At 70.4% G+C, this 56,446-nt stretch carries 51 protein-coding genes, 2 tRNA genes and 1 pseudogene (1 of these 54 cut by a window edge); 15 read left to right on the top strand and 39 right to left on the bottom strand.

Annotation, left to right across the window (positions count from 1 at the left end):
* The 4 genes and pseudogenes from ligD to ACFSDF_RS10715 form a co-directional block, all read right to left on the bottom strand.
* Window positions 1–629, bottom strand: partial view of a non-homologous end-joining DNA ligase gene (gene ligD / locus ACFSDF_RS10730; RefSeq protein WP_167007395.1) — the 5' portion only. The gene continues 325 nt to the left of window position 1, outside the view; only the first 629 of its 954 coding nucleotides appear in the window; the start codon lies at window positions 627–629; its stop codon lies off the left edge, out of view.
* 51 nt (window positions 630–680) lie between these two features.
* The gene (locus tag ACFSDF_RS10725) at window positions 681–818 is read right to left on the bottom strand and encodes a hypothetical protein (RefSeq protein ID WP_167007392.1); all 138 of its coding nucleotides are present in this window, start codon (window positions 816–818) and stop codon (window positions 681–683) included.
* 114 nt (window positions 819–932) lie between these two features.
* Window positions 933–1,382, bottom strand: a complete 450-nt coding sequence (locus tag ACFSDF_RS10720; protein WP_377157495.1) for a helix-turn-helix transcriptional regulator — start codon at window positions 1,380–1,382, stop codon at window positions 933–935.
* A gap of 103 nt (window positions 1,383–1,485) precedes the next feature.
* Window positions 1,486–1,731 (bottom strand): annotated as a pseudogene (locus ACFSDF_RS10715) (AraC family ligand binding domain-containing protein); the annotation flags it as partial.
* On the opposite strand from ACFSDF_RS10715, the gene ACFSDF_RS10710 reads away from it, so the two are divergent.
* Entirely contained in the window at window positions 1,730–2,005 is a 276-nt protein-coding gene (locus tag ACFSDF_RS10710) for a DUF2000 family protein (RefSeq protein ID WP_167252028.1), read from the top strand. The pseudogene ACFSDF_RS10715 and the gene ACFSDF_RS10710 overlap by 2 nt on opposite strands.
* A 26-nt stretch (window positions 2,006–2,031) precedes the next feature.
* Here ACFSDF_RS10710 and hutI read toward each other — a convergent pair whose 3' ends face one another.
* The 5 genes from hutI to hutH all read right to left on the bottom strand — a co-directional run bounded on the left by hutI (window position 2,032) and on the right by hutH (window position 8,885).
* Window positions 2,032–3,162, bottom strand: coding sequence for an imidazolonepropionase (gene hutI / locus ACFSDF_RS10705; RefSeq protein WP_377159045.1), 1,131 nt, complete (start codon window positions 3,160–3,162; stop codon window positions 2,032–2,034).
* Window positions 3,163–3,269: 107 nt separating this feature from the next.
* Window positions 3,270–4,409, bottom strand: coding sequence for a formimidoylglutamate deiminase (locus ACFSDF_RS10700; protein ID WP_167007389.1), 1,140 nt, complete (start codon window positions 4,407–4,409; stop codon window positions 3,270–3,272).
* Entirely contained in the window at window positions 4,406–5,581 is a 1,176-nt protein-coding gene (locus ACFSDF_RS10695; RefSeq protein WP_167007386.1) for an allantoate amidohydrolase, read from the bottom strand. Before ACFSDF_RS10695 ends, ACFSDF_RS10700 begins: the two co-directional genes overlap by 4 nt.
* A complete protein-coding gene (gene hutU / locus ACFSDF_RS10690; RefSeq protein WP_377157492.1) occupies window positions 5,578–7,296 on the bottom strand; it encodes a urocanate hydratase in 1,719 nt (572 codons plus the stop codon). The genes ACFSDF_RS10695 and hutU overlap by 4 nt, the downstream gene beginning before the upstream one ends.
* Complete coding sequence (gene hutH, locus ACFSDF_RS10685) at window positions 7,293–8,885, bottom strand: histidine ammonia-lyase (protein ID WP_167007380.1); 1,593 nt, start codon at window positions 8,883–8,885, stop codon at window positions 7,293–7,295. Before hutH ends, hutU begins: the two co-directional genes overlap by 4 nt.
* Window positions 8,886–9,056: 171 nt before the next feature.
* On the opposite strand from hutH, the gene ACFSDF_RS10680 reads away from it, so the two are divergent.
* Entirely contained in the window at window positions 9,057–9,806 is a 750-nt protein-coding gene (locus ACFSDF_RS10680) for an IclR family transcriptional regulator (RefSeq protein WP_167007377.1), read from the top strand.
* A 4-nt stretch (window positions 9,807–9,810) separates the two neighbouring features.
* On the opposite strand, the gene ACFSDF_RS10675 is transcribed toward ACFSDF_RS10680, so the two are convergent.
* From ACFSDF_RS10675 to ACFSDF_RS10665, 3 genes are read right to left on the bottom strand one after another with little or no spacing between them, the layout of a single operon-like run.
* Window positions 9,811–10,365, bottom strand: a complete 555-nt coding sequence (locus tag ACFSDF_RS10675; protein ID WP_208322489.1) for a DinB family protein — start codon at window positions 10,363–10,365, stop codon at window positions 9,811–9,813.
* 26 nt (window positions 10,366–10,391) lie between these two features.
* Window positions 10,392–12,413, bottom strand: a complete 2,022-nt coding sequence (locus ACFSDF_RS10670) for a vWA domain-containing protein (protein ID WP_167007374.1) — start codon at window positions 12,411–12,413, stop codon at window positions 10,392–10,394.
* A gap of 16 nt (window positions 12,414–12,429) precedes the next feature.
* Window positions 12,430–13,815, bottom strand: coding sequence for an AAA family ATPase (locus tag ACFSDF_RS10665; protein ID WP_167007371.1), 1,386 nt, complete (start codon window positions 13,813–13,815; stop codon window positions 12,430–12,432).
* Window positions 13,816–13,899: 84 nt separating this feature from the next.
* Between ACFSDF_RS10665 and ACFSDF_RS10660 the strand changes: the two genes are divergently transcribed.
* Window positions 13,900–15,222 (top strand): LssY C-terminal domain-containing protein, encoded by a 1,323-nt coding sequence (locus tag ACFSDF_RS10660; protein ID WP_167007368.1) that lies wholly within the window; start codon window positions 13,900–13,902, stop codon window positions 15,220–15,222.
* Here the strand turns inward: ACFSDF_RS10660 and ACFSDF_RS10655 are convergent.
* Window positions 15,170–16,384: a dipeptidase gene (locus ACFSDF_RS10655; protein WP_167007365.1), complete on the bottom strand. Its 1,215-nt coding sequence runs from the start codon at window positions 16,382–16,384 to the stop codon at window positions 15,170–15,172. The genes ACFSDF_RS10660 and ACFSDF_RS10655 overlap by 53 nt on opposite strands.
* Window positions 16,385–16,513: 129 nt before the next feature.
* Between ACFSDF_RS10655 and ACFSDF_RS10650 the strand changes: the two genes are divergently transcribed.
* The gene (locus tag ACFSDF_RS10650) at window positions 16,514–17,446 is read left to right on the top strand and encodes a DUF808 domain-containing protein (RefSeq protein WP_167007362.1); all 933 of its coding nucleotides are present in this window, start codon (window positions 16,514–16,516) and stop codon (window positions 17,444–17,446) included.
* A 7-nt stretch (window positions 17,447–17,453) separates the two neighbouring features.
* Here ACFSDF_RS10650 and ACFSDF_RS10645 read toward each other — a convergent pair whose 3' ends face one another.
* Window positions 17,454–18,854, bottom strand: a complete 1,401-nt coding sequence (locus ACFSDF_RS10645; RefSeq protein WP_377157488.1) for a cytochrome P450 — start codon at window positions 18,852–18,854, stop codon at window positions 17,454–17,456.
* Between the two features lie 73 nt (window positions 18,855–18,927).
* Between ACFSDF_RS10645 and ACFSDF_RS10640 the strand changes: the two genes are divergently transcribed.
* On the top strand, window positions 18,928–19,551 hold the full coding sequence (locus ACFSDF_RS10640; RefSeq protein ID WP_377157486.1) for a TetR/AcrR family transcriptional regulator: 624 nt from the start codon (window positions 18,928–18,930) through the stop codon (window positions 19,549–19,551).
* Here the strand turns inward: ACFSDF_RS10640 and ACFSDF_RS10635 are convergent.
* The 3 genes from ACFSDF_RS10635 to ACFSDF_RS10625 are packed head-to-tail and all read right to left on the bottom strand — an operon-like array spanning window position 19,548 to window position 21,302.
* The gene (locus ACFSDF_RS10635; protein WP_377157484.1) at window positions 19,548–19,751 is read right to left on the bottom strand and encodes a dihydrofolate reductase family protein; all 204 of its coding nucleotides are present in this window, start codon (window positions 19,749–19,751) and stop codon (window positions 19,548–19,550) included. The genes ACFSDF_RS10640 and ACFSDF_RS10635 overlap by 4 nt on opposite strands.
* Window positions 19,730–19,984: a hypothetical protein gene (locus ACFSDF_RS10630; RefSeq protein ID WP_377157482.1), complete on the bottom strand. Its 255-nt coding sequence runs from the start codon at window positions 19,982–19,984 to the stop codon at window positions 19,730–19,732. Before ACFSDF_RS10630 ends, ACFSDF_RS10635 begins: the two co-directional genes overlap by 22 nt.
* Window positions 19,985–20,042: 58 nt before the next feature.
* Window positions 20,043–21,302 carry a multidrug effflux MFS transporter gene (locus ACFSDF_RS10625; RefSeq protein ID WP_377157480.1) on the bottom strand — a complete coding sequence of 420 codons (1,260 nt, stop codon included), beginning with the start codon at window positions 21,300–21,302 and terminating at the stop codon, window positions 20,043–20,045.
* A 43-nt stretch (window positions 21,303–21,345) separates the two neighbouring features.
* Between ACFSDF_RS10625 and ACFSDF_RS10620 the strand changes: the two genes are divergently transcribed.
* Entirely contained in the window at window positions 21,346–21,981 is a 636-nt protein-coding gene (locus ACFSDF_RS10620; RefSeq protein WP_167007347.1) for a maleylpyruvate isomerase family mycothiol-dependent enzyme, read from the top strand.
* A gap of 12 nt (window positions 21,982–21,993) precedes the next feature.
* Here the strand turns inward: ACFSDF_RS10620 and ACFSDF_RS10615 are convergent, their stop codons facing one another.
* Window positions 21,994–22,815 (bottom strand): dienelactone hydrolase family protein, encoded by an 822-nt coding sequence (locus tag ACFSDF_RS10615; protein WP_377157478.1) that lies wholly within the window; start codon window positions 22,813–22,815, stop codon window positions 21,994–21,996.
* A 94-nt stretch (window positions 22,816–22,909) separates the two neighbouring features.
* Here ACFSDF_RS10615 and ACFSDF_RS10610 point away from each other — a divergent pair, with 94 nt between their 5' ends.
* A complete protein-coding gene (locus ACFSDF_RS10610; RefSeq protein WP_377157476.1) occupies window positions 22,910–23,893 on the top strand; it encodes a GlxA family transcriptional regulator in 984 nt (327 codons plus the stop codon).
* A 1-nt stretch (window position 23,894) separates the two neighbouring features.
* Here ACFSDF_RS10610 and ACFSDF_RS10605 read toward each other — a convergent pair whose 3' ends face one another.
* Window positions 23,895–24,482, bottom strand: a complete 588-nt coding sequence (locus ACFSDF_RS10605) for an LOG family protein (RefSeq protein ID WP_377157474.1) — start codon at window positions 24,480–24,482, stop codon at window positions 23,895–23,897.
* Between the two features lie 74 nt (window positions 24,483–24,556).
* On the opposite strand from ACFSDF_RS10605, the gene ACFSDF_RS10600 reads away from it, so the two are divergent.
* Together ACFSDF_RS10600 and cls are read left to right on the top strand one after the other, a co-directional pair.
* Entirely contained in the window at window positions 24,557–25,513 is a 957-nt protein-coding gene (locus ACFSDF_RS10600) for a calcium/sodium antiporter (protein WP_377157472.1), read from the top strand.
* Between the two features lie 58 nt (window positions 25,514–25,571).
* Window positions 25,572–27,014 carry a cardiolipin synthase gene (gene cls / locus ACFSDF_RS10595; protein ID WP_377157470.1) on the top strand — a complete coding sequence of 481 codons (1,443 nt, stop codon included), beginning with the start codon at window positions 25,572–25,574 and terminating at the stop codon, window positions 27,012–27,014.
* Window positions 27,015–27,032: 18 nt separating this feature from the next.
* On the opposite strand, the gene ACFSDF_RS10590 is transcribed toward cls, so the two are convergent.
* Both ACFSDF_RS10590 and ACFSDF_RS10585 read right to left on the bottom strand, forming a co-directional pair.
* The gene (locus ACFSDF_RS10590) at window positions 27,033–28,046 is read right to left on the bottom strand and encodes a lactonase family protein (protein WP_377157468.1); all 1,014 of its coding nucleotides are present in this window, start codon (window positions 28,044–28,046) and stop codon (window positions 27,033–27,035) included.
* A complete protein-coding gene (locus ACFSDF_RS10585; RefSeq protein WP_377157466.1) occupies window positions 28,043–29,554 on the bottom strand; it encodes an MFS transporter in 1,512 nt (503 codons plus the stop codon). Before ACFSDF_RS10585 ends, ACFSDF_RS10590 begins: the two co-directional genes overlap by 4 nt.
* 143 nt (window positions 29,555–29,697) lie before the next feature.
* Between ACFSDF_RS10585 and ACFSDF_RS10580 the strand changes: the two genes are divergently transcribed.
* Together ACFSDF_RS10580 and ACFSDF_RS10575 are read left to right on the top strand one after the other, a co-directional pair.
* A complete protein-coding gene (locus tag ACFSDF_RS10580) occupies window positions 29,698–30,066 on the top strand; it encodes a YciI family protein (protein ID WP_167007318.1) in 369 nt (122 codons plus the stop codon).
* Window positions 30,063–31,310: an RNA polymerase sigma factor gene (locus ACFSDF_RS10575; protein ID WP_377157464.1), complete on the top strand. Its 1,248-nt coding sequence runs from the start codon at window positions 30,063–30,065 to the stop codon at window positions 31,308–31,310. Before ACFSDF_RS10580 ends, ACFSDF_RS10575 begins: the two co-directional genes overlap by 4 nt.
* Here ACFSDF_RS10575 and ACFSDF_RS10570 read toward each other — a convergent pair.
* From ACFSDF_RS10570 to ACFSDF_RS10550, 5 genes are all read right to left on the bottom strand, one after another.
* Window positions 31,289–32,782, bottom strand: a complete 1,494-nt coding sequence (locus ACFSDF_RS10570) for an SDR family NAD(P)-dependent oxidoreductase (protein ID WP_243843083.1) — start codon at window positions 32,780–32,782, stop codon at window positions 31,289–31,291. The two genes, ACFSDF_RS10575 and ACFSDF_RS10570, sit on opposite strands and share 22 nt — an antisense overlap.
* A 36-nt stretch (window positions 32,783–32,818) precedes the next feature.
* Window positions 32,819–34,528 carry a phytoene desaturase family protein gene (locus ACFSDF_RS10565; protein ID WP_377157462.1) on the bottom strand — a complete coding sequence of 570 codons (1,710 nt, stop codon included), beginning with the start codon at window positions 34,526–34,528 and terminating at the stop codon, window positions 32,819–32,821.
* Between the two features lie 36 nt (window positions 34,529–34,564).
* A complete protein-coding gene (locus ACFSDF_RS10560; protein WP_377157460.1) occupies window positions 34,565–35,206 on the bottom strand; it encodes a TetR/AcrR family transcriptional regulator in 642 nt (213 codons plus the stop codon).
* 88 nt (window positions 35,207–35,294) lie between these two features.
* A tRNA-Met gene (locus ACFSDF_RS10555) sits at window positions 35,295–35,368 on the bottom strand.
* 242 nt (window positions 35,369–35,610) lie between these two features.
* The gene (locus ACFSDF_RS10550; RefSeq protein ID WP_377157458.1) at window positions 35,611–36,846 is read right to left on the bottom strand and encodes a PucR family transcriptional regulator; all 1,236 of its coding nucleotides are present in this window, start codon (window positions 36,844–36,846) and stop codon (window positions 35,611–35,613) included.
* Window positions 36,847–37,039: 193 nt separating this feature from the next.
* On the opposite strand from ACFSDF_RS10550, the gene ACFSDF_RS10545 reads away from it, so the two are divergent.
* Window positions 37,040–37,840 (top strand): SGNH/GDSL hydrolase family protein, encoded by an 801-nt coding sequence (locus ACFSDF_RS10545; protein ID WP_377157456.1) that lies wholly within the window; start codon window positions 37,040–37,042, stop codon window positions 37,838–37,840.
* A 234-nt stretch (window positions 37,841–38,074) separates the two neighbouring features.
* On the opposite strand, the gene ACFSDF_RS10540 is transcribed toward ACFSDF_RS10545, so the two are convergent.
* Together ACFSDF_RS10540 and ACFSDF_RS10535 are read right to left on the bottom strand one after the other, a co-directional pair.
* Window positions 38,075–38,148, bottom strand: a tRNA-Met gene (locus tag ACFSDF_RS10540).
* Between the two features lie 50 nt (window positions 38,149–38,198).
* On the bottom strand, window positions 38,199–39,473 hold the full coding sequence (locus ACFSDF_RS10535) for a chloride channel protein (protein ID WP_377157454.1): 1,275 nt from the start codon (window positions 39,471–39,473) through the stop codon (window positions 38,199–38,201).
* Between the two features lie 154 nt (window positions 39,474–39,627).
* Here ACFSDF_RS10535 and ACFSDF_RS10530 point away from each other — a divergent pair, with 154 nt between their 5' ends.
* Window positions 39,628–42,459, top strand: coding sequence for an FAD/NAD(P)-binding protein (locus tag ACFSDF_RS10530; RefSeq protein ID WP_377157452.1), 2,832 nt, complete (start codon window positions 39,628–39,630; stop codon window positions 42,457–42,459).
* On the opposite strand, the gene ACFSDF_RS10525 is transcribed toward ACFSDF_RS10530, so the two are convergent.
* Genes ACFSDF_RS10525 through ACFSDF_RS20390 form a run of 10 tightly spaced genes read right to left on the bottom strand, consistent with a single transcriptional unit; the run spans window position 42,446 to window position 53,083 of the window.
* On the bottom strand, window positions 42,446–42,970 hold the full coding sequence (locus ACFSDF_RS10525) for a hypothetical protein (protein ID WP_167007297.1): 525 nt from the start codon (window positions 42,968–42,970) through the stop codon (window positions 42,446–42,448). The two genes, ACFSDF_RS10530 and ACFSDF_RS10525, sit on opposite strands and share 14 nt — an antisense overlap.
* On the bottom strand, window positions 42,967–43,578 hold the full coding sequence (locus ACFSDF_RS10520; RefSeq protein ID WP_167007294.1) for a nuclear transport factor 2 family protein: 612 nt from the start codon (window positions 43,576–43,578) through the stop codon (window positions 42,967–42,969). The genes ACFSDF_RS10525 and ACFSDF_RS10520 overlap by 4 nt, the downstream gene beginning before the upstream one ends.
* Entirely contained in the window at window positions 43,575–44,741 is a 1,167-nt protein-coding gene (locus ACFSDF_RS10515; RefSeq protein ID WP_167252054.1) for an MlaD family protein, read from the bottom strand. The genes ACFSDF_RS10520 and ACFSDF_RS10515 overlap by 4 nt, the downstream gene beginning before the upstream one ends.
* On the bottom strand, window positions 44,741–46,099 hold the full coding sequence (locus ACFSDF_RS10510) for an MCE family protein (protein WP_377157449.1): 1,359 nt from the start codon (window positions 46,097–46,099) through the stop codon (window positions 44,741–44,743). Before ACFSDF_RS10510 ends, ACFSDF_RS10515 begins: the two co-directional genes overlap by 1 nt.
* Window positions 46,096–47,130, bottom strand: coding sequence for an MCE family protein (locus tag ACFSDF_RS10505; protein WP_167252056.1), 1,035 nt, complete (start codon window positions 47,128–47,130; stop codon window positions 46,096–46,098). Before ACFSDF_RS10505 ends, ACFSDF_RS10510 begins: the two co-directional genes overlap by 4 nt.
* Window positions 47,127–48,158: an MCE family protein gene (locus tag ACFSDF_RS10500; RefSeq protein ID WP_167252057.1), complete on the bottom strand. Its 1,032-nt coding sequence runs from the start codon at window positions 48,156–48,158 to the stop codon at window positions 47,127–47,129. Before ACFSDF_RS10500 ends, ACFSDF_RS10505 begins: the two co-directional genes overlap by 4 nt.
* Window positions 48,158–49,165 carry an MCE family protein gene (locus ACFSDF_RS10495; protein ID WP_167252058.1) on the bottom strand — a complete coding sequence of 336 codons (1,008 nt, stop codon included), beginning with the start codon at window positions 49,163–49,165 and terminating at the stop codon, window positions 48,158–48,160. The genes ACFSDF_RS10500 and ACFSDF_RS10495 overlap by 1 nt, the downstream gene beginning before the upstream one ends.
* Window positions 49,162–50,451 (bottom strand): MCE family protein, encoded by a 1,290-nt coding sequence (locus ACFSDF_RS10490; RefSeq protein WP_167007285.1) that lies wholly within the window; start codon window positions 50,449–50,451, stop codon window positions 49,162–49,164. The genes ACFSDF_RS10495 and ACFSDF_RS10490 overlap by 4 nt, the downstream gene beginning before the upstream one ends.
* On the bottom strand, window positions 50,448–51,302 hold the full coding sequence (locus tag ACFSDF_RS10485) for an MlaE family ABC transporter permease (protein WP_377157446.1): 855 nt from the start codon (window positions 51,300–51,302) through the stop codon (window positions 50,448–50,450). Before ACFSDF_RS10485 ends, ACFSDF_RS10490 begins: the two co-directional genes overlap by 4 nt.
* Window positions 51,303–51,307: 5 nt before the next feature.
* Complete coding sequence (locus ACFSDF_RS20390) at window positions 51,308–53,083, bottom strand: ABC transporter permease (RefSeq protein WP_465264194.1); 1,776 nt, start codon at window positions 53,081–53,083, stop codon at window positions 51,308–51,310.
* A 696-nt stretch (window positions 53,084–53,779) separates the two neighbouring features.
* On the opposite strand from ACFSDF_RS20390, the gene ACFSDF_RS10470 reads away from it, so the two are divergent.
* A complete protein-coding gene (locus ACFSDF_RS10470; RefSeq protein ID WP_167007283.1) occupies window positions 53,780–54,409 on the top strand; it encodes a hypothetical protein in 630 nt (209 codons plus the stop codon).
* A 101-nt stretch (window positions 54,410–54,510) separates the two neighbouring features.
* Here the strand turns inward: ACFSDF_RS10470 and ACFSDF_RS10465 are convergent, their stop codons facing one another.
* On the bottom strand, window positions 54,511–55,476 hold the full coding sequence (locus ACFSDF_RS10465) for a hypothetical protein (protein ID WP_377157444.1): 966 nt from the start codon (window positions 55,474–55,476) through the stop codon (window positions 54,511–54,513).
* A gap of 307 nt (window positions 55,477–55,783) precedes the next feature.
* On the opposite strand from ACFSDF_RS10465, the gene ACFSDF_RS10460 reads away from it, so the two are divergent.
* A partial coding sequence (locus ACFSDF_RS10460) for a hypothetical protein (RefSeq protein ID WP_377157442.1) occupies window positions 55,784–56,446 on the top strand: 663 nt, incomplete at its 3' end.

The following is a 56,446-nucleotide window of genomic DNA, read 5'->3' as shown; positions in this document are numbered from 1 at the left end:
ACCTCGTCAGGGACGCGGCGCTCGACCTCGCGGGCGAACGCGAGCGCGGCGCGACGGACGTCGGGGAAGCCATGCTCGGGCGCGATACGGACATAGATGTGCATCCCGGAACCACCCGAGGTCTTGGGCCAGCCGACCGCCCCGAGCTCGTCGAGGATCTCGTGCGCGACGTGCGCCACCCTCCGTACGGTCGAGAAGTCGCACTCCGGGCCCGGGTCGAGGTCGATGCGCCACTCGTCGGGCTTCTCGGTGTCGGCGCGGCGTGAGTTCCACGGGTGGAACTCGACGGTCGACATCTGCACCGCCCAGATCACGCTCGCGAGCTCGGTGACGCACAGCTCGTACGCGTGGCGGCCGTACCGCGGGAACTCCACGCGTACGGTCTCCAGCCACGGCGGCGCCCCCGCGGGGACGCGCTTCTGGTGGACCTTTGTCGAGGCGACACCCTTGGGGAAGCGGTGGAGCATGCAGGGCCGCTCACGCAGCGCGTTGACGATGCCGTCGCCGACGGAGAGGTAGTAGGTGACGAGGTCGAGCTTGGTCTCGCCCCGCTCGGGGAAGTAGACGCGGTCGGGGTTGGACACGCGGACGTCACGGTTCCCGACCTCGATCTCGACCGCGTCGCCCATGCGGGGATACTCGCACGGGACGACGCGGTCGGGTAGGCGCAACACGACGGCTCAGAGGCGCAGTCCCCGACGACGACGTGCGCGCGGCCCGCGAACGAGGTCGGCGCGACGGTCGTCACCAGGGATCGGGAGCCGCTCGATGCGGTGCTTCATCTCGGTCGTGACCGACTGCTCGGGATCGATGTACATCAGGGTCTCCTTCGCTCGTCCTGATGCCCTCACTCTCGTCGTCTGAGGTAGGCGCTCACATCGGGTGCGCACCCTAGGTTTGGCTTACCAGGTGCCTCAGATTGGTGGGCGGGGCTACCTCAGACGACGGGGTCGGGCACCTACGAAGGCGCCGGGCGTCGTCCCGAGGACCCGCCGGAAGTGGCGCGTGAGGTGTGCCTGGTCGTGAAATCCGGCGGCCACCGCCGCCTCCGCGGCCGGACGGCCGTCCAGCAGCATCCGGCGGACGAGGTCCACGCGGCGGCTCGTGAGGTAGCGGTGGGGCGGGAGGCCGTACGCCGCTGAGAACGACCGTACGAGGTGGCTCGGGTGTGCGCCGAGCACCCGCGAGGCCTCATCGAGCGTCAGGCCGGCGACGACCGCCTCGTCGAGGAGCTCGCGCAGACGGCGGGCCAGCGGCACGTCGGGGGCTGTCGACGGCGCGAGCCTGTGGAGGTGCTCCCGCAGCAGGTCGTGGACCCGGACCAGCTCTGACTCCGCTTCGAAGGCGTCGCCCCCGCCGAGCGCCGCATGGATACGCCTCACCCCGCCGGTGACGTCGGGGCGCGCGACCGTCGGCTGGTCGACGTTGTGGCCGGTGGCACCGAGCGGCAGCCAGGTCGGCGTCGAGATAGAGCACGCGCTTGCGGAACGGCCGCCCCTCGCGCGCCGTACGGCCGTCGTGCGGCACGTGCGGCGGGAGGAGCGTGAGGGTCGTCGGCTCGGCGGTGTGGGGATGACGGTCGAGGTCGTACGAGACGGCGCCGGCGTCGATGAGCAGCAGCGTCCAGTCGCCGTGTGTGTGGCTCGGGTAGGCGTGCTCGGTGAACTCGGCGTGCAGCACCTCACGCAGGTGCGGCACGTCGGGTCGCCACGCGCGGACCCGATCAGCCATGCAAAGAACGTACAAGACCCGGTCCAGGTGCTGCGGCGACGCTGTCCGCGAGCCGTACGAGGACGCCGACGGGCAGCGCTACCTGCCGATGATGCGCCAGCCGATGCTCGTCTTCACCGCCGACGCGGAGGGGTTGCGTGGGATCCACGGGGCGGCGCTGCGGCGGGAGATGCCGATGGCGATCTATACGCGGGAGCTGTTCGCGACCGTCGCGGTGCACGGGCCCCGCAACGCGGTGGACAAGACGGTGAAGGGCGCGTCGCTGCACGCGTGAGGGACCGGACGCCTGGCCGACCCGGGTCAGCGGCCGCCGACGAGCGTGCGGGCGACCAGCGGGACGCCGGGCCGGTACGCCAGGTGCACCGCCGAGGGAGCGTCGAGGATCGCGAGGTCGGCACGCGCCCCGACCCGCAGGTGGCCGATGTCGTCGCGACGCAGGGACGCGGCCCCGCCGAGCGTCGCCGCGCCGAGGGCCTCGTACGGAGTCATCCCCATCTCGCGCACGGCGAGCGCGAGGCAGAACGGGATCGACGACGTGTAGCTGCTGCCCGGGTTGCAGTCGCTCGCGAGCGACACGGTGACGCCGGCGTCGAGGAGCCGGCGCGCGTCGGGGTACGGATGGCGGGTCGAGAACTCGACGCCGGGAAGGAGCCCCGCGACGGTGTCGGAGGTAGCGAGCGCCTCGATGTCGGCGTCGCTGAGGTAGGTGCAGTGGTCCACCGCGGCCGCGCCGAGCTCGCAGGCCAGCTGCACCCCCGGGCCGTACGACAGCTGGTTGGCGTGGACGCGCATGCCGAGGCCCGCGTCGCGTCCGGCGGTGAGGACGGTGCGGGCGGCGTCGGCGCCGAACGCACCGTCCTCGCAGAAGACGTCGACCCAGCGCGCGTACGGGGCGCAGGCGTCGAGCATCGGGCCGGTGACGAGGTCGACGTAGGCCTCGGGCGTGGTGCCGTCCGGGACGACGTGCGCACCGAGGTAGGTGGTCTCGGCGGTGAGCTGCGCGGCGATCGCCAGGGAACGCGCCTCGTCGTCGACGGTGAGGCCGTACCCGCTCTTGATCTCGACCGTGGTGGTCCCCTGGCGCTGCATCTCGGCGACGAGTCGGCGGACGTTCGCCTCGAGGTCGGCGTCGGACGCGGCGCGGGTGGCGGCAACGGTGGTGCGGATGCCGCCGGCGGCGTACGGGCGCCCGGCCATCCGCGCCTCGAACTCCGGCGCGCGGTCGCCCGCGAAGACGAGATGGCTGTGGGAGTCGACGAAGCCCGGGACGACCGCGGCGCCGGCGACGTCCAGCACCTCGTCGGCGGCGGGCGCGTCGGCCGCGTCCCCGACCCACGCGACGACGCCGTCGGCGAGGACGAGCGCGGCGTCCTGGCGGAGCGGGCGCTCGTTCTCCCACGTGACGAGCTCGCCGATGTGGGTGAGGAGCAGCGCTCGCGCACCCCCGCCACCGCTGGTTGAGCCTGTCGAAACCCCGCCACCGCCGGTTGAGCCTGTCGAAACCTCGGCCCCGCCGGTTGAGCCTGTCGAAACCCCGCTCACACGCGCCCCCAGATCGCGGCGACCGCGCGGCGCATCCGCTCGGCGATCTCGTCGGCCCCGTACGGCAGGTCCTTGGGCGGCTCCACGTCCGCGGCCGTCGCGGCCCACAGCGGCTCGCCCGCGCCAGCGAGCCGTACGGAGTCGCGCAGCGTCGACGCGTCGGCGCCGGCGAGATCCGGTGCGAACCCCAGCGAGGCGTAGCCCGTCCGCGTCGCCGCCTCCGTCAGCTCCGCCGCGCTCCACGCCCCGCGCGTGCCGCTGACCAGCCGTTCGTGCATCTCCACCGCCCTCGCCTCCGCGAACAGGTCGATCACTGTGTTGCTGTCCGACCCGAGCGTGAGCCGCGCCCCGGCGTCGCGCAACCGGGTCGACGGTCCGACGCCGTCCGCAAGCTCGGCCTCGGTGGTCGGGCAGAAGCACACGTACGCCCGCGCATCGCCGAGCGTCGCGATGTCGGCCTCGGTGAGATGCGTGGCGTGAACCGCCGTCGTGCGGGGCGTCCAGGCGCCGGCGTCGGCGAGCAAAGCGACCGGGGTATGGCCGGTGGCGGCGAGGCAGTCCTCGTTCTCCCGCGGCTGCTCGGAGACGTGGACGTGCAGCGGCGCCTCCGGGAGTGCGGTGGCGACCGTGCCGAGCTGGCCCGGCGGCACCGCCCGTACGGAGTGGATCGCGGCGCCGACCACGACGTCGTCCGCACCGGCGTGGCGGGCGGCGAGGTCGCTCACGCGCAGCGCCCAGGCCTCGGCGTCACCGTCGGAGAAGCGCCGCTGGACCCCCTCAACAGGCCGCCCAAACCCCGCCGCGAGATAGCACGTGTCGAGCAGGCAGATCCGCAGCCCGACCTCGCGCGCAGCAGCGATCAGCGCCTCGCCGGTGGCGTTCGGGTCGTCGTACGGGACACCGTCCGGGCCGTGGTGCAGATAGTGGAACTCGCCGACGACGCCGATGCCCGCGAGCCGCATCTCCGCGTACGTCGCCACGGCAAGGTCGTGGAGGAGGTCCGGGTCGAGCACGCCCGCGACGGCGTACATCTGGTCCCGCCAGGCCCAGAACGTGTCGCCGCCGACGCTGCGCCCGCGCAGAGCCCGGTGGAAGACGTGGCTGTGACAGTTGGCGAGCCCGGGGAAGGCGCTCATGCGAGCTCCCGCACCACGCGTGCGAGTGCCTCGACGCCTGCGGCGCAGTCCGCGTCGTCGGCGTACTCCTCCGGCGAGTGGGACACGCCGGTCGGGTTGCGGACGAACAGCATCGCCGTCGGTACGAAGGCGCTGAGCACGCCCGCGTCGTGGCCCGCCCCTGTCGGCAGCAGCGGGGCGTCGAGGACCTGCGCGAGGCGTTCACGCAGGTCGAGGTCGAACGCGACCGCCGGGCTTGACGACTCGACCGCGACCTCGACCCGCACGCGTGACGCCGAGGCCGCCTCGCGTGCGTCGATGAGGATCGCGTCGAGCATCCGGGCTAGGGCGGCCTCGTCGTCCGCACGGGCGTCGAGCCAGCCGGTGACCCTCGACGGGATTGCGTTCGCGCCGCCCGGCTCGACGGTGATCCGCCCGAACGTCGCCCGCGCGCCCTCCTCGTACGCCCGCCGGGTGGCCGCGACCACGGTGGCGGCGTACGCGGGCATCGGGTCGCGCCGGTCCTCCATCGGCGTGGTCCCGGCATGGTCCGCACGTCCCTCGAAGTCGAGCCGCCACCGCCCGTGCGGCCAGATCGCCGTCGCGACGCCGACCGGCTCTTCGGAGTGGACGAGCGCGCGGCCCTGCTCGACGTGCAGCTCGACGAACGCGCCGATACGGCCGAGCCACGCGCTCCGGCCGACCCTACGGAGGTCTCGCCCGCGGGCGGTCAGGACCTCCGCGAGGCTGAGCCCGTCGCGGTCCTTGAGCGCGAGCGCACGGTCAGCGTCGAGCGTGCCGGCGGCGAGGCGCGAGCCGGCGCACGCGACCCCGAAGCGCGCCCCCTCCTCGTCGGCGAAGCACGCGACCGCGATCGGACGCGAGGGCGTGAAGCCGTCTGCGCGCAGCTGATCGAGCGCCGCGAAGGCGGAGACGACGCCGAGCGGACCGTCGTATGCGCCGCCGTCCGGGACGGAGTCGAGGTGCGAGCCGAGCAGCAGCGCGTCGGATCCTTCCCCCCACCACGCCACCTGGTTGCCGTTGCCGTCCTCCTCGTACGCCATGCCACGCGCGGCCGCCTCACCGGCGAACCACTCGCGTAGCTCCATGTCGGCGTCGCTCCACGCGAAGCGACGATAGCCGCCCGTACGGGGATCGCGACCGACGCACTCGATCGGGGCGAGAAGCTTCACGCCTCCTCCATCGGCGCTTCTTCCATCGGCACGCGCACGCCACGCTCGTGCGCGACGTCGCGCGCCCGGTCATACCCGGCGTCGACGTGCCGCATCACGCCCGTCCCAGGGTCGTTCGTCAGCACCCGCTCGATCTTCTCGGCCGCGAGGTCGGTCCCGTCGGCGACGATCACCTGCCCCGCGTGGAGCGAGCGGCCGATCCCGACGCCACCGCCGTGGTGGAGCGACACCCACGTCGCGCCGGAGGCGGTGTTGAGGAGTGCGTTGAGAAGCGGCCAGTCCGCGATCGCGTCGGAGCCGTCGGCCATCGCCTCGGTCTCGCGGTACGGCGACGCGACCGAGCCGGAGTCGAGGTGGTCGCGCCCGATGACGAGCGGCGCGCTCAGCTCGCCCGACGCGACCATCTCGTTGAAACGCAGCCCGGCGCGGTGCCGTTCGCCGTACCCGAGCCAGCAGATGCGCGCCGGCAGCCCCTCGAAGTGGACCTTCTCCCCCGCCTGCGTGATCCAGCGGCGCAGGTGCTCGTCCTCGGGGAACAGATCGAGGATCGCGCGGTCGGTGGCCGCGATGTCGGCGGGATCACCGGACAGCGCCGCCCACCGGAACGGGCCTTTGCCCTCGCAGAACAGCGGGCGGATGTAGGCGGGGACGAAGCCGGGGAACGCGAACGCGCGGGCGTACCCACCCTGGCGTGCCTCGTCGCGGATCGAGTTGCCGTAGTCGAACACCTCCGCGCCGGCGTCCATGAACCCGACCATCGCCTCGACGTGCTTGGCCATCGACGCGCGGGCGCGTGCGGTGAACCCCTCCGGGTCGCGCGCCGCCTCGGCCTTCCAGTCCGCGACGTCGATGCCCTCGGGGAGATAGCTCAGCGGGTCGTGCGCGCTCGTCTGGTCGGTGACGATGTCGATCTCGACGCCGCGCGCGAGCAGCTCGGGGAACACGGTCGCCGCGTTGCCGACCACCCCGACCGACAGCGGGCGGCGGTCCTTCTTGGCGGCGAGGACGCGCTCGACGGCGTCGTCGAGGTCGGCGGTGTACTCGTCCAGGTAGCCGTGCTCGACGCGTCGCGCGAGCCGCGTCTCGTCCACGTCGACGACGAGGACCACGCCCTCGTTCATCGTGACCGCGAGCGGCTGCGCGCCGCCCATGCCGCCGCAGCCGGCCGTGAGGGTGAGGGTGCCGGCGAGGGTCGGTCGGTCACCCCGTCGGTCGAGCCTGTCACCCCGTCGGTCGAGCCTGTCGAGACCCCACAGCTTCCGCGCCACGGCGCCGAAGGTCTCGTACGTGCCCTGGAGGATCCCCTGCGTGCCGATGTAGATCCACGACCCGGCCGTCATCTGGCCGTACATCGTGAGCCCCTCGGCCTCGAGCCGCCGGAACTCGGGCCACGTCGCCCAGTCGCCGACCAGGTTGGAGTTGGCGATGAGGACGCGGGGCGCCCACGCGTGCGTACGGAACACGCCGACCGGCTTGCCGGACTGCACGAGCAGGGTCTCGTCGTCGTCGAGGGTGCGCAGCGTGCGGACGATCGCGTCGTACGCCTCCCAGCTGCGCGCGGCGCGTCCCGTACCGCCGTAGACGACAAGGTCCTCGGGGCGCTCGGCGACGTCCGGATCCAGATTGTTCATCAGCATCCGCAACGGGGCTTCGGTCTGCCACGAGCGGGCGGTGATCTGGGTGCCCCGCGGCGCCCGTACGGGTTCGTGGCTCATCGTGGTGCCTCCTGCTCAGGTCCCGTCCCCGATTCGGGCACTTCCCCACCGATTCGCACTGGTGATTCGGTGGGGAAATGCCCAAATCGGGGACGGAGCGTGCCGGTACGGACGAGGGTGACCGTGGAATCGATCTCGGGGGCGAGGAAGCGGTCCGGGCCGGGCCCGGGGACGTGCTCGCGGAGCGTACGGATCGCCGCGCCCGTGATCGGCGACGGCGCGAGCGGCGCGCGCAGATCGATCCCGCGCGCGGCGACCATGATCTCGATCGCGAGCACCCGGGTGAGGGCGTCCACGGCCCTGCGGAGCTTGCGGGCCGCGGACCAGCCGAGCGAGACGTGGTCCTCCTGCATCGCGCTCGACGGGATCGAGTCGACGCTGGCCGGCACCGCGAGGCGCTTGAGCTCGGCGACGAGCGCGGCCTGCGTGTACTGCGCGATCATCGCGCCGGAGTCCACACCCGGGTCGTCGGCGAGGAACGGCGGCAGTCCGCGGTTGCGCGAGACGTCGAGGAACCGGTCCGTACGGCGCTCGCTGATGCCGGCGACATCGGCGACCGTGATCGCCAGGAAGTCCAGGACGTACGCCAGCGGGGCGCCGTGGAAGTTCCCGTGGGACGAGACCCGCCCGTCCGCGAGGACCGACGGGTTGTCGATCGCGGAGGCGAGCTCGCGCCCCGCGACGAGGGCCGCATGGTCGAGTGTGTCGCGGGCGGCGCCGTGGACCTGAGGAGTGCAGCGCAGCGAGTACGCGTCCTGGACCACCCCGTCGCCGTGCCGGTGGCTCGCCACGATCTCCGACCCGGCGAGCAGCGTCCGCAGGTGCGCGGCCGACGTGGCCTGCCCCGGGTGCGGCCGCAGGGCCATCAGCTCCGCGGAGAACACCTGGTCCGTCCCGAGCTGGCCCTCGATGCTCATCGCGGCCGCGAGGTCGGCGGCGTCGAGCAGGGCCCGCACGTCGTGAAGCGCGAGGACGAGCATCCCGAGCATCCCGTCGGTGCCGTTGATGAGCGCGAGGCCTTCCTTCTCGGCAAGGACGACGGGGGTCAGCCCGTGGTCGGCGAGCGCCTCGGCCGCAGGGCGTACGACACCGTTCTCGGTCACCTCGCCCTCCCCCATCACCGCGAGTGCGCAGTGCGACAGTGGCGCGAGGTCGCCGGAGCAGCCGAGGCTGCCGTACTCGCGCACCACGGGTGTCAGGCCCGCGTTGAGCATCGCCGCGTACGCCTCGGCGACCTCGAGCCGCACGCCGGTGTGCCCGCTGGCCATGGTCGACAGGCGCAGCAGCATGAGCGCCCGTACGACCTCGTCCTCGACCTGCGGGCCGGTGCCGGCCGCGTGGGAGCGGATCAGGCTGCGTTGGAGCTGCGTGCGCTGCTCGGCCGGGATGTGCCGTGTCGCGAGCGCGCCGAACCCCGTCGAGACGCCGTACACCGGCTCGTCGGAGGCGGCCAACGCCTCGACGTGCGTACGGGCGGTCTTGATCGCGGAGCGTGCCTCCTCGGACAGGGCCACGCGGGCTCCGTCGCGGGCGACGGCGACGACGTCCTCGGGGGCGAGCGGCCCGGGGCCGACGATGACGGTGTGCATGGGTCCATTCCACGGCGCGGGCGTGCCGCACCGCTACGGCGCCGCGCTGGCTCGTGTCTCGCATCCGAGACAGCGGCCATTGCGGTCGATCGGTGCCGCCATGTGACACCGATCGACCGCGCAGAGCGCCGCAGCACGGCGCGGCAATCTCGGATCCGAGACACTGACCCCATGTCCCGTGCCGTCCCCGCCGCGACCGCGACGCTGCGCGCGTTGCGGTTCCTGTCGGGCCAGCCCGTCCCGGTCCCCGCGAGCCGCATCGCGAGCGAGATCGGTTTGCCCCGCTCCTCCACGTACCACCTGCTCGCGGCGATGGCCGAGGAGGACTTCGTCGTCCACTACCCCGAGGACCGCACCTGGGGGCTCGGGGTCGGCGCGTGGGAGGTGGGGCTCGCCTTCGCGCAGCAGGAACCGCTCGCCCGCCTCGCCCGGGTCCCGCTCGCCCGCCTCGTCGACACGCTCGGCCAGTCCGCACACCTGGCGGTCCTCCACGGCTCGGACGTGCTCTACGTCCTCGAGGAGCGGGCGCCCGGCCGCCCGTCGCTGGTCACCGACGTGGGCGTACGGCTTCCGGCGCACCTAACCGCATCCGGGCGCGCGATCTTGTCGACGCTCGCCCGGCCGCAGGTGCGCGCCCTCTATCCGGATGCCGCCGCGTTCGTCAGCCGTACGGACGTTGGCCCCGCGACGCCGACCCAGCTGCGTGACCTGCTCGGCGAGACCCGGCGCCGCGGGCATGCCACCGAGGACGGCGAGGTGACGCCGGGGTTCCGGTCCGTCGCGGTCGCGCTCAGCGCGCCTGCGGTCCGTGCTGCCGTCGCCGTCACGTGGGAGTCGTCGGCGGACGTCTCCGCCGACGCGGTCGTCACCGCCGTACGGAGCACCGCCGCGACGCTCGACCGCCGCCTGCACGCCCGCTGACGGGCTACTGCCCCGTACGCCCGTCGATGCACTCGCGGAGGAGATCCGCGTGACCGGCGTGGCGCGCGTACTCCTCGATCATGTGCACCAGCACGTCGCGCAGCGGGATCTCGCCACGCTCGGTGTCGCGCGCGACCGTGCCGAGGTCCGAGACGCCATCGACGAACGCCTCCGCGTACGCCACTTCGTCCTCCCAGCGGCGCCACGCGTCGGCCACGACCTCGTCGTCGGCGACCGCACCGTTGAAGTCGGCGTCGCGGTCCTCCGCCGTCCGGTAGTAGCGCGGCGCGTCCTCACCCGCCATCCGCTGCCGGAACCAGGTCCGCTCGACATCGGCCATGTGCCGTACGAGGCCCAGCAGCGACATCGTCGACGGCGGCACCGAGCGGCGCGCCATCTGCTCGGCGTCGAGACCGTCGCACTTCATCCGCAGCGTGAGCCGGTACACGCGCAGGTAGTCGAGGAGCGTCTCGCGCTCGCCGACTGACTGCGCGTCGGAGTCGCGCGGGTCGTCCTGGGGGTCGACCCACATGTCCGGGAACTGCCGTTCGCTGCTCATCTCGGCAGTCTCTCAGGCACAGACGCCTACTCGTCCACCCAGAATCCGCGACCGCCGAACCACCCTCCGTACGACCCGCCGCCGTACGCACTGCCGCTGTCACGAGACCCGAGATAGCTGTCGACGACGGCGACGCCGAGGTCCTCCAGCTCCGGCGCGACCACGCGTCCGTCGACGCGCCGCGCCATCTGCTCGATGAACCGCGCGAGCCCGGGGTCCTCGCCGAGGCGGAAGAACGTGGTCTGCGCGCCGAGCCGCCCGACGTCGTCGAGGGCACGGACGGTGTGCGCGACCGTACGAGGCGACGGCGGATATGTGAAGAAGACCTCGCCGTCGGGTTCGAGGTGCGACGTCGGCTCGCCGTCGGTGACGATGAGCAGCACCGGCTGCGCGGAGGGGTGCTTGCGGAAGTGCCGGTGCGCGAGCAGAAGCGCGTGGTGCAGGTTGGTGCCCTTGTCCCACTTCGCGTCGAGCGCGGTGAGCTGGTCGATGTCCATGACCTCGGCGTACGGGCCGAACCCGACGAGCTGCAGGTGGTCCCCGCGGAACCGGCTCTGGATCAGCGTGTGGAGCGCGAGCGCCGTGCGCTTCATCGGCACCCACCGCCCGTCCATCGCCATCGAGAACGACGTGTCGACGAGGAGCGCGACCGCGGCCTGCGTGCGCGCCTCGGTCTCGCTCACCTCGACGTCTCGGATGTTGAGCCGGACCCCTGCACCGGCGTCGCCGCCCTCGGCGGTCGTACGGAGGACCGCGTTGGTGAGCGTCTTCGTGACGTTCCACGGCTCGGTGTCACCGAACTCCCATTCGCGCGATTCGCCCGAGAGCTCGCCGGCTGCGCCCGCACGCCGGACGTCGCGGGCACCCTGGCGGCCGGACATCCGGTTCGCGACGTCGCGCAGCAGCGACCGTCCGAGTTGGCGGATCGCCTTCGGGGAGAGGCGCAGCCCGCCGTCCGTCCCGCGCTTGAGGGCGCCGCTCTCGCGCAATGCCCGCTCGAGCTCGGCGAGCGCACGCGCGTCGACGGCCGCGTCCTCACCGAGGAGGTCGCCGAGCTTGTCGACGTCGATGTCGCTCATCCGCGCCCCGGGATAGGACTGCGAGAGCTGCTCGCCGAGCGCGTCGAGGTCCGCGAGCTCCTGCAGGACGCCGGTGCCGTCGCCGAGTCCGAGCCCCTGCTCGCCGTCGAAACGCTCCGACCCCGACCAGTCCTCGCCGGGCCGAAGCGCCTGGAGGTTGACGTCGAGCTGCCCGAGCGCGTCCTGGAGATCGGCGCTGCCGAAGGCCTGGGCCGACAGCGCCATCAGCTCCTCGCGTTGCTCCGGAGTCATCGAGTTGAGCATCCGTTGCGCGGCGGCGGAGCGGGCGGCGAGCGCGTCGATCAGCTCGTCGACGTTCTGCGGGTCCTCCGGGAAGAAGTCCCCGTGCTTGTCCATGAACTCCCGGAACTGCTCCTCGGTGTCGTCCCCGCGCCGGTGCGCGTCCAGCAGGCTGTTGAGGTCGCGCACCATCTCGGCGACGGCCTCGCGATCCTCGTCGGTGGCGTTCTCGAGCGCCTGCTTCATGCCGGAGAAGCGCTGGTCGAGCATCTCGCGACCGAGCAGGTCCTTGATCCGCTCGAAGTCCTCGCGCGCCTGCGTGCTGCGCCAGGAGTAGTCCGCCAGCTCGGAGACGGCGGACGCCGGGGACGACGGCAGGCTCTCCATCCGCATCTCCGCGAAGCGTGCGTCGTCGTCGAGATCACGGGCGAGCTGCTTGCGCTCCTCGAGCACCGCCCGGTCGAGGAGCTCGCGCACCTCGCGCAGCGTGCCGTCGAGGTCGTGACGCTCCAGCAGGCTGCGCCGGCGCTGCGCGACGCGACGTGCAAGGTCGTCGAGGCCCTGCTGACCGTCCGTCCCGCGCCGCAACACCTCACGCATCGCGTGCTCGGGCGAGTATCCAGCCATCACGTCCTCGCCGATGGCCTCCAACGCCTCGGCGATGTCGACCGGTGGCGCGAGCGGATCACCGCCCGCGTACCGGCCGTACCGGCTCTCGTGCCTGCTCATCTGTCACCTGCCGCGCTCATCCGTACACCGTCTCCCCGCCACCGGAGTCCTTGCTGATCTTGCGCGCGAGGAAGAGCCCCTCCAGCGCCAGCTCGAGCGCGCTCGCCCGCTCGCCGTCGCCGGTGGCGCCGAGCCGGGCCATCACCTCGTCGTACAGGGCCGACTCTCCCAGCACTGGGAGGCCCGCGAGGAAGTCGCTCGCGGTGACCTGGTCGCCGGTCGTCACCGTCGCACCGGACGCGAACGCCTCGACGAGCAGCGCGAAGTCGATGCCGCGCAGCCGGTGGCGTACGGTCTCGGCGGTCGCCGTACGGAGGACGTGCTCGAGGATGGCCCGCTCGCGACCCTCCTCGCCGGTCTCGAACTCGACCTTGCCGCCGAGCACGTCCACGGCGGTCTCGAGATCGACGACACGGGCCACGGCGGTGTCCTCGCCCCGTACGGTCGCGCGGTGCAGCGCCGCGGCCGCGACCGTCTCCGCACCTGCGATCGAGAACCGTGCGGACACACCTGCACGCTGGTCGACGGCCTGCGACTCGCGCAGCGCCCGCGTGAACCGGGCGAGGATCTCGAGCAGGAAGTCGGGCACCTGCGCGACCAGCGCGGCCTCCTGCCGGACCACGGCGATCTCGTCCTCGAGCTCCAGCGGGTAGTGCGTCCGGATCTCCGCGCCGAAGCGGTCCTTCAGCGGCGAGATGATGCGCCCGCGGTTCGTGTAGTCCTCCGGGTTGGCCGTCGCCACGACCATGACGTCGAGCGGCAGCCGCAGGACGTACCCGCGGATCTGGATGTCGCGCTCCTCCATCACGTTGAGCATCGCGACCTGGATGCGCTCGGCGAGGTCGGGCAGCTCGTTGATCGCGACGATCCCGCGGTGGGAGCGCGGCACGAGCCCGAAGTGGATCGTCTCGGGGTCGCCGAGCGAGCGCCCTTCGGCGACCTTCATCGGGTCGACGTCGCCGATCAGGTCGGCCACGCTCGTGTCCGGCGTCGCGAGCTTCTCGGCGTACCGCTCGTCGCGGTGGCGCCACACCACCGGCAGCGCGTCGCCGAGCTCGGTCGCGCGCCGACGCGAGGCGGGGGTGATCGGCTCGTACGGGTGCTCGCCGAGCTCGGATCCTTCGATGACCGGGGTCCACTCGTCGAGGAGCCCGGCGAGCGAGCGCAGCAGACGGGTCTTGCCCTGGCCGCGTTCGCCGAGCAGCACGACGTCGTGCCCGGCGATCAGGGCGCGCTCGAGCTGCGGGATGACCGTGTCGTCGAGCCCGTGCAGGCCGGGCCAGGGATCACGCCCCTCGGCGAGCGCGGCGAGCAGGTTGTCGCGGACCTCCTCGCGGAGGGACTTCTGGACGTGGCCGGAGGCGCGGAGCTCGGCGACCGTGCTGGGTGCAGGCGCATTCATCTGCTCCACGCTAGTCCGGTGCACCCCGGATCACCGACCGTCGTTCGCTGACGGCGGACAGCCGCGTCGCGCACACTGGGTCCCATGGGGGTCACGCGACGACGATTCACGATCCGCGCGTCTGTCGCGAACGGGATCGACCACGCGTTCTTCGCGTTCTCGGCGTTGGCGGCTGCGTGGTTCGCCTACCTGCTGCTCGTCGAGGGGGCCCGCCGGGGCTGGCAGTCGGGTCTGCTGGTCGTCTTCTGGCTGTTCGTCGCCTATCTTCTGCTCCCCCGGCTGCACCGGATCCTCACGCAGATCTATGTGCCCGGCTACTTCATCGGCCGCGCGCGGACCGCCGACGGGCGCCTCGGCGATCCCGTCAACCTCGCCTTCCGCGGTCGCGAGCAGCAAGTCCACCGCGCGATGCGCGAGGGCGGCTGGACCCGCGCGGACGATCTCGACCTGCGGTCCGGCATGCGCATCGTCACGTCGACCCTGCGGCGACGCAGCGATACCGGAGCACCGGTCAGCCCGCTCGTGCTGTTCGGTCGGCAGCAGGACTTCGCGTACGAGCGGGAGGTGGACGGCAGCCCCTCGCAGCGCCATCACGTCCGGTTCTGGCGATGCCCGGACGGGTGGAAGCTACCCGGCGGGTTTGCGGTGGACTGGCTCGCCGCCGGCACGTACGACCGCAGCGTGGGCCTGTCCACGTTCACCCTGCAGATCACCCACAAGATCGCCCGCGACACCGATGTCGAACGGGACTTCGTCCTCGCGACGGTCACCGGTGCCGACCCCTCCGTGACCGTGAACGTCATCGAGGACTTCTCCACCGGCTACCACGCGCGCAACGGCGGGGGCGACGCGATCGAGACGGACGGCGATCTGCCCGTCGTGGACCTGAGCACCGTGGACGCGCCGCCGGATCCGGTGGCGCCGCCCGCCGACGGCCGCATACGCCTGCCTGCACCGACCGTCTTCGGGGCCGGCGTCGCCGTGCTGCGCGCGCTCGGCATCCTCATCGCCGTCGTCCTTGTGGTGGTGGCCCCCGACCTGGTCGCCGACACCGTGACTCACGCCGGCGCCGACCTGACGACCCGGGACGTCGAGGCCGCGGCGCGCGGGAGTGCACTCGTGCTTGCGGTGTACGGCCTCGTCGACCTCGTGCTCGCCGTCGCCGTGCTGCGGGGCAGCAATCTCGCGCGGCTCGTGCTCATGACGTTGTGCGCTGTGGCGACGGTGACCGCCTTCGCCTCCGACGTTGGCGGTGACCCGATCACGCTGACCCACCTCCCGACGGTCGGCGTCAACATCCTGGTGATCCTCGCGTTGTCGAGCCCCCGCTCACGGGCGTACGCGACGCCCGCGGTCAACCCTTCGGCAGCACCTCGGTCATCACGCGCTGCACGTTACCGCCCATGACCGCGGCGACGTCGGCGTCGCTGAAGCCACGGTCGACCAGCTCCTGCGTGACGACGGCGAGCTCGGACGTGTCCCAGCCGACGGCGACCGAGCCGTCATAATCGCTGCCGAGACCGACGTGATCGATGCCCACGAGGTTGCGGACGTGGACCATCGCGTCGACGACCGCCTTCACACTGGTGTCGCACACCGCGCCGTCGAAGTAGGCGATGCCGACAACGCCTCCGGTGGCAGCGACGCCACGGATCTCGTCGTCGGTGAGGTTGCGGTTGACCTCGCACGTGGCCTGGACGCCCCCATGGCTGGACACCACCGGCTTCGTGGCGCGTGCGAGCATCTCGGCGACAGCGGTGTGGCTCGCGTGCGCGACGTCGACGATCATCCCGAGCTCCTCCATCTCGTCGAAGACCTCGCGCCCGAGGTCGGTGAGGCCTTCCTTCTCCTCACCGTGCATCGAGCCCGCGACCTCGTTGTCGAAAAAGTGCGTGAAGCCCGCCATGCGGTAGCCCGCCTCGTACAGGCTCCCCAGGTTGTCGGCGTCGCCCTCGAGCGGCTGCAGGCCCTCCAGCGAGAGCAGCGCACCCGTGACGTCGTTGCCGGCGGCGCGGTCAGCGACGAGGCCCTGGAGGTCGTCGCTCGTACGGACGAGGCGCAGCGCGCCCTCGGACCGTTCCTCGGCATCCTGGAGCTTCTCCGCGTGGTACATCGAGCGTTCGAAGATCGAGGTCCACGTCCGCGGCGGCTGGAGCTGGGCGAATGTCAGCAGCGTGATGTTGTCGGTGTCGGCACTGTTGGAATCGAAGTTCTGACCCTTCGGAGACTTGCTCACCGACGAGAACACCTGCAGCGCGACGTTGCCGTCCTGCAGCCGCGGGAGGTCGACATGCCCACGGTCGCTGCGGTCGAGGAGGTCACGCTTCCACAGGAGCGTGTCGGAGTGCATGTCGAGGATGGTCAGCGAGTCGTGAAGCGCCTGCGTCTCGTCGGTGACCTCGGGCAGCGGCTCGGTCACAATCTCGTTCATGCCCTTCTCGACGATCCCGGGTGCGAGCGCGAAGAACGCGACCGCGGCGAGGACGGCCAGTGCGAGGAGCGCGACGAGGATGCGCTTGACGGTGAAGCGCCGGCGTCGCCGGGAAACAGGGGCATCTGCTGACGACATGAAGGGGTCCTTCCGAGACGGAGGTCACACCGTACCCGCCGGTAACAAGGCCGCGTCATCCGGCCCGGTCCGGCACTGGCCGTACGCTGTGCCCGTGATCTTGCACCGCCTGCCGACGGGGCCCCGCGCGTGAGCGCCGGACTGGCCGCCCTCCTCGACGACATCGCCGCCCTCGCCAAGCTGGCGGCGGCCTCGGTCGACGACGTCGGCGCCGCCGCGGCACGCGCGAGCACCAAGGCCGCTGGGGTCGTCGTCGACGACGCCGCGGTGACCCCTCGCTACGTCCAGGGCCTGCGCCCGGAGCGCGAGCTGGCGATCATCAAGAAGATCGCGATCGGCTCGCTGCGCAACAAGCTGGTCTTCATCCTTCCCGTCGCGCTGCTCCTGAGCCAGTTCGCGCCGTGGCTGCTGACGCCGATTCTCATGCTGGGCGGGACGTATCTCTGCTACGAGGGCGCCGAGAAGCTCTGGGAGAAGCTGTCCGGCCACCACGCGCCCGAGGTCCCCTCGTCGTCGCAGGGCCCCGTCGAAGAGGGCAAGGTGATCTCCGGCGCCATCACGACCGACTTCATCCTGTCGGCCGAGATCATGGTGATCGCGCTCAACGAGGTGGCCGACGAGCCGTTCGTGTCGCGCGCGCTCATCCTCGCCCTCGTCGCGGTCGGCATCACGGCGCTCGTCTATGGCGCGGTCGGCCTCATCGTCAAGATGGACGACATCGGCCTCTCGATGGCCACCCGCACCTCGGCCGTCTCGCAGGCCGTCGGTCGCTTCCTCGTCCGCGCCATGCCCGTGGTCCTCGCGACGCTCTCGGTCGTCGGCGTGGCCGCGATGCTGTGGGTCGGCGGGCACATCCTGCTCGTCGGAGTGGACGAGCTGGGCTGGCACGGCCTGTACGACGCCGTGCACCACCTCGAGGAGCTCGTGCACGACGCCGTGCCGGCCATGGGCAGCACGCTCCCGTGGCTCGTCAACACCACCGCGTCAGCGCTGCTCGGACTCGTCGTCGGCGCGATCGCGGTCGCGGTCATGCACGTCGTGCCACGCCGCAAGAAGCACTGACGCAGGGTCAGGCCCGCCGTACGGTCAGCGCCTCGCGCCGCGTGAGCGTGACCTCCATGCCCTCCGGCATCAGCGTGAGGCGCTCGTCGATGCGCAGGTCGTACGAGGGGTCGCCGGCGATGTCGTACCGGTGCAGGATGCGCGCCAGCGCCATCGTCGCCTCGTGCACCGCGAACTGGCGTCCGATGCACGCCCGCTCGCCGGTGCCGAACGGCTTCACCGTGCTCGCGAGTCTGGGGCGCGGACGCTCGGGGTCGAACGCGTCCGCGTCCTCGCCCCACACCGCCGGGTCGCGCTGCACGAGCGGCAGGACGACCAGCGCCCAGTCGTCGGGCGTCATCGTCCAGCGTCCGCCGAGCGTGGTCGTCTCTCGCGGGCTGCGAGCGTAGCCGGGCGCGGTGGGCCACAGCCGCAGCGACTCGTCGAGCACCTTGCGGAGGTAGCGGAAGCGCGCCACCTGCTCGTACGACGGCGTCGCGTCAGGGTCGTCCCCGAGGATCGCGTCGGTCTCGGCCTGCGCCTTGGCGAGCACCTCGGGGTGGCGCGCGAGGTAGTAGAACGCGAACGACAACGCACCCGAGGTCGTCTCGTGACCGGCAACGAGGAACGTGAGGATCTGGAAGCGGATGTTCTCGTCGCTCAGCCGCTCGCCGGTCTCGGGGTGCGCCTGGTCGAGCATGATGCCGAGCAGGTCGTCGGTGTCCGTGCTGCCCGAGCGGCGGCGCGCGGCGACGATGTCGTCGAGGAACTGGCGGACGTAGTCGAGCTGGTCGGCGTGCTTGCGGTCCAGCCGACGCTCGAGGAGCTTCGCCCCGGGCAGCGCCATGAGCACGCCCTTGCGCCGCCCGAGCGTGAGCGCGGTGACCATGCCCTCGATGAAGGGGTGCACCTCGTCGGTCGTGAACGAGCCGAACGCCTGGCTGAACCCCGTACGCCCGATCGTCTCGAGCGTCAGGCGGGTCATGTCGGCGGCCAGGTCGACGTGTCCGGAGCCGGCGTCCCACACCGCGAACAGCTCGTCGAGCGTCTCGGCCATGACCGGGTGGTAGCGCTGCATCGCCTGCTTGGTGAACGCGGGCACGAGCAGGTCGTGGGCGAGCTGCCAGTTGGGCTCGTGGTTGTAGGCCGTGAACAGGCCGTCGCCGGCGATGCCGCGCAGGCCGTCGAGCGCGGGTGAGTTGGCCTTGACGAAGCGCGACTCGTCGTTGAGCTCGGCGGCGAGCTCGGCATCGGTGACGAAGACGAACTTCTGGCCGAAGACGACGATCTCGAAGATCGGCCCGAGGTCGCGGTGGTGCTCGAGGATGTGCTGAACGGGACGCTCGGGGTCCATGCTGCCGGCGTCCTTCATCCACCGGCGGCGCCCGGCGGGGTGCGGGAAGGTGTGTCCGGACCAGGCGTTGCGCATCGGTAACTCCTTGTTGCACGTCGGTTCAGCAAGCCTGAACGGTTGCTGAACCCGTGTCAAGTAGTCTCTGCTCGTGGCAACCCGGACCCGGCTCTCTCCCGAGCAGCGACGCGACCAGCTGCTGACGTTGGGCGCGCAGCTGTTCGCGACGCAGCCGTACGAGGACGTCCACATCGAGCGGGTCGCCGAGATGGCAGAGGTCTCCCGCGGACTGCTCTACCACTACTTCCCCAACAAGCGCGCGTTCTTCGCCGCGCTGCTCGCGCAGGCCGCCGAGCAGCTCGCGCAGGCCACGACTCCCAAGCCCGACGTCGGGCCGCGCGAGCAGCTGCTCGACGGCGTCGAGAGCTATCTGCGGCACTGCGCCGCCAACCGTCTCGGGGTCAGCACGATCCACCGCGGCGCCGCCAGCGGCGACCCCGAGATCGAGGCGATCCTGGAGGAGTCGACGCGGCTGCACGAGGACCGCATCCTCACCGTGCTCGTCCCGGGCCAGGAGCCGCACCCGCTGCTCACCCTCGCCGTACGGGGCTGGCTCCTGCACCTGCGCACCGTCGGGCACGAGTGGGCGACCACCGCTCCGGACGTCCCCGTCGACGAGGTCCGCGACATGTGCGCGGGCGCACTCGTCGGCGCTCTCGAGGCCCTGCCGCCGGAGGGGCGACCGGCTGTGCTCGCGTCGCTGATCTCGGGCTAGGCGCCACTACGGCGGTAGTCGACGAGCAGGCTCCCAGTCGGCGCGCCGACTACCTGCTCGAGCTCCCACTGCTGCGCGTCGCGCACGCCGTCCCACAGTCGTCGCCCCTCACCGACGGCAACGGGCGTCACCACGAGGCGTAGCTGGTCGACCAGGTCCGCCGCGAGCAGCGACCGCGTCAGCGCCAGGCTTCCGTGCACCCCGATGTCGCCACCCTCTGTCCCTTTGAGGTCGCGCACGGCTCGTGGTCGGACGTCGGCCAATAATCGGACCACTCGTCATACATGCGGTGCCCGAGCAGCACGGTGTCCTGCGCGTCGATCACCCGACGCAGGTTGTCGTCCATGACCTCGTCGAAGTCGAAGACGAACCGGTCAGGCCCCTCAGCGACCCCGTCCAGCGAGACGAGCATGTAGGCGACGACGTGGCGCATAGGTGCCTCCGTACGGTCAGGTGGGTACGAGGGTGTGGACCGCCAGCGACTCCTCGAATCATCGGTCCGCGGTGACGACCTCCGCCGTGAACGCCCGCTCGGCGGCGGGGTGGCAGCGCACGTAGCGCCGGGTCAGGACGAAGCTCCCGAGCGCGCAGGTGCTCGACACGACCATCACGAGCGCCATCGGCACCGCGGTGTCGTCGCCGGCGATGCCGCCGAGCGGCGAGACGACGCCACCGAAGAGGAACATCAGCCCACCGACCAGCGCGCTGCCTGCTCCGGCGACGTCACGGCTCTGCTGCAACGCGAGTGCACTGGTGTTGCCCATCACGAACCCGGCGCTGGTGACCATGGGGAACAGCGGCACCGCGAGCACCCATGCGGGGAGCGGCGAGACCGCGACGACGAGCACGGCCGCCGTCGACGCGACGGTCACGGGCAGTGCCAGGCTGACCGTACGGGCGGGGTGGACGCGGCGGCGGGCCAACCGCGCGGACACCAGACCGCCGATCGTCAGGCCGATCGCGTTCAGCGCGAAGAGCAGGCCGTACACGAGCTCGGTCGTGCCGAGCACGCCTTGGTAGACGAACGACGAGGACGAGATGTACGTCATCAGCGCGCCGAAGGTGAACAGCACGGTGGCTGCGTACCCGAGGAACGCCGGGCGCCCGAACAGCCGTCCCAGCGAGGCGTACTGGACCCGCGGCGTACGGCGCTGCGGCGGGAGGCTCTCGCGGACCGTCGTGAGTGCGCCGACGAGCTGCAGCACGGTCACCGCGAGCACGATCCCGAGGACACCGCGCCACGGCACGTGCCCGGCGACCGCACCGCCGATCGCGGGTGCGGCGACCGGCGCGATGCTTTTGATCGTCATCATGAGCGACATCGCCCGAGCGGCCGCGAAGCCTTCGAGCAGGTCGGCGATCACGGCGCGCGCGACGACGATGCCGGCCGCGCCCGCCAGCGCCTGGACGAAGCGGGCGCCGATGAGCACCTCGATCGTCGGCGCGAGCACCGCCACCGCGGCCGCGAGCGTACTGACCGTGCACCCGACGAGCAGCGGGCGTACGCGGCCGAGGTGGTCGGTCACCGGACCCCAGAGCACCTGCCCCACACCGAGCCCGACGAGGAACGCGGTGAGCGTCAGCTGCACCGCCCCGGCATCGGTCTCCAACGACGTTGCGATTGCGGGGAACGACGCGAGGTAGAAGTCGACCGACAGCGGTGCGGTCGCCGACAACAGCGCCAGAACGAGGAGAAGGCGGAGCGGGAGACCGTCACGCGCGGGCAGACCGGCATCAGGGGAACGCGGCACCATCGGAGTATAGGACCCGCATCCGACACTAGGCTCGCGTGCGATGACCATCACTGACGCACACTTCTGGGACCTGATCCATGCCGAGCGCGTTCGGCTCGTGGACATGCTGGAGGGGCTCAGCGACGAGGACTGGCGTGCCAGGACCCTCTGCTCCGACTGGACCGTCGACCAGGTCGTCGCCCACCTCACCGCCGGCGCGAGCACAGGGACCTGGGCGTGGATCCGCAGCATGGCGGGCGCGGGCTTCAACGCGAGCAGGCACAACGATCGCCGCCTTGCCCGCTACCGCGGCGCCACCCCTGCGGCGACGCTGGAGGCGTTCCGCAGGGCGGCCACGAGCACCACCGCACCGACGAAGGACCACGCCGCATGGCTCGGGGAGGTGATCGTCCACGGTCAGGACATCGCGCGCCCGCTGGGTGTCCCCGTCACGCCCGACCCTGTGGCCGTCGGCGAGGTCGCCCGCTTCTTCGCGGCGAAGGACTTCGCGGTCAACAGCCGACGACTCGTGAAGGGGTTGGCGCTGGAGGCCGACGACACCTCGTTCCGGAGCGGGAGGGGCCCGCTCCTCCGCGGCCACCTCCTCGATCTGGTGATGGCGATGGCGGGCCGTCCGGACTCCTGCGCGGCGCTCGACGGCGACGGCGTCGAGGAGCTTCGCCGACGTCTCCGCTGAGCGCGCCGCCGCTCAGGCGTCGGGCAGCAATCGCTCCGCCAGGTACGCGAGGATCTCGTCCCGCGCGGTCACCGTCGGGTGCCCGGCCTCGTCGACCAGGTGCGCGGTCACGACGCTGTGCGGCGTGCCGACGACGTCCCGGAAGAAGGGCGGCGGTTCCGGATTGGCGGCATCGCCGTTGAGGACGCGGCCGTCGAACCGGTCGCCCAGCAGCTTCTCGTACGCCGCGAACCGCTGTCCCGTGCACCAGCGGTCGTCGGCGAAACGGTACGCAAGAGCGCTCAAGTCGTCGCGTACGAAGCGTTCTCGTACGGCGTCGGCGTCCTCCGCGGACATCTCGAGCGCGGCCGGGTCGTCGAGCGGGAGCGACGGCTGGCTGAGGACGGCGGCGATGACGGAGGGCTCGAGCGTCATCGTCAGCGCGAAGTTGCCGGTGAAGCACATCCCGATCGCCCCCACCCCAGGCCCTCCGCACTCGTCGTGCGCGAGTCGTGCCAGCGCGCGGAGCCACGTCACGACCGGGCTGGTGCCGCCACCGGCGAACGCACGAAACTCGGCGCTCACGCAGGCGCGCTTCATCACCGCAGCGCCGTCCTCGGCCGTCGGGTACGCCCCGTCGACACCGAACAGCGACGGGACGTACACCGTGAACCCGGCGTCACAGACCCACCGCGCGAAGCGCAGCACGTCCGGGCTGATCCCCGGCATCTCCGGCATCACCACGACGGCGGGTCCGCTCCCCGCGACGTGTACGTCCTTCTCGCTGCCCTCCGCCGCAAACCGTCGGCGGACGAACCCCTCGAGCGTCTCCGTGCTCGCTTCAGCGTTCGTCATCGTGCCTCCCTCTGCTCGGTGTCGCCCCATCCTCGCCGCTGTGGGCCGGTGCACGTAGGGGCGAGAGCGCCACGATCCGGGCTAATCTCGCCACATGACGGAAGCGCTGCGGGTCGGTGTGCTCGCCTACCCGGACTGTTTCGCCTCAGAGGTCTTCGGCGTCGTCGACCTCCTCACGATGGCTTCCCACGTGTCTGCTGCGCAGGGCGGCACCCGCGCGCCGTTCGAGACCTCCGTGATCTCACCGCGCCGGCGTGTCCTCGCCTCGGGCGACGTGCCGATCGGCATACGACCGGTGCATGAGGTCGACGTCCTGGTCGTTCCCGGCTTCGCGCTCGTCCCGTCGCTCGACCTCGACGACCGCCTGCGAAACCTGCGCCCGGAGGTCGCGGCGATGCGCGCGCACGCCGAGACCGGTCGCGCGGTGGTGTCGATCTGCGTCGGCGCCTTCCTCGCCGGCGACGCGGGGCTGCTCGACGCGCGACGAGCGACGACGTCCTGGTTGTTCGCCGACCTGCTCGCACGGCGCTTCCCCCGCACGACGGTCACGCCGGAGGCGCTCGTGGTCAACGACGGCGGCGTCACGACCACCGCCGGGTTCACCGCCATGTACGACTTCGTCCTCGACCTCGTCGGGCGTCACTGCGGGCCGTCCGTCGCTCGGCACACCGCACGCGTCGCCCTGGTCGACGACGCGCGCGTCAGCCAGGCGCCGTACGTCGACAGCGCGATGCTCCCGTCGACGGGCAGCGCGTTCTCGGCGCAGGTCGAGCGCTGGCTCACCCGGCAGCTCGCCGACCCGTACGACCTCGCGTCGCTCGCCGCGGCGTTCGGCACCAGCACACGGACGATGCTGCGCCGCTACAAGGCCGACACCGGCAGCACGCCGCTCGCCTACCTCCAGCGCGTACGGGTGCGCCGCGCCCAGCACCTCCTCGAGCACAGCGACCGGACGTGGCAGGAGGTCGTCCGCGACGTCGGCTACCGCGACCCGGCGGCGTTCTCGCGACTGTTCGTCCGGCACGTCGGCGTCAGCCCCGGCGACTACCGGGCAGGGTTCCGGCGGTCGGTCGCCTGAGCTAGCGCCGCGCTGCCACGATCTGTGCAGCGAGGCCGTCGAGGACGTTAGGCAGGTCGTCGTCGACCACGAGCGCGTCGACGAGGCCGCGGCTCATGAAGTCGCTGTCGGCGATCCGGTCGAGCATCGCGACCAGCGGGTCCCAGAAACCACCCGGGTTGAGCAGGCCGAGCGGCTTGGTGTGCAGCCCGAGCGTCTGCCAGGTCCACACCTCGAACATCTCCTCGAGCGTCCCCAGGCCGCCGGGCAGCACGAGGAACGCGTCGGCACGGTCGGCCATCATCGCCTTGCGCTGGTGCATCGAGCCGACGACCTGCATCTCGAGGCCCGGCTCGTCGCGGCGCCCCCACTCACGCTCGACCATGAACGACGGGATCACGCCGTACACGCGCCCCCGGTGGTCGAGCGCGCCACGCGACAGCGCGCCCATGAGCCCGCTGCCACCCCCGCCGTACACGAGCTCGATCTCGCGCTCGGCGATCTGCGCACCGACCTCGTACGCCATCTCCACGAGCGCGGGGTCGTTGCCGTCGCGCGAGCCGAGGAACACGGCGAGGCTTGCGAGCGGACGGGAGGAGGATCGCTGCATCCCCGGATCGTACGGCGCGCGTCACCCGCGCCCGCTGACCACCCACGGGGCCCGAACCCTGCCATGGTGTCCTCATGTCGACGGTGCTCGTCATGGTCCTCGGACTCGCCGCTCTCGTCGTCGGCGCCGAGCTGCTCGTACGCGGAGGCTCCGGTCTCGCTGCACGGCTGGGGGTCGCCCCGATCACCATCGGCCTGACCGTCGTCGCGCTCGGGACGAGCATGCCGGAGCTCGCGATCGGCATCGACGCGGCTCGAAGCGACAGCGGCGGCCTCGCCGTGGGCAACATCATCGGCACGAACCTGGTCAACCTGTTGCTGATCCTCGGCCTGAGCGCCGCGATCCGGCCTATCGCACTCGCCTCACGCACGCTGCGGTTCGACCTGCCGGTCATGACGGCCGTCGCGCTCGTGGTGTTCGTGATGGGACGCGACGGCACGCTGACCTCGGTCGAAGGCACCGTCCTGATCGTCCTCGGCGTCGCCTACACGTACGGGGTGCTCCGCGCGGGGCGCGCCGACGCGGCCGAGCGCCCCGCCGACACCGCTGCCGGCTCCGCAGCCACCACCGGCAGCGCGGCGCGTGACGTGCTCAGCCTCGTCATCGGTCTCGTGGTCATCGTCATCGGGGCTGACCTTCTCGTCAGCGGTGCCATCGACGCCGCGGCCTCGCTCGGGGTCAGCGACGCCGTCATCGGCCTCACCGTCATCGCCATCGGCACGTCGGCGCCCGAGCTCGTCACGACGTTGCTCTCGACCTTCCGCGGTGACCGCGACCTCGCCCTCGGCAACCTCATCGGGTCGAGCGTCTACAACATCGTCTTCATCCTCGGCGTCACCGTGCTCGCCGCCCCAGGCGCCGTCCCCGTGCCCGACGAGGTGCTGACCGCCGACCTCGTGCTGATGGCGGTGGTCGCCCTGGCCTGCGTGCCCGTCTTCGTCACTGGGCGCCGCATCAGCCGCCCCGAAGGCGCGCTGTTCGTCCTCGCGTACGTGGTCTATCTGGGATGGCTGATCGCCGCGCGGGCGTGAGCAGCGATTCACCCTCCGCGTGTGAGGCCGTCGGGCCCCGCCTGCGTCAGGGTGAGTCATGGCTGCCTGGATTGCGACCGCGCTGTATCTCGCGGACCTGACGATCAAGCTGATCGCACTCGGTGTCGTACCGCGCAACCGGCGGCCGTCGAGTGGGATGGCGTGGCTGCTGCTGATCCTGGTGATCCCGTTCGTCGGGCTCCTCCTCTTCCTCATGCTGGGCCGGACCTCGCTCGGGCGTCGCCGCCACGCGCAGCAGGCCGAGGTGAACGCCGAGGTCGTCGAGCGGACGGCACCGGTCCCGACGCTGGGCGACGACTTCGACGGGCCCGCGTACGTACGCTCCGCCGCTGAGCTGAACCGCAAGCTCGGCGCCCTTCCGGCGATGCCGGGCAACGCGGTGATGCTGTTCCCCGGATACGCCGACAGCATCGCGGCGATGACGGCGCAGATCGGACGCGCGCAGTCCTTCGTCCACGTCGAGTTCTACATCTGCGCGTGGGACGACGTGACCGCGCCGTTCTTCGAGGCGCTGGTGGGCGCGCAGGAGCGCGGGGTGACGGTGCGGTTCCTGTTCGACCACCTCGGCTCGCGCGGGATCCCGGGCTACCAGGACTTCCTCGCGAGGCTCGACGCCGCCGGGATCGACGCGCACGCCATGCTCCCGATCCACCCCCTCAAGGGGCAGTGGCGCCGACCTGATCTCCGCAACCACCGCAAGATCCTGGTCGTCGACGGCAGCGTCGCGTTCACCGGCTCGCAGAACCTCACCGAGCCCGGCTACAACAAGCCCAAGAACCACCAGGCCGGTCGCGAGTGGGTCGAGCTGATGGCGCGGGTCGAGGGACCGGCCGCGACGGCTCTCAACGTCCTCTTCGCGACCGACTGGTACAGCGAGACGGGCCAGCGGCTCGAGGACGAGATCGGCACCATCGCCCCGGCTGCCGGCGACGTCGAGGCACAGGTGATCCCGAGTGGTCCCGGCTTCGCGACCGAGAACAACCTGCGACTCTTCACGACGCTCATCTACTCCGCGCAGCAGCGCCTCTCGATCACCAGCCCCTACTTCGTCCCGGACGAATCGCTCCTGTACGCCGTGACGACGGCGGCGCAGCGCGGCGTGGAGGTCGAGCTGTTCGTCAGCGAGCAGGGCGACCAGTTCATGGTGTTCCACGCACAGCGCTCCTACTACGAGGCGCTGCTGCGCGCCGGTGTCCGCATCTACTTCTACCCGGCGCCGGCGATCCTCCACGCGAAGTTCTTCAGCGTCGACGAGGACGTGGCGGTCCTGGGATCGAGCAACATGGACATGCGCTCGTTCGCGCTCAACTACGAGGTCTCGCTGATGATGCTCGGGGCGGACATCGTGGCAAAGGTGCGTGCGGTCGAGGACGCGTACCGCCGCATCTCCAAGGAGCTCACGCTCGACGAGTGGCTCGCCCGCGGACGCACCTCGGCGTACATCGACAACGTCATGCGCCTCACGGCCGCGCTGCAGTGAGGCCCGGCGCGCGGGCGGCTACGACGGCCCGAGCGCGACCCACGTCGGGGCAGGCGTCGAGAACCGGCTCGTGAAGCCGCCGATCAGGTCGGCGCCGCCGAGCTCGTACGACACGATCGTGTCGGACTGCTCCCCCGCGACGAGGAGGTGCGCACCGGCGAGCGTGAAGTGGCGCGGCCACCGGACGCCGGCCGGGACCTCGGCGACCCGGTCGAGGGTGCCGGACCGGAGGTCGAAGAACGCGAGCGTGTCGGGGCCCCGGTTGGAGACGAGGGCATGGCCACCGTCGGCGGTGATCGCGATCTGCGCGGGCCAGGTCGTCTCACTGCTCGCCGTGGTCGGCACCTCGGCGAGCACGACAGCGTCGCCCGAGGCGCCGAGGCGTACGTGCAGCAACGTCGCCGACAGCTCGCCGACGACGAGCGCCGTCTCGCCATCGGGGGCGGTGACCACCTGCCGTGGCCCCGTGCCCGGCGGGAGCCGCCACGAGCCCTTCTCTTGCAGCCGCCCGTCCCCGGAGATCGTCAGCGAGGTCAGCCGGTCCGTCCCGAGGTCGACGCAGACCAACGCCTCCCCCGCGACGTCGGCGGCGATCATGTGCGGGTGCGGCGCGTCCTGCCGCGCGGGGTGCGGCCCTGTGCCGTGCAGCGTGAGCGTGTCGACCGTCGCCGACGGACGTCCCTCGGGCCCGAGCGCGACGAGCGTGACCGTGGCGCCGAGGTAGTCGGCCGTGAGCAACCACTGTCCGTCACGGGTCACGGCGGCGTGGCACGGAGCGGCACCGGTCGAGGCAGCGCCGACGACCGTCATCTCCCCCGTCACGTCGACGGCGACGGCCGTGACACCTCCTGAGAGCGTCTCGTTCGTGGCGTACGCGATCGGCAGCGTCGGGTGCCAGACGACGCACGACGGCGACTCCATCGCAAGCGCGCCCAGCGGCTCGATCACCCCGGTCGCGTGCACGCGCACCGCGCGCAGGCCGGGAGCACCGTCGGTCGTGTAGCACCCGAGGAGGGCCTGCGTCGTCGTCACGGACGGGACACTACCGGTGACGCCGAGGCACGTCGCGGCATGCGCCTCCGGACGTTGAGGGCGGCACAGCAGAGCAGCAGGACCGCCGTGCCGAGACCGACGGCGTGCAGCGCCTCCGTCCCTGCCACCGCGATCGCGTCGAGGACAGCATCACGTTGCGGCGATCCCTCAGCAAACACCCGTGTCTGCGCCATGGTCACCGTCTCAGCACCGACGTCGAGCCCCGAGGCCAGCGGCCGCAGCGACAGCGCGAACACCGCCGTCGCCAGACTGCCGACGGCGGCGAAGCCGAGGGAGGAGCCGAGGTGGTTGCTCGTCTCGGCGAGCGCGGCGGCCCGTCCTGCGGCGGCCGGCGGAGCGCTGGAGACGACGCGGTGCGTGCCGAAGGCGAACAGCGGCCCGCATCCGAAGGCCGTCAGCGTGATCGCCACGACCATCGGCGCGTAGCCGGGCGCGGAGTCCGCCGAGACCGTCAGCTGCAGGAGCGCCCCCAGCGCTGCAACGACCAGACCGGCCGGGATCAGGACGTCAGGGTCGACGCGCCGGGCGAGGAGCGGAGCGGCGTACGACCCCGCCCCGATGCCCAGTCCCATCGGCATGAACACCACCGCTGCGGCCAGGGGCGAGAGGCCGACCACCGACTGGAGGTACTGCGTCACCCAGAACCCGGTGCCCGCGAGAACCACCGCGACGAGGGTCAGGCTCGTGACGGACACGACGATCACGCGCTCGCGCAGCAGGTCCAGGTCGAGGAACGGGACGGCGAGGCGGCCCTGACGGCGTACGAAGGCGACTCCGGCCGCGACCACCACCGCCACCGCAACCGCAGCGCTCGGCACCGGCGTCGCAGATCCGGGGATGCATGCCTTGACCGCCGTGAACAGCGCCAGGAGAGCGGCCATGAGCAGACCGGCGCTGAGCATGTCGACCCGCGGCGCCCGGTCGGCCGGACGTGACTCCGGGAGCAGCCGTCGGCCGAGCACGAGCACCACCGCGCACGTCGGGACCGCGAGCAGGAAGACCGACCCCCACCAGAACCAGTGGAGCAGGACCCCGCCCACCACCGGACCGAGCGAGGCGAACGCGAACTGGCACGTCGCCCAGGTGCCGATCGCCCGCGCACGGGCCGCGTCGTCGGGGAACACGTCGCCGATCAGGGCGAGCGTCGAGGGCATGAGGGTGGCGCCGGCGACTCCTTGGAGGACACGGGCGAGCAGGAGCGACTCCGGGGTCGTCGCGTACGCGGCGAGCACGGAGGCCACCAGGAATCCCGCGCAGCCGATCAGCAGGAGACGCCGCCGGCCGACGCGGTCGCCGACCGCTCCGGCCACGATGGCGAGCACGCCGACGACCAGCCCGTACACATCGGTGATCCAGAGCTGCTGGGTGGCCGACGCGCCGAGGTCGGCGGTGAGCTCGGGTACGGCGAGGAAGAGGACGTTGAGGTCGACGGCGACGACAGCCGTCGGCAGGAGGAGGAGCATCAGGCTCAGCCGTGGTGAGGTCATGCCCCCTGGTCGCCACGGGCACGCCGATCTCGACACCTCCAGCCGAATCGGGCGAAGATTCTCGCGACGTGGTGTCGTACCAGCGAGGACGGTGACGACCACCGATCGACACCCCGCCCCGGGGTCCCACCGCAGGAGGAATCGTGAAGTACCTGATCTTGATGCACGTCGACCCGACCGTCCTGGAGAACCTCACTGAGGAGCAGCAGCAGGCGATCGGAGACGGCCACACGCAGTTCATGGCCACGACCAAGGAGAACGGCGAGTTCATCGCCACCCAGGCGCTCGGCGACCCGAGCCGCTCGAAGGTCGTACGGAGCAACGGTGACCAGCCCGAGGTCACCGACGGCCCGTTCGTCGAGGCCAAGGAGTTCATGGGCGGCTTCTACCTGCTCGACGTCGAGGACGAGGCGCGCGCGATCGAGCTCGCCACCCTCATCCCGGACGCCCGCATCCCCGGCCTGGCTCTCGAGATCCGGCCGGTCGTGTTCTCCGACCTGGGCGACGGGTGACCGTACCCGGTCTCGACGGCGAGGGCCCGTGGCGCGCGCTGGCACCACGGACCCTCGCCACGCTGCTGCGCACGTACGGTCGCGACCAGTTCGAGGTGTGCGAGGACGCCGTGCAGGACGCGCTGCTCGAGGCACACGTCCACTGGACGAAGGCCCCGCCGGACGACCCGCAGGGCTGGCTGACGGTGACCGCCCGTCGCCGGTACGTCGACCGGGTACGCAGCGACCGGCGGCGCCGTGACCGCGAGGGTCGCGTCGCGCTCCTAGACGCGCCGCTGAGCCACGAGGGCGTGCAGAGCGACGACGCGCTCCTGCTGCTCCAGCTGTGCTGCCATCCCGCGCTCGCGCGCTCGGCCCAGGTCGCGCTGACGCTACGGGCGGTGGCGGGACTGTCGACGGCGCAGATCGCCAACGCCTATCAGCTGCCCGAGGCGACGATCGCCCAGCGGATCACCCGCGCGAAGCGCCGGCTCGCCGAGGTCGGCAGCGGGTTCACCCGTCCGGGCGACGTGGCCGAGCGCCTGGCTCCGGTTCTGGACGTCCTGTACGTGATGTTCACCGAGGCCCACCACACGACGAGCGGTGCGCCGGCCCACGACACCGACCTCGCCGGCGAGGCGATCCACCTCGCACGTCTGCTGCGCGAGGCGGCTCCCGACTCCACCGAGGTCGCCGGGCTGCTCGCGCTCACGCTGCTGACCGAGGCGCGCCATCCCGCGCGGGTCGGCGCACAGGGGCAGCTCGTCCCGCTCGACGAGCAGGACCGCAGCCGGTGGGACCGGTCGGCAGTCGACGAGGGACTCGCCCTGCTCGACGCGGTCGTCCCCGGCGCCGACCCCGGCCCGTACCTCCTCCAGGCGTGCATCGCCGGTGTCCACGCCCACGCACCCGACACGGATGCGACCGACTGGGACGAGATCCACGCGCTCTACACGGTGCTCGAGCACACCACCGGCGGCCGCAACCCGACGATCACGCTGAACCGGATCGTGGCAGCGAGCATGGTGCGAGGGCCCGAGGCGGCGCTCTGTGACCTGGACGGCCTCGAGGCTCACCATCCCCGGCTCGCGCGCGTCGACGCCGTCCGCGCCCACCTGCTCGAGCGCGCTGGCCGTACGGACGAGGCGGCCACCTCGTACCGTCGCGCGATCGCCGCGACCGTCAACGTCGCCGAGCAGCGCCACCTGCGCGACCGACTGCGAGCGCTCGGAAAGGGCCGCGGTCACCAAGGCGACGGCTCGTAGTCCTTCACGAAGCAGCCGTAGAGGTCTTCCCCGCGCTCACCGAGCACGATCGGGTCGTAGACCCGGGCGGCGCCGTCGACCAGGTCGAGCGGAGCGTGCCACCCCTCCGCGGCGATCCGCAGCTTCTCCTGGTGAGGCCGCTCGTCGGTGATCCAGCCGGTGTCGACGGCGGTCATCAGGATCTTGTCGGTCTCGAACATCTCGCCCGCGCTGGTGCGGGTCATCATGTTGAGCGCCGCTTTGGCCATGTTGGTGTGCGGGTGGCCCGGGCCCTTGTAGCGGCGGGAGAACTGTCCCTCCATCGCCGAGACGTTGACGACGTACGCCCGCCGCGCACCCGCGTCGACCGCGGCGCGCATCGCCGGGCGAAGCCGGGAGACGAGCAGGAACGGCGCGATCGAGTTGCAGAGCTGGACCTCGAGCAGCTCCAGCGGATCGACCTGGTCGACGACCTGGGTCCAGGAGTTCGTGGTCTGCAGGTCCGGGAGCAGCCCGCCGGCATCCACGGCGGTGCCGTCGAGGTGCGCGGCCAGGGATGCCGAGCCGGCCTGGAGCGCCAGTGCGGTGATCGAGGCGGCGGTGTGCGCGGCCTCGGCGACCTCGAGCGACTCGCCCTCATGGTGAGCGACGGCCGTGGTCGAGAGTGCGCCGGCGATCGCGGCAGGGTGAGCCTCGGACATGCCGTCGAAGGAGACCATCTCGGGCAGCGCGATGTGCGGCGGCAGAGGGGCGTCCTCCATCTCGACCAGACGCGAGTAGGCGCCCGGCGTCCGCCGCACCGTCTGGCAGGCGTTGTTGATCAGGATGTCCAGAGGGCCTGCGGCGGCGACGTCGTCGGCCAGGCTGATCACCTGGGCGGGGTCACGCAGGTCGATGCCGACGACCTTGAGCCGGTGCAACCACTCGGACGAGTCCTCCATCGCGGCGAACCGGCGCACCGCGTCCTTGGGGAACCGGGTGGTGATGGTGGTGTGCGCGCCGTCGCGGAGCAGGCGCAGCGCGATGTACATGCCGATCTTCGCCCGACCGCCGGTGAGCAGCGCGCGCTTGCCGGTGAGGTCGGTCCGCTGGTCGCGCTTGGCGTGCGACATCGCCGCGCACCGCGGGCAGAGCCAGTGGTAGAAGGCGTCGACGAGGGTGAAGTCCTCTTTGCAGATGTAGCACCCGCGAGCGGTGATGAGCTCGCCGGCGAAGGCGCCCGGCGCATGCGAGACCAGCGGGATGCCGGCCGTCTCGTCGTCGATCCGCATCGGCGAGCCGGTGGCCGTCTTCTCGATGACGTCCTGGTCGTGTCGCTGCCGCTCCCGGCGGATCTCGTCGCGACGCGCCTTCTTGATCAGCTTGTACATGAACGACGCCTCCCGCTTGACCGTCCGGAGATCCGGGTGGTCGGGGTGGAGGTCGGAGAGCTGTCGGAGGACCTTGAGAGTGGTCGCGAGGTCGTCGGGGGCGATGCCGGGCTGATCGTGCACCCGGCGGATCCTACGTCACCGCTGCAACCGATCCCCTCAGCCGCTCGTCGGGGCAGCTGCCCGGGGGCGGCGGCGCACCGGTCGACGGATGTCGGACCGGGGCTTCGACGCGAGGAGCGGGTCGAAGTCGTCCGTGATCTCCGTCAGGCGTGCCTCGTCCACGAAGACGGCGCCCTCGCGCACCTCCTGGACGAGGTCGCGGCCGAGCACGGCGCCGGCCGTGCCCATGCCGCCGTAGATCGTGGCATTGATGCCGAACATGTGCTCCGTGCTTCCCCCCGCGAGGAACAGCCCCGGGATGTGCGTCGTCACGCGCGGCCGGAACGGTCCCAGGTTCTTCAGGAGCGGGGCGATGCCGTAGCAGGAGCCGTCGGTGGTGAGGGTGAAGCGCTCCTGGGTGATCGGGGTGGACGCCTCGCAGAAGACCATCCGCTCCCGGATGTCCGGGATCATCAGCTCGGCGGTGTCGAGCACACGCTGGGTGAGCTCCTCCTTGAGCTCGAGGTAGCGCTCGTCGCGGCCGTAGCGCCCGCCGTCCGCAGGCCCTGTCTCGACGTTCCAGAACGCGTAGTCCTTGGGCGCCCAGCTCACGAGCTCGAGCGTCGAGTAGCCCGCGGGCGCCGAGTGCGTCCCCTCAGGATCCTTGGCGGTGGGGCAGCTGATTCCCACGGGCATGCGCTCGGGGCAGCGCCCCGCGGCGACCTCGCGGTAGTAGCCGTCGATGTCGTTGGTGGGCCACACCCAGGCCAGCGGCGGGGTGTCCCGCTCGCGCAGGTCGACGTCGAGGGCGACGTACACCGCGAACATCGGCAGCGTCATCTCCAGGCTCCCCAGCCTGCGCCGCAGCCGTCGGGTCAGGTGCTCGTCCCCGACCAGCTCCGCCCACGTCTTCTTGAAGTCGGCCGCGGAGACCACGGCCTCGGCGCGGATCTCCTCGCCGTCGCGAAGGCGGACACCGACGGCGCGCCCGTCCTCGATCAGGATCTTGTCGACCCTGGCCTTGGTGCGGACCTGACCCCCGTGCGTCTGGACGACGTCGGTGAGGTGGGCGCCGATGACCTGGCCGCCGCCCCGCGGGTAGTAGGCACCGGCCTGGAGGTAGTGATGGAGGAAGCCCGCGTGCATCGCCGTGGGCGTCCGGTGCGGGGGCCACGTGTAGTCGCCGTTCTCCGCGAGGACCACCGCCTGCGCGTCGGGGCTCAGACCGCACGCGGCCATCAGCGTCGTGATGGGTCGTACGCCCCAGCGCAGCAGCGCGAACGGGCGGCGGCGCGGCCGCTCGCGGGTGGCGATGGTGCGCATGATCGTGACGCAGCGACGAAGGCCCGCCTCCTCCTCGGGGAAGGCCGCGATCAGGCGGTCGAGGTACGTGTCCCAGCCGGTCGGCGTCTGGAACGTGGTGCCAGGGATCATCACCTGGCAGTGGCCCTCCGGGCGCTGTCGCAGCCAGTTGATGCGCTCGGTGAGCGCCAGCCCGGAGAGCGCGGTCTGCATCCGACCGCCGGGACCGCACTCGCCGACGTAGTGCGTGCCGACGTCGAACTCGAACTTGTTGCCCGCGCGGCGGAAGACCTGGGTGCTGCCACCGACGACCTGGTTGGCCTCGAGCACGAGCACCCGCTTGCCGTTGGCTGCGAGGTACGCCGCGCACGTGAGGCCACCCGGACCGGCGCCCACCACCACGGCGTCCCAGGTCTCGTCGCCGGCTTCGCGGCCGAGGGGCAGGGACGTCGCTGTCTGCGTCATGGTGGACCGCTTTCCGAGGGAACCTAGAGGCGGACTCTAGTTAATCAGACCATCGAGAAGTGCCACCCCGGCCTCGCTCACTGCCCGCTCGATGCGCTCGGGCGACAGCATCAGGTCATCGCGCCGCAGCGCCAGCGCGGCGATCCCGTTCCAGGCGCCGAACAGGACGTACGACATGAGCTCCGGATCGACCCGGCGGATCGCGCTCGCCTCCACGGCATCGCGGATGCTCTCCTCGAACTCGCGCCGGAGCTGGCTGAACCGCGCGACGACCTCGGCCTCGACCGGCGTGCGAGGACCGCGTTCACCGGTCACGGTCAGGTACTTCACCACCGCGGGGTGTTCGAGAAGCAACCGCATGTAGGCGGTGCCGACACCGGCGAAACGCTCGAGCGGGGGCACCTCCGCCGTGTACGCCGATCGGAGCGCGTCCGTGGCCACGGCCAGGACCCGCTCAGTGACGGCTGCCAAGAGCGCGTCCTTGGTCCCGAAGTGCACGTACACCGAGGCGGCCGAGACCCCGGCCTGAGCAGCGACGTCCTCGACCCGGATCTCCTCCGGCGCCCGCTGCGACAGCAGGAGCTCTGCCGCGTCGAGCAGGAGCACGCGGGTGCGCTCCTTGCGACGCGACCCACGCGCGGCGGCGTCACCCGCGACGGGCTTCTGGGCGTCGGTCACGAGACACCACACTAGGGCCGCGAACGGAGCGCGAGAAAGCATCAGGGCCCGATCTGCGCTTCCGCAGATCGGGCCCTGTCTTTCTTTGTAGCGGGGACAGGATTTGAACCTGTGACCTCTGGGTTATGAGCCCAGCGAGCTACCGAGCTGCTCCACCCCGCGTCGGTGACACGAGCCTAGCGGACGCCATCTCCGACCCCGCACGCGGGTTGGCCTGTGCGGTCACATCCCTCCCGGCCGCCACGGGTTGATGCAGGGGACGCCGAGGGCCGCGAAGTGCCGCGTGTTGCGTGAGACGACGGTCATTTCCGCCGCCTGGGCGACGGCCGTTCGGTGACGCGCTCACCCCTGCGGGAAGGTTGCGGATAAGGATCTGTTCCACGACGACCACGCGCCCGAGTTCCTCAACCACTGGCGCCGTCGGCCCGGTGGGCGCGGGCGATCAGCGCCGCCCGCAGCCCTGGCAGATCCTGGTGCCGGATCGGCGACAGGCCGGTGAGCGTGTCGATGCGGCGGATCCGGTAGTCGACCGTGTTCGGATGCACGTGCAACGCCGACGCCGTCGCCCTCCGATCAAGCCCTAGCTGCAGATAGAGCTCGAGCGTGTTGAGCAGCTCCGGCCGCGCCTCCAACGGTTCGAGAAGCATCGCGAGGCCCGGCAGCGCCGCCGTCGCCCGACTCAGCTGATAGTCGAGCAGCACGTCGGCGAGCTGATAGAGACCAGGCGGCCGACCGGTACGGCGTACGAGGTCGATGATCTCGCGGTCCTGCGCGACGGCGCTCGGGATCTGCGAGGGCTTCACCACGCTTGCCGCAGCCGTGACATCGACGCCCGCTGACTCGGCGGCACCGGCGACGACCTTGCGCAAGTCGTCCCAATCGGCGGGGCCTTCCGTGGGGAACAGCACCGTGCCCCCAGTCGAGTCAAGACGTACGAGAGCCTGCTCCGCACCGACACGATCCAGCAGCTCGCGCACACGACGAAGCTTGCGCCGCGCAGCGATCCCCGCACTGGCACCCGGCGCCTGCTCATCGGGGTGGGGCGCGATAGCAAGCACCATGGCGACGTATTCAGGTGCCGGCGTGAGCCCCGTCGACGCATCGGCTTCGCCGGCCAGCAAGGCACTCATCGCCGCGTGCCGACCCTCGCGCTCCTCACCGTCGACAAGCCGACGTGCCTCCATGTAGGCACTCGTGACAGCCACCACCATCTTGCGATGAACGTCCAGAATGTGCCCCAACGCCTCTCGCATATCGGCGAGATCATCAGGGCTGGCGTCGGTGGATATCCGCTCCCAGCACATCGCCAGTCCAAGCTGATAGGCAGAAAGGATCGAGTCGAGGGGCACGCCCTCATCCGCGCGATGTGCCGCGGACTCACGCAGCGGCTCGAACTCACCACTGCTCGCCGGGCACCGACGCTCGACGACGTCTGCGGTCATACGCAGGCAGCGCTCGACGATGTCGACGATGTCGTGGGTGAGCTCCTCGAAGGGGAGATCGGAATAGGCGGGGATCTCCGCGAGCATCTGCGCGACGACATTTCGGGCAAGCTCAGGCGCGCCGATGCGCAGTCGAGACGCGATCGGCTCACCGGCGATCCGCAACGGATCCGCCGTTTCCCCCTTGTTGCTCGTCACAAAGCGCGCCTAATAAATCTAAGTCACATGATGATGAACTCGCTGTTACCACCTCGGCAGCATATTCCTCACCCGAACTATTCGCCGAGAACTTCGAGGTGTCAGCATGAGACTTCGCTTCATCAATTCCCGTCGCCGGACCGCCGTCGTCGCGCTCGCGACGGCGTGCATTTCGGCATTCGCGGGACTGGTTGTGGCGTCGCCGGCGACCGCCGACGAACCCGTCAAATACGTAGCCCTCGGTGACTCGATGGCCTCTGGACCCCTGATCCTTCCGTTCACCGGGCCGATCGCGTGCGGCCGCTCGACCCGCAACTACGCGCGCCTGCTCGCCGCGCAGGTCAAGGCCACGTCCTTCACCGACGTGACGTGCAGCGGCGCCGACACGGGCGACCTGTTCTCTCCCATGAAACTGTCGCTCGCTGGCGTTGACGCCGGCACCGCACCCGCGCAGCTCGATGCTCTGAAGCCTGATACCACCCTCGTCACACTCACGATCGGTGGCAATGACGCCGGCCTCGTCGGCGTCGCCCAGGACTGCATCCGGCTCAACTACTTCGCCACCCCGTGCATGAACGCGCTCACCGCTGGCGGTGTCGACAAGATCGCCAACCGGATCAATGATTTCGCGCCTGATCTCGCCGCGTCCCTCCAGCGCATTCACGCGCTGTCTCCGCAGGCGCGGGTCCTCGTCACCGGCTACGGGTACTACATCAAACGCAACGGATGCTGGCCGAAGCAGCCGTGGTTGCCGAAGGACGCAAACTACCTGCAAGAAAAGGTTCACCAGCTCAACGTCACGATCGCCGCGGTAGCGGCGGCCAACGACGCGGAATATGTCGACGTCGAGACGCCGAGCGTCGGGCACGATGCGTGCCAGGCACCCGCCACGCGATGGGTCGAGGGACTTGTTCCCACCAGCCCCGCATCTCCTCTTCACCCGAATGCCGCGGGCGAGGCAGCGTACGCCTCGATCATCGGCGCGACGCTCTAGGAGACTTCGCGGTCTCAGAGGTCGAAGCCACCTGACGCCTCGATGTCCTGGGCCGTGATCCAGCCGCTGCCCTCGGAGCGGAGGAACGCGATCACCGTGCCCACGTCCGATCCCTCGCCGATACGCGACCCAGTTCGGCCTTCCACCCGCAAGGACGCCGCCCGGCTGCGGGTCGACGCGCGGCCACACGCACTCAGGCCCGCAGATCAACTGATCTGCGGGCCTGAGTCTTTGTAGCGGGGGCAGGATTTGAACCTGCGACCTCTGGGTTATGAGCCCAGCGAGCTACCGAACTGCTCCACCCCGCGTCGGTAGGTAAGACAGTACAGGACGCCTCCCGCAGGCCCAACCCTGCCCCTCACGCCGGCGCCTTCCGCCGGCGGCTCGCCATCGCGACCAGCACCCCCGACCCCGTCACCGCGATGTACGCGGTGAGGACGGCGACGGCGATCGGCACCGTCTCCAGCGCCCCGAGGTCCATCATGAGCGCCGCCATCAGGACGAGCGAGAACGGCGCGGCGACGATCGCCCCGGGCAGCGCGGCGAAGACGCAGCTGAACGCGAGCGCGACCGGGATGTCCGGCACGAGCAGGTGGATCGCATAGCCGTACGTCCCGCCGATGAACAGCATCGGGAAGAACGGACCACCGATGAAGCCGGACTCCGTACAGACCGCGAACGTGACCATCTTCGCCAGCACGATCACGAGCAGGAACCCGGCACCGAGGCTCGACCCGGACCCGACCACGGTCTCGAGCTGGTCGCTCCCGGTGAACAGCGTCAGCGGGAGCGCGACAGCGACGAGGCCGAACACCACTCCTCCGACCACCGGCCGTACGACCGTCTTCGTGGTGAGCGGAGCGACGAGCCGGCGCACTACCCCCGTGATCACGGCGAGCACGAGCGCGCCGGCCGCGGCAGCGAGCCCGAGGCCCACGCCCGCGAGGATGTGCCAGTCCTCGAACGTGTAGGAGGGGATGTCGTAGATGCCGAGGAACGTCGTCCCCGCGATCGGGTAGAAGATCGCGAACGCGACCGTCGCCGACACCAGCGACCCGAACACCACGTGCGTGAAGCGACGCCGGTGCGGCTTGGCCAGCTCGAGCACGAGCAGCGTCGCCACGATCGGCGAGGCGAGCAACCCTCCGTACGAGGCCGCTGTCCCGGTGAGCATCGTGGCCTTCTGCATGTCCGGATCCGTACGGCGCTGGCCGACGAGCGTGCCGAGCCCCCCGCCCATGGAGCCGAGTGCGGCCTCCGGACCGAGGCTGGCTCCGCCGACGAGGGAGACGGTCGACACGGCGACCGTGCCGGGCACGCTCCGCGGCTCGACGTGCTCTTCAGCCAGCTCGTCGACGAGCCCCGGCACGTGCGCCGGCATCCGCAGGACGTGACGGATGAGGCCGACGACCAGCCCCGCGCCTGCGGTGACGGCGACCCACCACCACCGCCCGCCCCACCAGCCGTTGCTCGTCGGGTCGCTCCAGAAGTCGCCGTTCTCGACGACGAAGAGGAACACCAGCCCTCCGAACGCGAGGGTGACGCCGAAGACGACAGCGTCGCGGAGCAGACGCCAGAAGTCACGCGAGTGCGCGAGCGGCGCCATCTGGAGCGTGTCCGTCTCGTCCGCCACCGGCCCCCGCCTTCCGCTCGACGTCGCGCACACGCGTCGGGCGCAACGTACCGCCGCGTACGGAGCCGGGCCAGCGGAAGCACCAAGCTTCGTCAAACTCAACTTGGTCACTATAGTTACCAGGGTCAGTGCTCCGTCCGGACCGAGGTGACCTGTGACCGCTCCCCGCCGTACCCGCCCGACCGTCGTCATCGTCGGCGCGGGAGCATCCGGCACGTTGGTCGCGCTGCATCTCGCGCGGACCGCTGGCGGACGCTCCACCGGCGTCGACGTCGTCCTCGTCGACCCGGCCGACCGCTGGGGCCGCGGCCCGTCGTTCGGCACGCTCGACGACCAGCACCTCCTCAACGTCCCCGCCGCGGGGATGAGCGCGCTCCCCCAGGACCCCGCGCACTTCGTGGCCTGGCGCACCCGCGAGGATCCCGAGCACGGCAGCGATCCCGGCACGTTCGCCCGGCGCCGCCAGTACGCGCGCTACCTCGACGAGACGCTGACCGAGACCTACCAGGGTCCGCCCGGCGAGTTCGCGTCGCTGCGCCACCACCGGACCCGGGCGGTCGCGCTGCGCCGTACGCCGTCCGGCGTGGTCGTCGCCACGGCCGACGGGCGTGAGCTCGCCGCCGACGCGGTCGTCGTCGCCACCGGCCTGCCCGCTGCCGGGCACATCTGGGCACCCGACGCGCTGACCGACTCGGCCTTCTTCGTCCCCGACCCGTGGGCACCCGGCGCACTCGACGTCGTCCGCAGAGACCGCTCCGGTCCGGGCGACGTCCTGCTCGTCGGTACGGGACTGACGGCCGTCGACGTCACCTTGTCGCTCACCGACGTCGGGTCCCGCGACGACCGGGTGGTCCGCGCGATCTCCCGTCACGGCCGTCTCCCCCGCCGCCACGCCTCCGAGCTCAAGCTCGCCGCCATCCCCGACGTCTCCGACTGGGGCGACGACCTGGCATCGATCCTCGACGCCGCGGCCCGCCACCTCGCGAGCGTGCGCCGTGACTCTGGCGACTGGCGGCCGGGCGCCGACGGGCTGCGGTTCCAGGTGTCGACGCTGTGGGGGCGCCTGAGCGAGGCCGACAAGCGCGCGTTCGTCGCTGACCACGCCGGCGCCTGGAACGTCCTGCGGCATCGCATGGCCCCGTCGAGCGCCGCGCTGATCGGCGGCCTGCGCCAGGCGGGGCGGCTCGTCCTCGGCACCGGCTCCGTCCTCGGCGCCGAGCCGCTGCCGGACGGCGGGCTGCGGGTGCGGGTCTCGACAGGCTCGACCAGCGAAGGGGGCGGCTCGACCAGCGAAGGGACAGGGTCGACCAGCGAAGGGGGCGGCGAGGCCTCGTACGACGTGGGCTGGGTCGTGAACTGTACGGGCCCGCGTGCCGACATCCGCACGCTCGGCGACCCGTTCCTCGACGACCTCCTCCGCCCGCGCGGCGGCGCGGCGCTGGCCGAGGTCGCGACGGCCGGCATGGGCCTTCGTACGCAGGGTGGTCGCCTCGTCGACTCCGAGGGGCGTGCCGACGCTCCAGTCTGGACGCTCGGCGCGCTGCGTCGCGGCGAGCTGTGGGAGTCGACGGCGGTGCCCGAGATCCGCAGCCACGCGCTCGCGGTCGCCACCTCCGTCCTCGACGCGGTCGCGCCGCAGCCTCGTCGCCTCGCGGACGGCCGGCTCGTCAGCGGTCACCACCCGGCGGCCCGTCCTCGTGACCCGCTGGGCCTCCCCCTCTCGACGACGGCCGAGGCCGCCGCCGCGTACAACGCCGGTCTCGAGCGCCTCATGCGACTGCAGGACAACGTCGAGGTGCCGTTGCGCGAGGCGGTCGCGCACGACCCCGACTTCGCGCTCGGGCACGCGACGCTGGCGCTGCTCGGCCACGAGGCCGGAGCCGACGCCGACGTGCAGGCCTCGCTCGAGGTCGCCCGGCGCGCCGTCAGCAAGCGCGGCGACGAGCGTGAGCGCAGCCTCGTCGATGTCGTCGGGCAGCGTGTCCGCGACGTCCGGCACAAGGGCGCGCGGGCACTCATGAACCACCTCGCGACGCACCCGCGCGACATCCTCGCGGTCTCGGCCGCCGTCCCGACGATCGCGTTCTCCGGCGTCACCGACGTGCAGCAGGAGGCGTGGGACCTCGTCGAGGGCCTGGCGCCCGCGTACGGCGACCACTGGTGGTACATCTCGCTGCTCGCCTTCACCCGCCAGGACCAGGGCCGCTTCGAGGAGGCCGGCCTGCTCGCGGAGAGCGCGCTGTCGTGCGAGCCGTCGTCAGGCCACGCCGTGCACGCGCTGACGCACGTCATGTACGAGACGGGGCAGCACGAGGGCGGACGCGTGTGGCTCGATCACTGGGTCGCCGAGAGCGGACGCTCCGCGAGCCACCGCGCGCACTTCTCGTGGCACGCCGCGCTGCACGAGCTCGCGCTCGGCGACACCGAGGCCGTACGACGCCGCTACTACTCGCAGCTCGCCCCGCCGACCGTGACCGGGGTCCGCGCGCTCATCGACTCGGGCTCCCTGCTGTGGCGCTGGCGCATGACGATGTCGGAGGCGGCGCCGCCCGTCCAGCCCGTCCTCGACGCTGTCGATATCGCGCTCCTCGAGCGGCCGGAGACGCCCTTCGTGGCGCTGCACGCCGCCCTCGCGCTCGCCGGCGCAGAGGAGCACCAGCGGCTCGCCGCACTCGCGCAGCACTGCCGCAACTCGCCCGAGGCAGCCGTCCGTACGGCCGTCGCGACCGTGTGCGACGCCCTCCTGGCGGCAGGCGAGCAGCGCTGGACCGACGCCATCGCGCTGCTCGACGACGTCCTGCCCGTGCTCGTCCAGGTGGGTGGCTCTGCCGCGCAGCGCGAGGTCGTCGAGGAGACGCTGCTCTTCTGCCTCGTCAGCGCCGGTCAGGCCGAGCGTGCGAGCGCGCTGCTCGACGCTCGCCTCGACCGGCGGGCGTACCCGCTCGACCAGCGCCGTCGCGCCAACCTCACCGTCACAGTGGGGTGAGGCCCGTGACTGTCCAGGCGCCGTCGACCTTCTTGGCCTCGACCGCCAGCTGCGCCGCCGAGACGCTCGCTTCCTTGTCGTCGACGCGCTGAGACGACTGGTCGAGGAAGACCAGCAGCGTGGCGGTGTCGTCGGTGAGCTCCTTGACCGCCGCCATCTGGACCTGGGCGGTGAGCACGAGCTGCTGACCGGGAGCGCGCTCCTGGAGCGACGCGAACAACGTGTCGTACTCCTTGCGCGCGTCGCCGGACAGCACCTCGTCGGCAGCCTGCTCGGTCGTCGTCGGGTCGTCGTAGCTGTAGCTGAGCACCCGGGTGAGCGCCCGCGACACCTCCGACTGGACCTCGGCCGTCGCGGTCGTGTCGACGACGGCGAGGTTCTGGGCGGCGGGTGTCGAACGGATGTCGTACGCCATCCAGACACCGACGAGCCCGAAGACGGTCAGGGCGACCAGGAGGGCCAGCACGAGGTGCGGGCGCAGTACGGAGAGCCGCGTACGCACGGTCGTCACGAGAGGTTCACCGCCACCTGCTGGAGGTTCTCGAGGAGCCACTGGTCCCCGACCTTCACGGCGTCGGCGCTGAACCGGTTGCGCTTGAGGGTCGGCTCGGCGTCCGGGTCGGCATCGTCCTTGACCGTCACCTCCACCGAGGCGACGACGGTCGCCGTGTCGCCGTCGAGCGAGAAGACAGCGCTGTCGACGACCTTGCCCGTCGAGATCTTCTTCTGGTCGGCGAGCAGCTGGCGTTCGTCGTCACCGACCTGGGCGAGCTGGTCGTGGAGCGTGCCGGTCGTGACGTCCATCCATGCCTCGAGGCCAGCGTCCACCTCGCGGTAGTCGAGGGTGTTCATGGTCTCGATGTGGTGGGTCGCCGCGATCAGCACCTCGTCACGAACCTCGGCTTGGCTGAGCTGCTCGTCCGTGGCGGCGCTCCACCACAGGAAGACGCCGACGGCGAAGACGAGGGCCGCCGCAGCCGGCAGGACGAACCGTCGCCAACGCGGCGCGGCCGCCGTCGTCGTGTCGCTCGCCGCCGTCGCCTCGGACGGGTCGGACGGGTCGGACGGGTCGTTCGCCTCGTCCGTGTCGGCCGGCTCCTCGATCTGGTCCACGGTCATTCGCTCCCTCCCAGGAGGTCGCCCATCGTCGACGGGACGGTCACCTTCGCCGCGGCCGAGCCGTTGCTCTTCTTCGGCAAGCTGTGAGGTCCGCGGACGTTCTTCCCTGAGCTCGGGCTCGCGGTGCAGCGCGCCTTCTTGTTGAAGGGCTTGCCCGCGCTCGTGTCGGTCCCCTCGCGCAGCTCGGTGCCACCGTAGCCCGCCACACAGGGCAGCGGGTCGAAAAACGTGGGAGTGAGCCCGAGGTTCAGGCCCTTCGAGCCGTTGACCGCCCACCCGATGCTGATCGCCTCGGGGATGCGGATGAGCGCGTCCTCGACACCCTGGGAGTTCGTGCCGAAGACCTGTGCCGTCGAGACGAGGTTGCTCATGAGGACGCCCAGCGGGACCCCGACGTCCTTGAAGAGCTGGTTGATCTCCTGGGCCGCGACCGGCGAGCTGGCGATCAGCGCACGCAGGTCGCCGTCGGCATCGGCGAGCGTGGTGGCGAGGAGGTCGAGGCTCTCGCTGTAGCTCTTGATGCTGTCGGCGGCAGCGAGCTGCGTGTCGAGCACCGTCTCGGAGTTGCGGATGAGCGCGGCGCTGACGAGGAAGTTCTTGTCGGCGATCTCGTGGAACTCCAGCGACGCGTCGAGCAGCTGCGTGAGGTCTCCGCTGGCCCCCTGCGAGAGGTTGTACCCCTCGTCGATGACCGTCGTCAGGTCCTCCTGGGGCACCGAGTCTGCGAAGTCGCGGGACGTACGGAGGAGCACGTCGATCGGCTGCGGGATCGCCTCCTGGCCCGCGCTGAGCTGAGCGCCCGCGGCGAGCGTCTCGCCCCCGGTGTCGCCCCGCAGGTCGATGTACTGCTCGCCGATCGTCGAGCGGTTCGCGACCTTGACGGTGACGTCGGCCGGGATGTCGGGCGCGTCGGCGTCGATCTTGAGAACGGCCTCGACGCCGTCGTCCGTGGCCTTCAAGCTCTCGATGCGCCCGATCGGCACCCCGCGGTAGGTCACCTCGCCGTTGGTGAAGATGCCGCCCGTCTCGGGCAGCGACACGGTGATCTTGTAGCCGGAGCCGAACAGGTTGATCCCCACGTATTTCGCCCCGAGGTATGTGGTGGCGAGCAGCGCGACCACCACGAACGCGACGAGCTGGGTCTTCGTACGACCGGTCAGCATCAGTCGTCACCCTCCTTCGGTGGGGTCGCGGGGTCGTCCGGCGTCGCGCTCGGCGACTCCGGGGCCGTCGGCGACGGCGACTCCGGAGACGGCGAGGGTGAGGGCGACGGCGACGCCGGACTGTCAGTCGGTACGGGGATCGTCGGCCCGGGCGCACCCGGCGTCGGCGAGTCCGTGGGCGGCAGCAGCGTCGGCGGGTCGTTCCGTACGGTCAGGCGGTCCGCGTCCACCGGACTCGGCGCGGATCCGGTCGGAGCGCTGCCCGGCACCTGCGGCCACGAGCACCCGGCCGCCTTGCAGCCCGCCGGAAGCGTCCGGAAGTTCGTCGTGATGAAGACGTTCATGTAGTCGCCCTTGATCGCGCCGAGCACCGAGTCCGGGAACGGGTACGTCAGCAGGATCTCGAGCGACTTCGGAAGGTCCTCGCCCGCCTTCGCAAGCTGTTCGAGGATCGGCTCGAGCAGCTCGAAGTCGGCAACGATGTCCTTCTGCGCCTTGTCCAGCGTGTCGACCGTGACGTCCGAGAGACGGTCGAGCGCCTCGAGCATCGCGACGAGCTGCGTCCGCTGCTCGACCAGGACCTCCATGCCGGGGCTCAGCCCGTCGAGCGCCGACGCGATCTTGTCGGTGTCCTGCTCGAGCGTCTGCGACAGCGAGGCGAGCCCTTCGATGGCCTCGGTGATCGCGCCCTTGCGCTCGTCGAGCGCGGTGACGAATCCCTCCATCTCACGGAGGAAACCCTTGATCTCCTCCGGGCGCCCCTTGCTCACGGCCTGCAGCTCACGGGAGATCTCTTGGAACTGCCCGATCCCGCCGCCGTTGAGCACCATCGAGAGCGCTCCGAGCACCTGCTCGACCTGCGCGGCCTGGGAGGTCGCCGCGAGCGGGATCTCGTCGCCGTCGCCGACCGGGTCGCCTGGCTCGGCGGCGGCCGGGCGTACCAGCGCCACGTACTTCTCGCCGAGCAGCGAGGTCTGCTGGAGCCGGGCGGTTGTCCCTGCGGGCAGCCGCACGCTGTCGTTGACGACGAGCGTCACCTTGGCACTGCGGCCGCCGGGATTCAGCGCGATCTTGGAGACACGACCGACGTCGACGTTGTCCACCTTGACGCTCGACTGCGGGACCAGGTCGAGCACGTCGTCGAAGTCGGCAGTGATCGTGACCGGGTCAGAGCCGACGTCCGCGCCGCCGGGCAGCGGCGCGTCGTACACGCTGCCGACGCTGCAGCCGGTGAGCGTCAACGTCGCGACGGCAGCGAGGACAGCGGGTTTCGACAGGCTCGGTTTCGACAGGCTCGGTTTCGACAAGCTCAACCAGCGGCGGGGCTGCGACAAGCTCAACCAGCGATGCGGCTTCATCGGTCCTCCCCTAGCCCGGGCAGGAGCACCGGCGGCGCGTCGTCGGACGACTGGGCGTCGAGGCCGTTCGTCGACCACAGCGACAGCTCATTGAGGTTGCCGCGCCCGTCGACGGTGTTCGTCTCGATGTTGTACGCGTTGAGGAAGTTCTGGAGGGCCAGCGGGATGGTCTGCACCGCCTCCTCAAGCGACTTCTGCTGGTTGACCAGCACCCGGGTCGGGCCTTTCAGCTTGTCGACGCTGGTCTTGAGGTTGCCCCGGTTGTCGCGGATGAAGTCGTCGAGGACGGCCAGCGAGTCACCGAGGCTCGCGATCGCGCCGGCCATGCTCTCGCGGTCCTCGGCGAGGTAGTCGGCGACCTCGGCGAACTGCCGATTGACCTGGGCCACCGACGTGTCGTTCTCGACGAGCATGTCGTTGAACTCCTTGAGGTTCGCGATCGTCGCGAACAGGTCGTCGTCGGAGTTGGACAGCGTCTTGGTGGCCTTGCCGAACTCGCCGAACATCTCGTTGATGTCGGCGCCCTGGCCCTTGAGGTTGTCCGCGGCGACTGTGAGCAGCTCGGACAGTGCACCGTTGCGGTTGGCGCCCTCGGGCCCGAGCTTCTGGCCGACGTCGTTGAGGCTCGCGTAGAGCTCGTCGATCTCGACGGGCACCGCGGTCTTGGTGATCTCGTCGCCGGACTCGAGCTTCGCTCCCCCGACGTACGGCTCGGTGAGCTGGACGAACCGGTCGCTGACCAGCGTCGGCGCGACGATCACGGCGCTCGTGTCCGCGGCGACGTGCTGGCCCCGGTCGAGCTTCATCGACACGCGGACCTGACCGCCTTCGGGCTCCACCGCCGTCACGGTGCCGATCGCGACGCCGAGGACCTGCACGTCCGATCCTGGATAGAGGCCGATCGTGGCGTCGAACAACGCGGTCACCTCGGTGCCGCCCGCGGCGATCACCCGGTCGGACGCGAAGCCGGACAGCCCGAGCGCGGCGATGATGACCGCACCGATCGTCCACTGCTTGAGGTTGATCCTCATCGGGCACCTCCAGCCTTCGGCGAGCAGTTGCGGAGGACGTCGTTGTCGAGGACCGGCCTGCCCTGGGCATCGAAGAGGCCGCAGATGTACGAGTCGACCCACCGTCCGTTGCCCATCGAGGTCGCCAGCATCCGGTAGTACGGGCCGATCTTGGCCAGCGCGGCGTTGAGGTTGTCCTGGTTGCGCTGAAGGATCTCGGTGACCTCGTCGAGCTTGGCGAGTGCCGGGCGCAGCTGCTCCTCGTTGTCGGCGACGAGCCCCTTCATCTCACGGCTGAGAGACGCCGTGCCCTCCCACATCGCCTTGACCGCGTCGCGCCGCGCCTGGAGCTCGCCGAGCAGGTCGCTGCCGTCGGTGATGATCTTCTCGAACTCATCGTTGCGGTTGCGCAGCGTGCTCGTGACCTGCGTCGTCGACGCGAACAGCTCGGCGAGCTCTTCGTCGCGGCTCGAGATCGTCCGCGACAGGTCGGTCAGTCCCGCGACCATGGTCTGCACCGACTCCGGGGTGTCACGGAAGGCGTCGGCGAGCGTCAGGAAGCTCTCCTCCATCTTCTCCGTGTCGATCTCGTCGATCGTCGTCGAGAGGTCGGAGAACGCCGCGTTGACGTCGTACGGGGTCATCGTGTGCTCGACCGGGATCGCTCCGTCCAGCGGCGTCGTCCCGGCCGGTTCGAGCGCCAAGTACTTCTGGCCAAGCATCGTCTTGACCTTGACCGCGGCCCTCGTCTCGCTGCCGAGCTCGACGTCCTTGATCCGGAACTTCACGACGACCTGAGCGCCGTCGAGGGAGATCTCGGTGACCTTGCCGACCTTGACGCCGGCGACCCTGACCTCGTTGCCCTTCTTGAGACCGCCGCCCTCGGCGAAGCGCGCCTCGCGGATGTCGCCGCCGCCGATCACCGGCATGGCGTCGGCGTTGAACGTCACGAGGAAGACCAGCGCCATCGAGAGCATGCCCACGATCGCGAGGACGACCTTGTTGCGCTCCGCGAACGACGTGGGATATCTGCGCTTGACCCGACTCATCAGCGGCACCTCCCTGCGACCGGCTTCACGCCGAGATCACCCATGTAGCCCTCCGGCATCGGGATGCGGCCCTCGATGGAGCACACGTAGAAGTTGAGCCAGGAGCCATAGCTCGCGAGGCGACCGATCTTGTCGAGCTTGGCCGGGAGCCGCTGGAGGAAGGTGTCGACGACCTCCTCGTTGTCGGCGAGCACGGCCGACACGTCCTCGAGCGCCGCGATCGAGCCCTTGAGCGGCGGCCGTGTCTCCTCGAGCAACGCGCTGACGCTCGTGGTCAGGGCCCCGATCCCCGCGATCGAGTCGCCGATCGCGGCGCGGTCGGCGGCCAGCCCGCTGACGAGCTTCTGGAGGGTCACCAGTGTCGTGTCGAGCTGGTCCGTACGGTCATTGACGACCGTCAGCACGTCGTTGAGGTTGGTCACGAGCTGACCGATCACCTCGTCGCGCTCGGCGAGCGTCGACGTGAGGCTGGCCGTGCTCGACAGCAGCCCCTCGACGGTCGCGCCCTCACCCTGGAAGACGGCGATGATCTCCGAGCTGAGCTGGTTGACGTCGTCGGGGTTCAGCATCTTGAACAGCGGCTGGAACCCGTTGAACAACATCGTCAGGTCGAGCGCCGGCCGGGTCTCGCTCACGGTGAAGGTGTGCCCCTCGGGCAACGGCGCGCCGGTGGTCTCCGCCGGCATCAGCGAGATGTAGCGCTGGCCGACGAGGTTGCGGAACCGCAGCTGTGCGGTCGCGCCGGTCGTCAGCGTGACGGTGTCGGAGATCGTGAAGGTCACCTTGGCGACGCTGCGGTCGGCGACCTCGATGGTCTCGACGGTGCCGACCTTGACGCCCGCCATCCGTACGTCGTCACCCCGGTTGAGGCTGGTCGCGTCGGAGAACAGCGCCGTATAGACCGTGGACTCGCCGCTCGTGCTGTTGCGGATCGTGCCGGCGAGCGCGAGGGTCGCCAGGACCGTGACCACCGTGAACACGATGCTCTTGATCAGGGTCGAGGTCATTTGAGCGTCACCTTCGTGTGGCGGAGGGTGGGGCCCACGAGAAGGCTCGACCAGGACGGGTACTCGGCCGGCGCCAGGCCCTGGGTCGGCGCGACGAGCTCGGCGATGAGCTGGTTCTCGCCGGGCGAGTTGGCCTCACCGAGCCCGCCGCCGTCCGCGAACTGCTGCTCGAGGCGGCTCGACGGCGGCGCGGGGATCGCCGGTGGCTCGTCCGCGGCCCGTACGGGGGTCGTACCGGTCTGGCCGTTCATGTACGGGCACCGCGGCTTGCCGTTGCTGCGGTAGCGCGGGCGGTCCTTGCCTGGCAGGTACTTGCCGCGGGACTCGACGACGTTGAGCACGACATGGATGCCCGGCTCGTCCGTCCCGGCGCCGAGCACGTCGTCCATCTGCGGGACGAACGCGCTGGTGGCCCGGAGCAGGCAAGGGAACTGCGAGGCGTACGGGGCGGTGGCCTTCAGCGCGACGCGGCTCTCCTCCGAGAGGACGATGATCGTCTTCTTGTTGTCCTTGACCCAGCCGGTGGTCTCGTCTCCGGCGGCGATGACGTTCGCATACACCTCGCCGAGCTCGGTGCGTTGCTCGGTCAGGGTCTTGGAGGTGGTCGTCATCGTGTCGAGCGCGTTGATGAGGTCGGGCAGCGCCTCTTCGTACTCGACCGCGAGCTCACCGAGCTTGCCGAAGTCCTCGGCCATCTGCGGCACCAACGGGTTCATCTTGTCCATGTAGCCGGCCCAGCTCGACATCGAGTCGCCGATCTCGGTGCCGCGTCCGCGCAGGAACGCGGCCAGCTCGCCGAGGGTGGCGGACAGCTTCTCGGGCTGGATCGACTGGAGCAGCGGGAGGAGCTCGTCGAAGACCTCCTCCAGCTCGATCGCCTCGTCTGAGGTGTCCTGGCGGATCGTGTCCCCCGACGAGAGCGCGCCGCCAAGGGACTCCTCGGGTGCTTGGAGCGCCACGTATCGCTCACCGAACAGTGTCTTGGGGAGCAGCCGCGCGACCGTGTCCGGCGGGAGCTCGTCGGCGATCTCGGGCTCGAGCGCGAGGGTGAGCGTGGCCCCTTCCTCAGCGGCCTCGACCGACGTCACCGTCCCCACGGGCACACCGTTGAGCTTGACGTCGGACCCCTTCTGGAGGGCGTTGCCGATCGTCCCGGTCGTCAGCCGGACGTCGGTGCTCGACACAAACGCCTTGTTGTACACGAGCATCGCGGCAGTGACGAACGCCGCGATGAGCAGGAAGTAGCCGACGCCGAGGAGGCTGTCGAGCAGTCGCGTCGACCTCATCCGGCGATCCTCACCGTCGTCGTCGTGCCCCACATCGCCATCGACAGGACGAGGTCGAGGACGGCGACGGTGACGATGCTGCGGCGCACGGAGTGACCGACCGCCGTGCCGACGCCTGCCGGACCGCCGCTCGCCTTGAAGCCGAGCCGGCAGTGGATCAAGATGATCAGCACCGCGAACACGAGCACCTTGGCGAACGACAGCAAGATGTCGATCGGTGGCAGGAACAGGTTGAAGTAGTGGTCGTACGTGCCCGCCGACTGCCCTCGGAAGAAGACGGTGACGATCCGCGAGCCCGCGTACGAGGTGAGCAGGCCGATCACGTACAGCGGGATGATCGCGATGAACCCGGCGACCACCCGGGTGCTGACGAGGAACGGGACCGCACCGACACCCATCACCTGCAGCGCGTCAATCTCCTCGCTGATCCGCATCGCGCCGAGCTGAGCGGTGAAGCCCGCGCCAACGGTCGCCGAGAGTGCGAGTGCGGCGACGAGCGGGGCGATCTCACGGGTGTTGAAGTAGGCCGAGATGAACCCGTTGAGGGTGGACGTGCCGATCTGGTCGAGCGCGGCGTAGCCCTGCATGCCGACAACGGTGCCGACGAACAGGCTCATCCCGACCATCACGCCGACGGTGCCGCCGATGACGGCGAGTGCGCCGGATCCGAAGCTGACCTCGGAGAGGAGCTTGAGGACCTCCTTCGGGTAGCGGCGGATCGCGGTCGGGATGGCGGCGATCACCTGCCCATGGAAGCGGATGTCCTGCCCGGTGTCGGCCAGCGCGTCCAGTGCCTTGTCCCACGGCCGCCGTCGGCGGACGCGAGGCGCGGTGTCGGGGGTGGAGGTCATGACGGTCAGGCTCCCTTGCCGGGCACCAGCTGGAGATACAGCGTGGTGAGGACGAAGTTGACGAAGAAGAGCAGGAGGAAGGTGATGACGACCGACTGGTTCACCGAGTCGCCGACACCCTTGGGTCCGGGGCGGGTGTTGAGGCCCCGGTACGCCGCGACGACGCCGGCGATGAAGCCGAAGATGACGGCCTTCAGCTCGCCGACCCACAGGTCGGAGATCTGCGCGAGGGCGGTGAAGCTGGCGAGGTAGGCCCCGGGGGTGCCGCCTTGCACGACGACGTTGAAGAAGTAGCCACCGAGGACGCCGACGACCGAGACCAGACCGTTGAGCAGGACCGCGGCGCCCATGCAGGCGAGCACGCGTGGCACGACGAGTCGCTGGATCGGTGACACCCCGGTCACCTTCATCGCGTCGATCTCATCGCGGATCGTCCGTGCACCGAGGTCGGCACAGATGGCCGCACCGCCCGCACCCGCGATCACGAGAGTCGTGACGATCGGTGCCGCTTGTTGAACGACCGCGAGGACGCTCGCCGCGCCGGTGAACGACTGCGCGCCGACCTGGATGGTCAGTGTGCCGAGCTGGAGTGCGATGACGGCGCCGAACGGGATGGCGACGAGCATCGCCGGGACCCACGACACCGACACCACGAACCAGAACTGCTCGAGCGCTTCACGGGCAGCGAACGGGCGACGGAAGGTCGCGCGGATCGTGTCCAGGCCCAGGGCAAAGAGGTTGCCGATCTCGTCCAGACCCCGGACGACGGCGGGCTTCTTGCGGAGTGGGGCTACTGGGTCAGTCTCCTCGTCGTCGGCGACGATGAGGGGCGCCTTGCCAGACGAGACCCTCCCGCCGTGGCGAACCGCGCCAGCTCGTACCGCCCCCGACGTCGGGACGAGCTGGCGCGGTAGCACTTCGATGGCGCGCGCCCCGGCGCGCACCATCGTCGCGGTCCCCCCGCCGTCGGGGTAGCCGTAGACCGGCTCCTCCGGACGTTCGTGGACCGTGCTGTGGTCGACCTCTTCGCTCATCCCGATCGGCCCGTCGGGGTCGCCGCTCATGAACTGCGACACGACGGGATGGTCGGTCAGGAGGAATTCCTCGCGCGGGCCGAACATGACGAGTTCGCGGCGATAGAGCATGCCGAGGTTATCCGGCAACGTCCGCGCGAGCTCGATGTTGTGGGTGACGACGAGCATCGTCGCGTCGGTCTGCGTGTTGACGTCGAGGAGGAGCTGAGCGAGGTTCGCCGTACGGACCGGGTCGAGGCCCGAGTCCGGCTCGTCGCAGAGGATGATCGACGGCTCCGTGACGAGCGAGCGGGCGAGGCCGGCGCGCTTGCGCATGCCGCCGGACATCTCGCCGGGGAGCTTGTGCTCCTGACCGAGGAGGCCGACCATCTCCAGCTTCTCGGAGACGATCTGCTTGATCTCCTTTTCGGTCTTGTTGGTGTGGGCGCGCAGAGGAAACGCGACGTTGTCGTAGACCGGCATCGAGCCGAAGAGGGCGCCGTCCTGGAAGAGGACGCCGAAGCTCTTGCGCAGCTCGAGGCGGTGCGACTCCTTGGCGCGGCACATGTCGACGCCGTCGATGTGGGCGACGCCGGCCTCCGGCTGGATCAAGCCCATCAGCGACTTGAGGAACACCGACTTGCCCGTCCCCGAAGGGCCGAGCAAGGCGGTGATCTCGCCGGGCGGGAGAGTCAGGGTCACGTCACGCCAGATGTTCTGGCTCCCGAAGCTCTTCGTGAGGCCCTCGACCTCGACCGTCCCACCCATGCGTCCTCCGTCGGTTTCCCTGAGCACGCGACGGCGCGCCCTTGATAAGTAGGCGGCGCCGGGCCGCCCCCTCAGGTGACCGGCGCCTGCGATGAAGTTAGGTGTGGTCCCGGTCACGCAACAGAGGGTTGACCAAAGAGGGCCCCTTCGTGACCCTTTCGTGACCATTTCTTGTCACCTGGCTCACAAGGTTTCCGAACCGTGCGGAGGCCCGCCGCTCCAACGCTCCGCAGCCCCTCCGCCGAGCCCGCCACACTGGCCCTCAACTGACCATCTGGATGCTCATGGGACTGAACATCCAGGCCGACCAGAAAGCATCCGACCGTCGCGAGTCTCGACACGCCCGTCGTACGCCCGGCATGGTCACAATGGAGCCGGGCGCGGGGGGACGCGCCCGGACCGACCTCGAGGAGTCTCGATGCGATTCACGAAGATTTCTGCCTGTTGAGGCGCGGTTGCCCTCAGCACCGCTACCACGCCCCGCATCGCTGACGGCATCGCGTGGGCTTCGCGTTACCTTCGCGACCCGCCACGTCGGTGGATGTTCAGGTACCTGAACATCCACCGACGTGGCACACGGACAGGGCTGCACACATCTGGACAGGTCAATCCCCGTATCGCCAGTGTGAACTCCAGTTACGCCAGTTCGGAAGGCATGCATGAGGCTGCCTTCACCTGTCGCAGGAGGACACGTTCATGACCATGAAGACCACACGTCGTTGGGTTCGTCGGGCCGCCACCATCAGCGCCGCCGCCGCCCTGACCATCGCCCCCGCAGCCGCCGCCAACGCCCTCGGCCTCGAACACGACGCCGAAGGCACCTCCTACATCAACTCCACCGACTCCACCATCAACGTCGGACCCACCACACTGACCACCAACCTCGACGTCAACACCGGCGACTTCACCGGCCACATGCCCCTACCCGGCACCCGCACCAAATTCGAAGTCATCGGCTTCATCCCCGTCGAAGCCGACGTCACCTTCGTCGAAGCCGCCCCCATCACCGGCCGCATCGACATCGTCAACAACAACACCCCCGTCACCTCCACCGCCAGCTACTACATCAAACTCTCCAACATCAAGATCGCCGGTTTCCCGACCTTCGCCGGCCCCTTCTGCCGCACCAAGGACCCCGTCACCATCCCCGCCAACACCCCCGCCGGCGGCAACTTCAACCTCATCACCGGCGGCACCCTCGGCGGCACCTACACCATCGGAGACTTCCAGCACTGCGGCCTCAACACCTGGCTCATCAACCTCCTCGTCCCCGGATCAGGCAACACCCTCAACATCAACGTCACCAACGGCCGCATCCTCGGCTAACACAAAGCCAGGCGTCACGAAGGAGAGCCCGGGAGTCTGATGACAGACTCCCGGGCTCTCTTCCTTGAGACGAGAGCGCACCTACGACATGGCCGTGGACCTCAGTCGCCACGCTTCGGATACGGAAACTCCGCAGGAAGCTGATCCATCTCGCAGCCCGCCGCTTCTGGTGTCGACTCTCCCGGCGCCGGCGGAAGACCTCCCAGTGGCGACTTCTTCGTGCAGATCCCCGCACTGACCTGGAGCTTGATCGGGTTGCCAGGACCCGAGACCGTTGCCGTCACAAGTCGCGACACGTCGTCGCCACTCTTGGTTACGCAACCCGAGAACGCAGGAACGTCGACCGTCCCGGCAAGTCGTCCACCAACGGCGACTCGGTAGTGCTTGCTAAGGTCCATCTCCGTCTCCGATAGATCGCCGCCGCCATCGCCCAACACGGAGAGTTTCGCTGGCCGCACAGTCCGGCATTGCCCGGCAAGTCGGAGATCCTTGCCATCCACCTTGACGGCCAGCACCTTCACCCAGAGCACGTCGTCGATCTGGGAGTCATGGTAGAAGTTGACGACCACCCCCGGCGTGCCGGTGTCAACATCATGGTCGGTCGTGAAGGTGAGCCCAATCGGCAGCCCGTCCGGGCCTCGCCGCTGACTGATCTGGACGACCGCTTCGACGGGAATCGCACCGAAAGCGACAGTCCTGACCGTCACAGGCTCCATGTCTCCGTAATTGTGCCTGGAACCAGGCGGAGACACGAAATACACGAAGTTCCTGAAATGGTTCGTGCTTGACCATTGATGCTCGGGCGGGTAGTTCGAGAACGACAACTGGCTCCACGCGGCCGTCGGAACAGTGGGAATCCGCACCCACTGCTTCGCTCGAACCATGTGGGTCATGGCGGTCTGGGCCACCCCGATCCATCCCCCGCCGGGATATTCCGGCTCTTGATCTGGGAGGCCGGGGTAGGGGACCTCCGCGGCGCTTCGCGCGGCGAAACCACCGAGCAGCACAGCGAGAACTGGGGCTACAACAACCAGGCGAACGCCGCGACGGCGTGACATCTTCCACACGGCGACAGGCTCGCATGCCCCGGGGAGGCGGGCAAGGAAACGGCACAACGGGGTTCTCCCCGACCTCACCGTGACCCGTGGATGTTCACGTATGTGAACATCCACGGCTGCGCGCTCAACGAGCGCTCACGCCCAACACGCTCTACCACCGAGCGCATCACGGGCGTCCGATGCTCACCGCCCTGAGCATCGGCGCCGGCTTCGGCCAACTTCTCGTCCGCTCCCCTAGACACCGTTCAACCCGGATCGCCAAGGTGGCCTCAGTTGTGACGCCCGTCACAACATGAGTTCGAAGGGGGATCGCACCATGCGATTCAAGAAGACAGCCGCTTTCCTCGGCGCCACCGCCCTCGTCCTTCTCGGCGGACCGGCCGTCGCCGGCCCGCCTCACAACATCTCCGTCGGAGGCGCCACGACCGGCTCGTACAACGTCACCGGCACATCGAAGGGCTCCATCGGCTTCACCGTTCGACACGGCTCTACGATCGTAAACATGGGCTGCACGGGCGCGACGGCATCCGGGACGACCCCGACGGGCGGAATCACTGCTGGCGCGATGCCCGCCAGCGGCCTGATCGCGACGCTCAACGCCGCCAGCACCTGGGCTGGCTGTATCGGACCAGGCGGGCTGGCGATGACCGTAAACCAGACCCAGGCCTGGTGCGTCTCCATGGACCCAGCCAGCCAGTCCTCGACAGCGGCACTGACCAACGTCTTCAGCGGCAAGATCGAGGACTGCGGCAACAACGCCTCGATGGCAACGGTCGTCGACACGGCGACCAACGGCGCGATCTGCAGCTTCACCGTCTCTGGCACAGCTCATGGCTCCTTCTCCGAGGTCGTCAAGCCAAACGGCACACAGGATCTCACCGTCAACGAGACGGTCGCGCACGGCCACCTCTCTGTGACCGCCGTGACTGGCTGCCTCGGGGCCATCAGCATCGGCGATAAGGCAAGCTTCAATGGCGTG

The organism is Mumia zhuanghuii (genome assembly GCF_042681565.1).
In the GTDB taxonomy this organism is placed as follows: Bacteria; Actinomycetota; Actinomycetes; order Propionibacteriales; family Nocardioidaceae; genus Mumia.
The sequence above is the reverse complement of the archived record's forward strand: the minus strand, read 5'-3'. Positions and strand labels throughout refer to the sequence as shown.

Excerpts from the sequence above, each read along its gene's own strand:
- ACFSDF_RS10600 (WP_377157472.1), top strand. The coding sequence starts at position 24,557 with ATGTCGACGGTGCTCGTCATGGTCCTCGGACTCGCCGCTCTCGTCGTC.
- ACFSDF_RS10700 (WP_167007389.1), bottom strand. The coding sequence starts at position 4,409 with ATGAGCGCCTTCCCCGGGCTCGCCAACTGTCACAGCCACGTCTTCCAC.
- ACFSDF_RS10495 (WP_167252058.1), bottom strand. The coding sequence starts at position 49,165 with ATGACCTCGACCCTGATCAAGAGCATCGTGTTCACGGTGGTCACGGTC.
- ACFSDF_RS10615 (WP_377157478.1), bottom strand. The coding sequence starts at position 22,815 with ATGACGAACGCTGAAGCGAGCACGGAGACGCTCGAGGGGTTCGTCCGC.
- ACFSDF_RS10505 (WP_167252056.1), bottom strand. The coding sequence starts at position 47,130 with ATGAGGATCAACCTCAAGCAGTGGACGATCGGTGCGGTCATCATCGCC.
- ACFSDF_RS10680 (WP_167007377.1), top strand. The coding sequence starts at position 9,057 with ATGTCCCGTGCCGTCCCCGCCGCGACCGCGACGCTGCGCGCGTTGCGG.
- ACFSDF_RS10630 (WP_377157482.1), bottom strand. The coding sequence starts at position 19,984 with ATGCGCCACGTCGTCGCCTACATGCTCGTCTCGCTGGACGGGGTCGCT.
- ACFSDF_RS10675 (WP_208322489.1), bottom strand. The coding sequence starts at position 10,365 with ATGAGCAGCGAACGGCAGTTCCCGGACATGTGGGTCGACCCCCAGGAC.
- hutU (WP_377157492.1), bottom strand. The coding sequence starts at position 7,296 with ATGAGCCACGAACCCGTACGGGCGCCGCGGGGCACCCAGATCACCGCC.
- ACFSDF_RS10565 (WP_377157462.1), bottom strand. The coding sequence starts at position 34,528 with ATGACGCAGACAGCGACGTCCCTGCCCCTCGGCCGCGAAGCCGGCGAC.
- ACFSDF_RS10660 (WP_167007368.1), top strand. The coding sequence starts at position 13,900 with ATGGGGGTCACGCGACGACGATTCACGATCCGCGCGTCTGTCGCGAAC.
- cls (WP_377157470.1), top strand. The coding sequence starts at position 25,572 with ATGGCTGCCTGGATTGCGACCGCGCTGTATCTCGCGGACCTGACGATC.
- ACFSDF_RS10500 (WP_167252057.1), bottom strand. The coding sequence starts at position 48,158 with ATGAGTCGGGTCAAGCGCAGATATCCCACGTCGTTCGCGGAGCGCAAC.
- ACFSDF_RS10610 (WP_377157476.1), top strand. The coding sequence starts at position 22,910 with ATGACGGAAGCGCTGCGGGTCGGTGTGCTCGCCTACCCGGACTGTTTC.
- ACFSDF_RS10620 (WP_167007347.1), top strand. The coding sequence starts at position 21,346 with ATGACCATCACTGACGCACACTTCTGGGACCTGATCCATGCCGAGCGC.
- ACFSDF_RS10585 (WP_377157466.1), bottom strand. The coding sequence starts at position 29,554 with ATGACCTCACCACGGCTGAGCCTGATGCTCCTCCTCCTGCCGACGGCT.
- ACFSDF_RS10490 (WP_167007285.1), bottom strand. The coding sequence starts at position 50,451 with ATGAGGTCGACGCGACTGCTCGACAGCCTCCTCGGCGTCGGCTACTTC.
- ACFSDF_RS10605 (WP_377157474.1), bottom strand. The coding sequence starts at position 24,482 with ATGCAGCGATCCTCCTCCCGTCCGCTCGCAAGCCTCGCCGTGTTCCTC.
- ACFSDF_RS10520 (WP_167007294.1), bottom strand. The coding sequence starts at position 43,578 with ATGACCGTGGACCAGATCGAGGAGCCGGCCGACACGGACGAGGCGAAC.
- ACFSDF_RS10645 (WP_377157488.1), bottom strand. The coding sequence starts at position 18,854 with ATGCGCAACGCCTGGTCCGGACACACCTTCCCGCACCCCGCCGGGCGC.
- ACFSDF_RS10665 (WP_167007371.1), bottom strand. The coding sequence starts at position 13,815 with ATGAATGCGCCTGCACCCAGCACGGTCGCCGAGCTCCGCGCCTCCGGC.
- ACFSDF_RS10710 (WP_167252028.1), top strand. The coding sequence starts at position 1,730 with ATGCAAAGAACGTACAAGACCCGGTCCAGGTGCTGCGGCGACGCTGTC.
- ACFSDF_RS20390 (WP_465264194.1), bottom strand. The coding sequence starts at position 53,083 with ATGGGTGGGACGGTCGAGGTCGAGGGCCTCACGAAGAGCTTCGGGAGC.
- ACFSDF_RS10670 (WP_167007374.1), bottom strand. The coding sequence starts at position 12,413 with ATGAGCAGGCACGAGAGCCGGTACGGCCGGTACGCGGGCGGTGATCCG.
- ACFSDF_RS10470 (WP_167007283.1), top strand. The coding sequence starts at position 53,780 with ATGACCATGAAGACCACACGTCGTTGGGTTCGTCGGGCCGCCACCATC.
- ACFSDF_RS10725 (WP_167007392.1), bottom strand. The coding sequence starts at position 818 with ATGTACATCGATCCCGAGCAGTCGGTCACGACCGAGATGAAGCACCGC.
- ACFSDF_RS10655 (WP_167007365.1), bottom strand. The coding sequence starts at position 16,384 with ATGTCGTCAGCAGATGCCCCTGTTTCCCGGCGACGCCGGCGCTTCACC.
- ACFSDF_RS10515 (WP_167252054.1), bottom strand. The coding sequence starts at position 44,741 with ATGCTGACCGGTCGTACGAAGACCCAGCTCGTCGCGTTCGTGGTGGTC.
- hutH (WP_167007380.1), bottom strand. The coding sequence starts at position 8,885 with ATGCACACCGTCATCGTCGGCCCCGGGCCGCTCGCCCCCGAGGACGTC.
- ACFSDF_RS10485 (WP_377157446.1), bottom strand. The coding sequence starts at position 51,302 with ATGACCTCCACCCCCGACACCGCGCCTCGCGTCCGCCGACGGCGGCCG.
- ACFSDF_RS10510 (WP_377157449.1), bottom strand. The coding sequence starts at position 46,099 with ATGAAGCCGCATCGCTGGTTGAGCTTGTCGCAGCCCCGCCGCTGGTTG.